This window comes from Mannheimia haemolytica, assembly GCF_004342115.1.
GTDB classification, from domain to species: domain Bacteria; phylum Pseudomonadota; class Gammaproteobacteria; order Enterobacterales; family Pasteurellaceae; genus Mannheimia; species Mannheimia haemolytica.
In genome coordinates this window covers 1-57671 of the sequence record NZ_SMAC01000003.1, presented here as the reverse complement: position 1 = coordinate 57671, position 57671 = coordinate 1, and the positions used below count along the sequence as shown (strand labels likewise).

Annotated in this window: 49 protein-coding genes (1 of these 49 running past the window's edge); 35 read left to right on the top strand and 14 right to left on the bottom strand. The window is 40.3% G+C overall.

Annotated features, from left to right (window positions below; translation table 11 throughout):
• The 4 genes from malE to EDC41_RS01630 form a co-directional block, all read left to right on the top strand.
• Nucleotides 1-912 carry the 3' portion of a maltose/maltodextrin ABC transporter substrate-binding protein MalE gene (malE, locus tag EDC41_RS01645; protein WP_006248003.1) on the top strand. 279 nt of this gene lie to the left of the window's left edge, so the window shows 912 of its 1191 coding nt (coding positions 280-1191); its start codon lies off the left edge, out of view; its stop codon occupies nucleotides 910-912.
• A gap of 118 nt (nucleotides 913-1030) precedes the next feature.
• On the top strand, nucleotides 1031-2569 hold the full coding sequence (malF, locus tag EDC41_RS01640; protein WP_006248004.1) for a maltose ABC transporter permease MalF: 1539 nt from the start codon (nucleotides 1031-1033) through the stop codon (nucleotides 2567-2569).
• A 52-nt stretch (nucleotides 2570-2621) separates the two neighbouring features.
• Complete coding sequence (gene malG / locus EDC41_RS01635) at nucleotides 2622-3512, top strand: maltose ABC transporter permease MalG (protein ID WP_006248005.1); 891 nt, start codon at nucleotides 2622-2624, stop codon at nucleotides 3510-3512.
• 74 nt (nucleotides 3513-3586) lie between these two features.
• On the top strand, nucleotides 3587-5644 hold the full coding sequence (locus EDC41_RS01630; RefSeq protein ID WP_006252163.1) for an alpha-amylase: 2058 nt from the start codon (nucleotides 3587-3589) through the stop codon (nucleotides 5642-5644).
• Between the two features lie 113 nt (nucleotides 5645-5757).
• Here the strand turns inward: EDC41_RS01630 and malT are convergent, their stop codons facing one another.
• Complete coding sequence (gene malT / locus EDC41_RS01625; protein ID WP_020824192.1) at nucleotides 5758-8484, bottom strand: HTH-type transcriptional regulator MalT; 2727 nt, start codon at nucleotides 8482-8484, stop codon at nucleotides 5758-5760.
• 163 nt (nucleotides 8485-8647) lie between these two features.
• Between malT and malP the strand changes: the two genes are divergently transcribed.
• Both malP and malQ read left to right on the top strand, forming a co-directional pair.
• Nucleotides 8648-11017, top strand: a complete 2370-nt coding sequence (gene malP / locus EDC41_RS01620) for a maltodextrin phosphorylase (protein WP_006248008.1) — start codon at nucleotides 8648-8650, stop codon at nucleotides 11015-11017.
• An 81-nt stretch (nucleotides 11018-11098) separates the two neighbouring features.
• Nucleotides 11099-13177 carry a 4-alpha-glucanotransferase gene (malQ, locus tag EDC41_RS01615; RefSeq protein WP_020824193.1) on the top strand — a complete coding sequence of 693 codons (2079 nt, stop codon included), beginning with the start codon at nucleotides 11099-11101 and terminating at the stop codon, nucleotides 13175-13177.
• A 64-nt stretch (nucleotides 13178-13241) separates the two neighbouring features.
• On the opposite strand, the gene EDC41_RS01610 is transcribed toward malQ, so the two are convergent.
• Nucleotides 13242-14903, bottom strand: coding sequence for a putative transporter (locus EDC41_RS01610; protein WP_006252158.1), 1662 nt, complete (start codon nucleotides 14901-14903; stop codon nucleotides 13242-13244).
• 217 nt (nucleotides 14904-15120) lie between these two features.
• On the opposite strand from EDC41_RS01610, the gene EDC41_RS01605 reads away from it, so the two are divergent.
• The 10 genes from EDC41_RS01605 to EDC41_RS13650 all read left to right on the top strand — a co-directional run bounded on the left by EDC41_RS01605 (nucleotide 15121) and on the right by EDC41_RS13650 (nucleotide 23536).
• A complete protein-coding gene (locus tag EDC41_RS01605) occupies nucleotides 15121-16497 on the top strand; it encodes a Na+/H+ antiporter family protein (protein ID WP_006252157.1) in 1377 nt (458 codons plus the stop codon).
• Nucleotides 16498-16597: 100 nt separating this feature from the next.
• Nucleotides 16598-17401: an exodeoxyribonuclease III gene (gene xthA, locus EDC41_RS01600; protein WP_006253743.1), complete on the top strand. Its 804-nt coding sequence runs from the start codon at nucleotides 16598-16600 to the stop codon at nucleotides 17399-17401.
• A 153-nt stretch (nucleotides 17402-17554) separates the two neighbouring features.
• Entirely contained in the window at nucleotides 17555-18139 is a 585-nt protein-coding gene (lptC, locus tag EDC41_RS01595; protein ID WP_006252152.1) for an LPS export ABC transporter periplasmic protein LptC, read from the top strand.
• Nucleotides 18140-18162: 23 nt separating this feature from the next.
• A complete protein-coding gene (gene lptA / locus EDC41_RS01590) occupies nucleotides 18163-18669 on the top strand; it encodes a lipopolysaccharide transport periplasmic protein LptA (protein WP_006252151.1) in 507 nt (168 codons plus the stop codon).
• 11 nt (nucleotides 18670-18680) lie between these two features.
• Nucleotides 18681-19406, top strand: coding sequence for an LPS export ABC transporter ATP-binding protein (gene lptB / locus EDC41_RS01585; RefSeq protein WP_006249940.1), 726 nt, complete (start codon nucleotides 18681-18683; stop codon nucleotides 19404-19406).
• A 41-nt stretch (nucleotides 19407-19447) separates the two neighbouring features.
• Complete coding sequence (locus tag EDC41_RS01580; RefSeq protein WP_006249939.1) at nucleotides 19448-19960, top strand: PTS sugar transporter subunit IIA; 513 nt, start codon at nucleotides 19448-19450, stop codon at nucleotides 19958-19960.
• Between the two features lie 12 nt (nucleotides 19961-19972).
• Nucleotides 19973-20836 carry an RNase adapter RapZ gene (rapZ, locus tag EDC41_RS01575; RefSeq protein WP_006252150.1) on the top strand — a complete coding sequence of 288 codons (864 nt, stop codon included), beginning with the start codon at nucleotides 19973-19975 and terminating at the stop codon, nucleotides 20834-20836.
• Between the two features lie 82 nt (nucleotides 20837-20918).
• The gene (locus tag EDC41_RS01570; protein ID WP_006249937.1) at nucleotides 20919-22103 is read left to right on the top strand and encodes an FAD-dependent monooxygenase; all 1185 of its coding nucleotides are present in this window, start codon (nucleotides 20919-20921) and stop codon (nucleotides 22101-22103) included.
• A 131-nt stretch (nucleotides 22104-22234) separates the two neighbouring features.
• A complete protein-coding gene (locus tag EDC41_RS01565) occupies nucleotides 22235-22819 on the top strand; it encodes a hypothetical protein (RefSeq protein ID WP_006249936.1) in 585 nt (194 codons plus the stop codon).
• Nucleotides 22820-22885: 66 nt separating this feature from the next.
• Nucleotides 22886-23536 carry a hypothetical protein gene (locus EDC41_RS13650; protein ID WP_020824194.1) on the top strand — a complete coding sequence of 217 codons (651 nt, stop codon included), beginning with the start codon at nucleotides 22886-22888 and terminating at the stop codon, nucleotides 23534-23536.
• 79 nt (nucleotides 23537-23615) lie between these two features.
• Here EDC41_RS13650 and ftsX read toward each other — a convergent pair whose 3' ends face one another.
• The 3 genes from ftsX to ftsY are packed head-to-tail and all read right to left on the bottom strand — an operon-like array spanning nucleotide 23616 to nucleotide 26703.
• Entirely contained in the window at nucleotides 23616-24551 is a 936-nt protein-coding gene (ftsX, locus tag EDC41_RS01555; RefSeq protein WP_006249934.1) for a permease-like cell division protein FtsX, read from the bottom strand.
• Between the two features lie 9 nt (nucleotides 24552-24560).
• A complete protein-coding gene (gene ftsE, locus EDC41_RS01550; RefSeq protein ID WP_006249933.1) occupies nucleotides 24561-25214 on the bottom strand; it encodes a cell division ATP-binding protein FtsE in 654 nt (217 codons plus the stop codon).
• The gene (gene ftsY / locus EDC41_RS01545; RefSeq protein WP_006249932.1) at nucleotides 25207-26703 is read right to left on the bottom strand and encodes a signal recognition particle-docking protein FtsY; all 1497 of its coding nucleotides are present in this window, start codon (nucleotides 26701-26703) and stop codon (nucleotides 25207-25209) included. Before ftsY ends, ftsE begins: the two co-directional genes overlap by 8 nt.
• 78 nt (nucleotides 26704-26781) lie before the next feature.
• Between ftsY and rsmD the strand changes: the two genes are divergently transcribed.
• The 7 genes from rsmD (at nucleotide 26782) to aspA (ending at nucleotide 32392) form a co-directional block, all read left to right on the top strand.
• Nucleotides 26782-27372, top strand: a complete 591-nt coding sequence (gene rsmD, locus EDC41_RS01540; protein WP_006249931.1) for a 16S rRNA (guanine(966)-N(2))-methyltransferase RsmD — start codon at nucleotides 26782-26784, stop codon at nucleotides 27370-27372.
• An 83-nt stretch (nucleotides 27373-27455) separates the two neighbouring features.
• The gene (locus EDC41_RS01535; protein WP_006252147.1) at nucleotides 27456-27767 is read left to right on the top strand and encodes an HI1450 family dsDNA-mimic protein; all 312 of its coding nucleotides are present in this window, start codon (nucleotides 27456-27458) and stop codon (nucleotides 27765-27767) included.
• A gap of 21 nt (nucleotides 27768-27788) precedes the next feature.
• Nucleotides 27789-28301 (top strand): 4-hydroxyphenylacetate 3-monooxygenase, reductase component, encoded by a 513-nt coding sequence (gene hpaC, locus EDC41_RS01530; RefSeq protein ID WP_006252146.1) that lies wholly within the window; start codon nucleotides 27789-27791, stop codon nucleotides 28299-28301.
• Nucleotides 28302-28418: 117 nt separating this feature from the next.
• Nucleotides 28419-29291, top strand: coding sequence for an SAM-dependent methyltransferase TehB (tehB, locus tag EDC41_RS01525; RefSeq protein ID WP_006249928.1), 873 nt, complete (start codon nucleotides 28419-28421; stop codon nucleotides 29289-29291).
• Nucleotides 29292-29428: 137 nt separating this feature from the next.
• On the top strand, nucleotides 29429-30466 hold the full coding sequence (gene purM / locus EDC41_RS01520) for a phosphoribosylformylglycinamidine cyclo-ligase (protein ID WP_006249927.1): 1038 nt from the start codon (nucleotides 29429-29431) through the stop codon (nucleotides 30464-30466).
• Between the two features lie 77 nt (nucleotides 30467-30543).
• The gene (locus tag EDC41_RS01515; protein WP_006249926.1) at nucleotides 30544-30822 is read left to right on the top strand and encodes a DUF1294 domain-containing protein; all 279 of its coding nucleotides are present in this window, start codon (nucleotides 30544-30546) and stop codon (nucleotides 30820-30822) included.
• 142 nt (nucleotides 30823-30964) lie between these two features.
• Nucleotides 30965-32392, top strand: coding sequence for an aspartate ammonia-lyase (gene aspA, locus EDC41_RS01510; protein ID WP_006249925.1), 1428 nt, complete (start codon nucleotides 30965-30967; stop codon nucleotides 32390-32392).
• Between the two features lie 74 nt (nucleotides 32393-32466).
• On the opposite strand, the gene rep is transcribed toward aspA, so the two are convergent.
• The gene (rep, locus tag EDC41_RS01505; RefSeq protein WP_006252143.1) at nucleotides 32467-34485 is read right to left on the bottom strand and encodes a DNA helicase Rep; all 2019 of its coding nucleotides are present in this window, start codon (nucleotides 34483-34485) and stop codon (nucleotides 32467-32469) included.
• Nucleotides 34486-34732: 247 nt separating this feature from the next.
• Here rep and potA point away from each other — a divergent pair, with 247 nt between their 5' ends.
• From potA to EDC41_RS01470, 7 genes are all read left to right on the top strand, one after another.
• Complete coding sequence (gene potA / locus EDC41_RS01500; RefSeq protein WP_006249922.1) at nucleotides 34733-35848, top strand: spermidine/putrescine ABC transporter ATP-binding protein PotA; 1116 nt, start codon at nucleotides 34733-34735, stop codon at nucleotides 35846-35848.
• The gene (gene potB, locus EDC41_RS01495; protein ID WP_006249921.1) at nucleotides 35835-36698 is read left to right on the top strand and encodes a spermidine/putrescine ABC transporter permease PotB; all 864 of its coding nucleotides are present in this window, start codon (nucleotides 35835-35837) and stop codon (nucleotides 36696-36698) included. The genes potA and potB overlap by 14 nt, the downstream gene beginning before the upstream one ends.
• A complete protein-coding gene (gene potC, locus EDC41_RS01490; protein ID WP_006249920.1) occupies nucleotides 36698-37465 on the top strand; it encodes a spermidine/putrescine ABC transporter permease PotC in 768 nt (255 codons plus the stop codon). The genes potB and potC overlap by 1 nt, the downstream gene beginning before the upstream one ends.
• A 190-nt stretch (nucleotides 37466-37655) precedes the next feature.
• Nucleotides 37656-38579, top strand: a complete 924-nt coding sequence (gene oppB / locus EDC41_RS01485) for an oligopeptide ABC transporter permease OppB (protein WP_006249919.1) — start codon at nucleotides 37656-37658, stop codon at nucleotides 38577-38579.
• A 14-nt stretch (nucleotides 38580-38593) separates the two neighbouring features.
• Nucleotides 38594-39493, top strand: coding sequence for an oligopeptide ABC transporter permease OppC (oppC, locus tag EDC41_RS01480; protein WP_006249918.1), 900 nt, complete (start codon nucleotides 38594-38596; stop codon nucleotides 39491-39493).
• 9 nt (nucleotides 39494-39502) lie between these two features.
• Nucleotides 39503-41098 carry an ABC transporter ATP-binding protein gene (locus EDC41_RS01475; RefSeq protein WP_006249917.1) on the top strand — a complete coding sequence of 532 codons (1596 nt, stop codon included), beginning with the start codon at nucleotides 39503-39505 and terminating at the stop codon, nucleotides 41096-41098.
• 179 nt (nucleotides 41099-41277) lie between these two features.
• Nucleotides 41278-41673 (top strand): ACP-like domain-containing protein, encoded by a 396-nt coding sequence (locus EDC41_RS01470; protein WP_006249916.1) that lies wholly within the window; start codon nucleotides 41278-41280, stop codon nucleotides 41671-41673.
• 209 nt (nucleotides 41674-41882) lie between these two features.
• Here the strand turns inward: EDC41_RS01470 and EDC41_RS01465 are convergent, their stop codons facing one another.
• Nucleotides 41883-44042 (bottom strand): TonB-dependent hemoglobin/transferrin/lactoferrin family receptor, encoded by a 2160-nt coding sequence (locus EDC41_RS01465; RefSeq protein ID WP_006249915.1) that lies wholly within the window; start codon nucleotides 44040-44042, stop codon nucleotides 41883-41885.
• A 129-nt stretch (nucleotides 44043-44171) separates the two neighbouring features.
• On the opposite strand from EDC41_RS01465, the gene EDC41_RS01460 reads away from it, so the two are divergent.
• From EDC41_RS01460 to EDC41_RS01450, 3 genes are read left to right on the top strand one after another with little or no spacing between them, the layout of a single operon-like run.
• The gene (locus tag EDC41_RS01460) at nucleotides 44172-45026 is read left to right on the top strand and encodes a heme/hemin ABC transporter substrate-binding protein (protein ID WP_006249914.1); all 855 of its coding nucleotides are present in this window, start codon (nucleotides 44172-44174) and stop codon (nucleotides 45024-45026) included.
• A 10-nt stretch (nucleotides 45027-45036) separates the two neighbouring features.
• The gene (locus tag EDC41_RS01455; RefSeq protein ID WP_006252138.1) at nucleotides 45037-46023 is read left to right on the top strand and encodes a FecCD family ABC transporter permease; all 987 of its coding nucleotides are present in this window, start codon (nucleotides 45037-45039) and stop codon (nucleotides 46021-46023) included.
• Complete coding sequence (locus EDC41_RS01450; RefSeq protein WP_006249912.1) at nucleotides 46023-46829, top strand: ABC transporter ATP-binding protein; 807 nt, start codon at nucleotides 46023-46025, stop codon at nucleotides 46827-46829. Before EDC41_RS01455 ends, EDC41_RS01450 begins: the two co-directional genes overlap by 1 nt.
• 20 nt (nucleotides 46830-46849) lie before the next feature.
• Here EDC41_RS01450 and purN read toward each other — a convergent pair whose 3' ends face one another.
• From purN to EDC41_RS01425, 5 genes are all read right to left on the bottom strand, one after another.
• Nucleotides 46850-47488, bottom strand: a complete 639-nt coding sequence (gene purN, locus EDC41_RS01445) for a phosphoribosylglycinamide formyltransferase (RefSeq protein WP_015587131.1) — start codon at nucleotides 47486-47488, stop codon at nucleotides 46850-46852.
• Between the two features lie 106 nt (nucleotides 47489-47594).
• Nucleotides 47595-49229, bottom strand: a complete 1635-nt coding sequence (locus EDC41_RS01440; RefSeq protein WP_235658928.1) for a TonB-dependent receptor domain-containing protein — start codon at nucleotides 49227-49229, stop codon at nucleotides 47595-47597.
• 9 nt (nucleotides 49230-49238) lie between these two features.
• Nucleotides 49239-49838: a TonB-dependent receptor plug domain-containing protein gene (locus EDC41_RS13775; RefSeq protein WP_041447974.1), complete on the bottom strand. Its 600-nt coding sequence runs from the start codon at nucleotides 49836-49838 to the stop codon at nucleotides 49239-49241.
• Nucleotides 49839-49846: 8 nt separating this feature from the next.
• Nucleotides 49847-50644 (bottom strand): ChaN family lipoprotein, encoded by a 798-nt coding sequence (locus EDC41_RS01430; protein WP_006253747.1) that lies wholly within the window; start codon nucleotides 50642-50644, stop codon nucleotides 49847-49849.
• Nucleotides 50645-51045: 401 nt separating this feature from the next.
• Complete coding sequence (locus EDC41_RS01425; protein WP_006247812.1) at nucleotides 51046-51339, bottom strand: hypothetical protein; 294 nt, start codon at nucleotides 51337-51339, stop codon at nucleotides 51046-51048.
• A 143-nt stretch (nucleotides 51340-51482) separates the two neighbouring features.
• Between EDC41_RS01425 and EDC41_RS01420 the strand changes: the two genes are divergently transcribed.
• On the top strand, nucleotides 51483-51872 hold the full coding sequence (locus EDC41_RS01420) for a type II toxin-antitoxin system RelE/ParE family toxin (RefSeq protein WP_006247811.1): 390 nt from the start codon (nucleotides 51483-51485) through the stop codon (nucleotides 51870-51872).
• Entirely contained in the window at nucleotides 51844-52143 is a 300-nt protein-coding gene (locus tag EDC41_RS01415; protein WP_006247810.1) for a helix-turn-helix domain-containing protein, read from the top strand. The genes EDC41_RS01420 and EDC41_RS01415 overlap by 29 nt, the downstream gene beginning before the upstream one ends.
• An 8-nt stretch (nucleotides 52144-52151) precedes the next feature.
• On the opposite strand, the gene EDC41_RS13485 is transcribed toward EDC41_RS01415, so the two are convergent.
• Nucleotides 52152-52310: a hypothetical protein gene (locus EDC41_RS13485; RefSeq protein ID WP_006247809.1), complete on the bottom strand. Its 159-nt coding sequence runs from the start codon at nucleotides 52308-52310 to the stop codon at nucleotides 52152-52154.
• A 9-nt stretch (nucleotides 52311-52319) separates the two neighbouring features.
• Nucleotides 52320-57671: phage tail tip fiber protein (locus EDC41_RS13770; RefSeq protein ID WP_243642642.1), on the bottom strand; the 5352-nt coding region annotated here is incomplete at its 5' end.

The following is a 57671-nucleotide window of genomic DNA, read 5'->3' as shown; positions in this document are numbered from 1 at the left end:
TATGCACAATCCGGTTTATTGGCTGAAGTGAATGTAAGCAAAGAATTTAAAGATAAATTTGTCGATTTTGCTTGGGATGCTGAAACTTACAACGGCAAAATTATCGGTTATCCGGTTGCGATTGAAGCGATTTCATTAATTTATAATAAAGATTTAGTGAAAGAAGCACCAAAATCTTGGGAAGAAATTATTGAGTTAGATAAAAAACTCAAAAAAGAGGGCAAAAATGCCATTATGTGGAACTTATCCGAGCCCTATTTCACGTGGCCGATTGCGGCTTCAAACGGAGCTTATGCATTCAAATTTGCTAACGGCAAATACGATCCAAAAGATATTGGTGTGAACAATGAAGGGGCAGTAAAAGCACTACAATTTGTAGTCGATATGGTGAAAAATAAACATATTAGTGCGGATATGGACTATGCCGTTGCCGAAGCCTCCTTTAATAAAGGACAAAGTGCCTTAACCATCAATGGTCCTTGGTCTTGGGGCAATATTGATAAAAGCGGTATTAAATATGGTGTAACTTTACTCCCAACATTAAACGGTCAAGCTTCTAAACCATTCGTAGGGGTGTTAAGCGCCGGTGTAAACAGCTCAAGCCCAAATAAAGATTTAGCCAAAGAATTCTTAGAGAATTATTTACTCACCGACGACGGTTTAGATGCAGTCAATAAAGATAAACCTTTAGGTGCGGTGGCGTTAAAATCTTACCAAGAGAAATTAGCGGCTGATCCTCGTATTGCTGCAACGATGGCAAATGCGAAAAACGGTGAAATTATGCCAAATATTCCGCAAATGTCTTCTTTCTGGTATGCCGAAAAATCTGCTATCAATAATGCAGTGACCGGTCGTCAATCGGTGAAAGAAGCATTAGATGATGCACATTCACGCATTCAAAAACAACAATAATTCTTCATCATTCTGAGTGGGTTATTATGACCCACTCTATTTTTAGATTCACCCTAAATACAATAAAAGTACAGTAAAAGTACCGTAACAAAATGCAGTAAAAATTCGAGGTGCTGTTATGCTAACTCAAACTCAATCCAAATCCACTCATTGGCTCAAATATCTCTTAGCCGGATTAGTCTTGCTCCTTGACTTCTATCTTGTTGTCTTAATGTACTCACAAGGTGAATATCTTTTTGCTATTTTAACGCTGATTATTCTAACTTCCGGTGTCTATATTTTTACCAATAAAAATACCTATGCTTGGCGGTATGTTTACCCTGGCATTACCGGAATGGCAATTTTTATTTTGTTTCCGCTGGTTGCGACTATTGCAATTGCGTTTACCAACTATAGTGGTTCTAATCAATTATCCTTTGAACGAGCGGTATCCGTCTTAACTGAACAACGCTATTTTGCCGGAGATAAATATCAATTCACCCTTTATCCGCAAGCAGATAATAAATATCAAATTGCATTAACCAATCCGACGACAGAGCAAACTTTTGTGTCAGAGCCGATTTCATTGGCTACCGGAACGAATGTGGTTGTAACCGAGCAAAACAGACCAACCGGCGAAGTCGCTCCCCTTAAAGTGATTACGCAAAATCGGGCCGCACTTCAATCAATGAAAGTGGTTTTACCGAATAATAATGAACTGACAATGAGCTCATTACGTCAATTCTCCGAGCAAAAACCACGCTATCAATTTGATGAAGAAAATAAAATATTACTCAATAATGAGACTGGCAAACGTTATCAAGCAAATGACGAAACCGGTTTCTTCCAATCGATTGATGAAAACGGTCATTGGCAAAGCGAAACACTTGAACCAGGTTATACTGTCACATCAGGCTTTAATAACTTCATTAAAATTTTTACCGATGAAGGTATTCAAAAACCTTTTGTCCAAATATTTATTTGGACGGTGATCTTCTCTTTATTAACCGTTGTCTTTACCGTTATTCTCGGTATGGTTCTTGCCTGTTTGGTACAATGGGAGGCATTAAAAGGTAAAGCAGTCTATCGTGTCTTATTGATTTTACCTTATGCCGTACCATCATTTATTTCGATTCTGATTTTTAAAGGACTATTTAACCAAAGTTTTGGTGAGATCAATATGATTTTAAACCAACTATTCGGCATCAGCCCTGAATGGTTTAACGATCCGCTCCTTGCCAAAGTGATGATCTTAATTGTCAATACGTGGTTAGGTTATCCTTATATGATGATTTTATGTATGGGGTTACTCAAAGCTATTCCGGCTGATTTATATGAAGCCTCCGCAATGGACGGTGCTTCCACTTGGCAAAACTTCAGTAAAATCACTTTCCCATTACTGTTAAAACCACTTACTCCGTTAATGATTGCTTCGTTTGCATTTAACTTTAATAACTTTGTATTAATTCAACTATTAACAAACGGTCGCCCGGATATGATTGGAACAACCACTCCAGCCGGTTATACCGATTTATTAGTCAGCTACACCTATCGTATTGCCTTTGAAGGAAGTGGTACGCAAGATTTCGGCTTAGCAGCCGCCATCGCAACCATTATTTTCTTATTAGTCGGTGGCTTGGCACTCTTAAATATCAAAGCAACCAAAATGGAATTATAAAAGCGGGAGGGATTTAACAATCCCGACCCCAAACTAACTTTAGGAGTTATATATGGCAATTGTTCAATCTAAATCTGTGCGTTATCGGGTATGGGCAACCCATTTCATCTTAATCTGTTTCCTTGCCTTAATTATTTTCCCTTTATTAATGGTGATTGGCATTTCGTTACGACCGGGAAATCTGGCTATCGGTGATATTATTCCAAGCCAAATTTCGTGGGAACATTGGCAAGCCGCTCTTGGTTTTGATGTTACACACGCCGATGGTACAGTCACACCGCCGCCATTCCCGGTGCTACGCTGGTTATGGAACTCCATCAAAGTGGCAACAATTACCTCTATCGGCATTGTAACCTTATCTACGACCTGTGCTTATGCATTTGCCCGAATGAAATTTAAAGGCAAAAAAACCATTCTACAAGGTATGCTGATTTTCCAAATGTTCCCGGCAGTGCTTTCCTTAGTTGCCTTATATGCGTTGTTTGATCGTCTTGGGCAGTATGTACCGTTTCTTGGTTTAAACACACACGGTGGTGTTATTTTTGCCTACTTAGGCGGAATTGCCTTACACGTTTGGACAATCAAAGGCTACTTTGAAACGATTGATGGTTCATTGGAAGAAGCCGCTTCCCTTGATGGTGCAACCCCGTGGCAAGCGTTCCGATTAATCTTATTACCGCTTTCAGTGCCGATTTTGGCGGTAGTTTTCATTCTTTCATTTATTGCCGCCATTACCGAAGTACCGGTTGCCTCACTCCTATTGCGTGATGTAAACAGCTACACCCTAGCCGTTGGTATGCAACAATACCTCTATCCGCAAAACTATTTATGGGGTGACTTCGCAGCAGCGGCGGTCTTATCCGCAATTCCGATTACGCTGGTCTTCTTATTGGCACAACGCTGGTTAATCGGTGGTTTAACTGCCGGCGGCGTGAAAGGCTAGTTTGCAAAAAATTCTCTAAAAACGACCGCTTGTCGAGCTGATACTGCGGTCGTCAATCTTTATTAGGGCTGTCTATGAAAAATGCGTTACCTTATCTCTGCTTATTCTATACCTCAAGCCTTTTTGCCCAATCTTGGCAACATTCTCATTTTTCTGATTTTAACGATAATCTCGAAAAACGGTTGTATCAATCTCAAGTTCAATTGGAAAAAGGGAGCTATCCGCTTAGGTTCAAATTTGGCGAACAATGTTATCAACCCCAACAAGCGATAAAATTAAATCAATCGGTTGCGTTAGTCCCTTGTATAAATGAAGCTCCACAACTGCGGTTGTTTCGTCAAGGCAACTATCTGGCACAAATTGATCTGCGAAGCGGCACTCCGACACTCACAATCAGCGTAGAACAGCAGCTACAGCACAATGAAGCGATGTTTCAAAGTTGCCCGAATTGGGATAAAAAACCGATTGAAATTGATGTTTCTTCCACTTTTGCCGAAGGCGAATCGGTTAGCGATTTTTATTCAGGCAACACCGCTATCGTTAAAAACGGCAAAGTCACCTTAATGCCCAATGAAAACGCAAGCGGTCTGATTTTGCTGGAAAAAAGCAATACCGAAAATACGGCAACGTTTGATTGGAAAAATGCCACCGTCTATTTTGTGCTGACCGACCGCTTTTATAACGGCGATCCGACCAATGACCACAGCTACCACCGCCAAAAAGACGGAATGCAAGAAATCGGCACCTTTCACGGTGGTGATTTAAAAGGATTAACCGAAAAGCTCGATTACCTACAACAACTTGGGGTAAACGTATTGTGGATTAGCTCTCCGTTAGAACAAATGCACGGCTGGGTTGGCGGCGGTGATAAGGGGGATTTTCCGCATTATGGCTATCACGGTTACTATCATTTAGATTGGACGAAATTAGATGCCAATATGGGTACTGAAGACGATTTAAGTCGCTTTGTTCAACAAGCCCACCAGCGTGGTATTCGGGTGCTATTTGATGTGGTGATGAACCATACCGGCTACGCGACGCTTGCCGATATGCAGGAGTTTAACTTTGGCGGATTTTACTTAACACCGGACGAAATTAGCCGCACATTAGGCGAAAAATGGACACACTGGAAGCCGAAATCAGGACAAAATTGGCACAGTTTCAATGATTTCATTCGCTTTAACGATAATCAGGCTTGGCAAAATTGGTGGGGAAAAGAATGGGTTAGAGCTGATATTGCCGATTACGACAGCCCTAAATTTGATGATTTAAAAATGTCGCTCGCTGCCCTTCCTGATCTAAAAACCGAGAGCGAACAAGCGGTCAAATTACCTGAATTTTTTGCAAATAAAAATACCAATGCCAAAACATTACCAAACGCCAAAGTGCGTGATTATTTAATTGGTTGGTTATCCGATTGGGTCAGAAAATATGGCATTGACGGTTTTCGGGTTGATACCGCCAAACACGTTGAAAAATCCACGTGGCTGGTATTAAAACAATCGGCACAACAAGCCTTAAACGAATGGCAAAAAGCCAATCCGAACGCCGGTTTTAACGATCGCTTTTGGATGACAGGAGAAGCGTGGGGACACGGCGTGTTCAAAAGTGACTATTATCAAAACGGTTTTGATGCAATGATCAATTTCGATTTTCAAGATCAGGCTAAACAAGGGTTAAATTGCTTTGCCCATATTGAGCCGATTTATGCCGAAATGAATCGCAAATTAAGCGACTTCAATGTGTTGAGCTATTTATCTTCACACGATACTCGATTATTTTTCCATTCGGATAGTGAACAAAATATCGAAAAACACAAAACCGCCGCAAATTTGCTGTTGCTTTCACCCGGTGCAGTGCAAATCTATTATGGTGATGAAAGTGGGCGGACATTTGGTGCGACCGGTTCAGACCTGATACAAGGCACCCGGTCGGATATGAATTGGCAAGAGTTGCAGCAAGATCCTCAGAAACAGGCATTGCATCAACATTGGCAAAAATTGACACAATTCCGCCAACGCCATCCGGCTATTGGCGCAGGTGTCCATCAACTCATCAAAAATGATAGCTACTTTGCATTTAAGCGTGTGTTGAATGAAGATAAAGTGATGGTGGTTTGGGCCGGAAATTAAATCTACTTTGGCTTCAAGTTTTCTCTCTTCTGGGGAAAACTTGAAGCCGGTTCGGGGAAACAAGTTGCAAAAAATTACTAAAAATAGACCGCTTGTTCCCCATGAGCTTGTGATCAATGATACCCCATCAACATCAGCAGTTCTTTCGTATAGCTGATTGCTTCGTTACGATTCGTCACACCGATTTTCTGATAAAGATTTCGGATATGGGTTTTAATCGTGGTTGCAGCCACTTGCAATTCATCTGAAATTTGTTCATTGCTATATCCGGAGTAAATCAAACCCAATACTTGCCATTCCCGCTGAGTGAGCGGACTAATTTTTAAGAGTTCCGGCACTTTCGGATTTTTCAATAATTGATTCACAAAGTTTTCATCAAAATGGGCAAATTTTTGGCGATAAAATTGATTGATGTTGCGTAAAATAAACTGTGCTTTGTGCAATACCAGTTCATCTAGCACATTAAGTTGCAATAAATGGCGGATCTGCTGTGCCATTACATCCCCTTCAATCACAAACGCACTGATAAAATTCGTTTGGCGGGTGAGTTTTAGTGCCTGAATTAAATCTTGCTGAGCCAATTCTTTCTCGCCTTGTAAAAAATAAAGCCGGTTACGAACAATTAATGCGCGATTTAAATCGCTAATCAGAGAAAATTTTTCAGCCGTTTCAATTAAATTATCTAAAATGGCTTTCGCCTCGTGATATTCCTCAAGCAAGATTCGAGACCGTGCAATATTTCGCCATTGCACTTGGGTAAAATGATTTTTATCTGAAACCGGTGAGGGGTTTTGAATTAACCAGTTCCTCACCGCAGAAACGTCATTGGTCATCTGCCAATAAAATATACGTACCTGATCGGCGTTGGCAATCCAATCGTGGTGATAAGAATGAGAATGTTCTAATTGTTCGACCTCGCCTAATAATCGGGCAGTGTTATCCAAATTGCCTCGAGCCAACGAGATCTTCGTGAGTAAAGTTAAGCATTGTAACTTATCTTCAAATTTAGATAAGGCATTCATTCCGGCAACTGCCATTGATTCAGCTTTATCTAAGTTATACCATTCCCATAAAATCTTGCCTTTAGAACGTAGCAAAAATTCATACATCGGCACTTTTTGTAGATGGTTTTCTTTCACAAACTCGCTTGCTTTATCTAACATTTCATAGGCTGCTTGTGAAAACCCTTGGGCAAGCAAAATTTCAGATTGTTGAAGCTGTGACCACAAAATATTGTGGTAAGTATGATGCTGACGTGCCATACGCTCTGCTTTTTGCAACATTGCTAATGCTTCTGCCAGATTGCCGTGGCAATGATGAGCTTCGCCAATAATAGACGTTGCAACAATATGAGCATAATAGGCATTTTCTGAAAGATCGTTTAACGCTTCAGACGCTAATTGAAGTGCGGTATTCTCATCACCGGAATTGATAGCAACTTGTGCCCGTAGCACATTAAATTCCGCATTGGCAGTTTTGCTCAATTCAATTTTATTTTCAGTTAATGCACGAGAAAAATCCGCTAAAATACCACCTACTTCAATATGGCGGTGCTGGCTTTGTACCAACCAGGCTTTGAGTAACACCAAATTAGTATGTTCGGTTAAATGGGCGTAATCTAAGCAATTTAAGCTCTCTTCCAATAATTTGAGTTCTCCTTGATGAAACACCGTCCAAGCGTGTTTGCTCAAAATATTGAGTAGTAATCCGGTATCCGATAACTGCATTGCGTGATGTAAGGCTTCTGTAACATAGCCTAATTGTAACCACGCATTCGCCGCCTTTTGATGCAGTTGCGGTAATTCAGCATATAACTCATTTTGGCAACATAAATTTAAAAAGGAAGCAAAAAGCGGATGGAATTTCCACCAGCTATCATCACTACTCTGCCACTTACTGTTTGCCATTTGTTGTAAAAACAAACCTTGCTTTTCGAGAGACTCTAATTTGGTGCGACTGTTTTGCTCCCCTGTAACAGCCTGCACTAAAGACTCATTTATTGAATGCAAAACCGAACAACGCAAAATAAACAAACGAGTCTCTTCATCGACTTTATTAAGCACTTCATCGGCTAAATATTCGTTAATATGAAAATGGTTTGATTTGGCTAAACGTTTGGCAATATCTTGCAGTGGTACTTGTAGCGTGTGTGATTTATTTTTTGCAAAAAGGCTAATTAGCTGAAGGGCTGTGGGCCACCCTTCAACTTCGTTACACAGTGCGATAACATCTTGCTGATTTAACTCCGAACCTAATCTTGCTTGAAAAAAAGCGGTACTTTCTTGGTGATCAAACATTAACTGGTTAATATCAATTTCCAATAATTGTTCTTGCACTCTTAAACTGGCAATACTTAACGGGGGAATTGATCGAGAAATCAAGATAAGCGTCATATTAGACGGTTGATGTTTAATCCAATATTTTAATGCTTCGTGAATTTCATCATTTTCAATAATATGATAATCATCAATAGCAAGATAAAAATGCTCTGAAAATGCCGCGGCTTTAATCAATAATTGATTAAATAAAGCTAATAAATTAGCTTTACGATTTTCCTCTAACAATACGTCTATTTCTTCATTGATTGCTGAATGCAATGCCGCACTAAAATAAGTGGCAAAACGATCTGAATTATTATCGCCTTCATCTAACGCATACCAGCCGATATTCTTTTTATTTTCAATCCATTGGGAAACCAGAGTGGTTTTGCCATAACCTGCCGGTGCATTTATCAATACGACCGGATAACTGCAAGATTTGTCTAATTCTTGAATTAAACGTTTTCGAGGAATGCTGTTTTGTAATCGAAAAGAACAAACAAGTTTTGATGGTATTAACATAATAAATTCAATTTTCTCTCATAACAAAATAGGGATGATATATCCACCATTTGTGTTCTCACTACTTCCTTATAATCATACCATACAAGATGATTATTGGGATGATTTGATTTTATTTGGATTTTACATAATAGCGACATTCATCTTTAACCGGGGGTTTCCTATGACATTTAATTCTATTGTAGAAAAATACTGTCGCTACTTTGATGTGACAGATCCAAAACACTTTACCTTACAGCAGTGGTATCAAGTTGTTGCTGAAGGTTCCCTTGAGCTAATTTATAGCCAGCCTGCAACCAAACCGACAGAATCACGCCACGTGAACTACCTCTCAATGGAGTTCTTAATCGGTCGGTTAACCGGCAATAATTTAATGAATTTAGGTTATTACGAACAAATTCGTGACTATCTTAAACAATATCAAGTTGAATTAGTAGATGTTTTAGAACAAGAGCGTGATCCGGCACTGGGTAATGGCGGATTAGGTCGTCTTGCTGCCTGCTTTTTAGATTCGATGGCAACTGTCGGACAAAATGCAACCGGCTATGGGCTTCATTATCAATATGGTCTGTTTAAACAAAGCTTCAAAGAGGGAATGCAGAAAGAAGCAGCGGATACTTGGGCTCGTGACAGCTACCCGTGGCATCGTTTTAATCCGTCTAAAACCCGCCATATCGGGTTTGGTGGAAAAATCAAACATATCCAAGCCGATCAATATGAATGGCAGCCTAAATTGACCATTCAAGGCAAAGCCTTTGACTTGCCGATTGTAGGTTATAAAAACAACATCATTCAACCATTACGTTTATGGCAAGCAGATAGTGACCAATCTTTTGATTTTGATGCCTTTAATGAGGGTAAATTTTTAAGTGCCGATAAAACGATTGTCAATGCAGCCGCACTAACTCAAGTGCTGTATCCAAACGACAACCATCAAGCCGGACAAAAATTACGCTTAATGCAGCAATACTTCCATTGTGCCTGCTCGGTTGCCGATATTTTAGATCGTCACATTAGCGAAGGTTATTCGTTAGAAGATTTAGCAAAACGCCAAGTTATTCAACTCAATGATACCCATCCAACGCTCGCTATACCTGAATTGATGCGTGTACTGTTAGATGAACATCAATTCACTTGGGAGCAGGCTTGGGATATTTGCAGCAATACCTTTGCTTACACTAACCATACCTTATTACCTGAAGCACTTGAACAATGGGATCAACGCCTATTTAAGCAGCTATTACCTCGCCATTATCAAATTGTGGAAAAAATCAATGATATTTTCCACGACAAAGTACAGGCAGAATTTGGTGATGATGCAAAAATTTGGGAAAAATTAGCCGTGCTATTTGATTACCGTGTGCGTATGGCAAACCTCTGCGTTGTCACCTGCTTCCGTGTAAACGGCGTTGCGGAAATTCACTCCGATCTCTTAGTGACCGATCTATTCCCGGAATACCACAAATTATTCCCAACAAAATTCTGCAATGTTACTAACGGCATCACACCTCGCCGCTGGATTCGACAAGCTAATCCACAATTAAGTGATTTATTGGATCGTACCTTAAAACAAGATTGGACACACAATCTGGAATTATTAAAAGGCGTTGAACAATATGCGGATGACACCGGTTTCCGTGAAGAATATCAACGCATTAAACGCAATAACAAAGTGGTTTTAGCCAATGAAATCCATAAAACATTAGGGTTAAATGTCAATCCTAATGCGATTTTTGATGTGCAAATTAAGCGTTTCCACGAATATAAACGCCAACATTTGAATTTGTTAAACATTATTGCGACCTATCAATCGCTAAAAGCTAACCCGAACCAAGACTACACACCACGTCTATTCCTATTCTCGGGCAAAGCTGCACCGGGTTATTATTTAGCAAAAAATATTATTCACGCTATTAATAATGTGGCAGATATTATTAATAACGACAAGCAGGTAAATGATCGACTACAAGTGGCATTCTTACCGGATTATCGAGTCAGTCTTGCGGAAAAAATTATTCCAGCAGCTGATGTATCAGAACAGATTTCAATGGCAGGTAAAGAAGCCTCCGGTACCGGTAATATGAAATTGGCACTCAACGGCGCATTAACCTTAGGTACGCTAGACGGTGCCAATGTTGAAATTGCTGATATGGTCGGTGAGGAGAATGTCTTTATCTTCGGTCACACCGTAGAAAGCGTGAGGGAATTATTAGCAAAAGGCTACCAACCGAAAGCCTACTATAACCAAGATCCGATTCTGAAAAATGCGGTTGATTTCTTAGCCACAGGAAAAGCCTCTAACGGAGATAAAGAGGCATTCAAGCTGATGTTAGATAGCCTGTTGGAACGAGATCCTTTCCTAGTCTTTGCCGACTTTGATAGCTATCGCCAAGCACAAGAGAAAATTGGTGTAGCCTATTTAGATCAAGAAACTTGGCTGCGTAGTGCAATTTTAAATACTGCTCGTTTGGGTGCATTTAGCTCAGACCGCTCAATTAAAGATTATCAACAACGTATTTGGTTGAATAGATAATAAATTCGGGCGACTTCTACAATAAAGAAAGTCGCCTATTTTCTGCTGTATTTCATATGTATTTATATATGGAGAGAAATGATGAAAATAACTGCCAAACAATATTATCGGGCTGGAATTATGCCCTATTTTTTCGATGAGCGTGGTGTAAAAAAAACAGCATCTGAAAAAATAAAACACTCGTTATTCAAAGCCTTTAACGGCAATACTCAAGCAAGAGAAACACCTATCCCTACGGTCAACATTTTTTACCAGCACCAACCCTGTTTTTTACCTTTTCATTTAGCGGATAAAAAACATCCGTTAACCGGTACTTGGCAGCTACAACTAGAAAATTCAAACCAAATTATTTCCGGCAAAATTAAAGCAAGGGGAATTACATTACCTCAAGATTTGCCCTTAGGTTATCACCAATTACAGCTAAAAACGGTAGATAAAACCTTTAATTGCACCATTATTATCGCTCCGGAACGCTGCTACCAACCACAAGCCGTCATTGAACAAAAAAGATTGTGGGGAACCTTCCTACAACTATACACCTTAAAATCAGCCCACAACTGGGGGATTGGCGATTTTGGCGATTTAAAAGACTTCATTCAACAGATTGCCCCTTACCAAGCAGATTTTATCGGCTTGAACCCGATTCACTCACTTTTTCCGGCAAACCCGAATTCTGCCAGCCCATACAGTCCATCCTCTCGCCGATGGCTGAATATTGCTTACATTGATATCAATCAGCTAGCGGAATTTCAACAAAGTGATGAAGCACAAACTTGGTTTCATTCTGCTGAAATCCAACAACAATTATCAGAATTACGCACTCAGGATTGGTTGAATTACGAGCAAATCATTCCGTTGAAATTGAAAGGGCTACGCTTTGCTTTCGCAAAATTTCAGCAAAATATGACCGCTTGCGCTGCCCCTGCTTTTATCGAATTTGTACAAAAAGGTGGTGAAAGCTTACAAGTTCAAGCCACATTTGATGCCCTTCATCAGCATCTATCGGCACAATTTGCCGACCAATGGGGCTGGGATTTCTGGGAGAAAGCCTACCAAGACTACCACTCCGCAGCCGTGCAGCAATTTAGAGAAACGCATAAAACCGACATAGAATTTTACCTTTGGTTACAATTCGTTGCCGATCAACAGCTAGCAGAATGTGATGCTATCTGCCGTCAGCAAAATATGCGTATTGGTATGTATCGCGATCTCGCCGTTGGCGTCAGCCCGAATGGTGCAGAAACGTGGAATGACAAACAACTTTATTGCTTAAATGCCTCTGTCGGCGCTCCGCCTGATGTATTAGGTCCGCAAGGACAAAACTGGGGCTTAACCCCAATGAATCCGCATGTATTAAAGCAACAAGCCTACCGTCCGTTTATTGAGTTAGTCAGAGCTAATATGAGTCATTGCGGTGCATTACGCCTTGACCATATTATGTCTTTACTCCGTTTATGGTGGATCCCCAAAGGCGATAGTGCGGTTAATGGTGCTTATATTCGTTATCCAGTTGATGATTTAATCGCAATTTTGGCACTTGAAAGCCAACGCCACCAATGCCTAATTATCGGTGAAGATTTAGGTACTGTGCCAAAAGAAATTGTGAGCAAGCTCAAAAATGCGGGAATTTTATCTTACAAAATTTTCTATTTTGAATTTGATGAACAAGGGAAGAGTCGAGACTTACAGCATTACCCTTACCAAGCAATGACCACATTAAGCACCCACGATTTACCGACTATCAATGGTTATTGGCGTGGCTATGATTTTGAATTAGGCGAAAAATTCGGCGTCTATCCTAATTCGGATATTTTGGCAATCCTTAAGCAAGATCGAGTCAATGCCAAAGCCAAAATCTTACAACGCTTACAAGAACATAACGTAGAGATCGCCCCTGAAATTAGCGAGCAACTTAATTCTCCGGTGAATACCGCATTTATTCACTGTTTACAAACCTATGTTGCAAATGTAAGCAGCGGATTATTCGGCTTCCAACCCGAAGACTGGTTGGGTATGACTGAGCCGGTTAACATTCCGGGAACCAGTACACAATATGCAAACTGGCGACGTCGGCTTAGTGTTAACCTCGAGGAGATCTTCACAGATAAAGATATTCAAGCCTTATTAAAAGAAGTTAATTTAATCCGTAAAAATCAATAAAAGTTAGATAAGAAAAAAGGCGACTTTCCGTCGCCTTTTGGGCTTATATGCTTGATGTCTATCTTTATCCACCTGAAACCCACAACATAATCGCTAGCACTTGAGGTAGCATAATACGCAAAAACATTACTAGTGGGTAAACAGTTGCATAGGATAACGCTGCAGCGCCATTTCCCTCTTTAATTTCATTGGCAAAAGCAAGCGCTGGAGGATCAGTCATTGAGCCGGCAAGTAATCCACAAATCGTTAAATAGTTTACTTTGTTATACATTCTGGCAATCAATCCTGCTATCATCAATGGAACAAAAGTAATAATCGCCCCATAGCATATCCACTCAACGCCCTCACTGCTTAATAGCGTTTCGAGAAATCTACCGCCAGATTTTAAACCAACTACCGCTAAAAACAGTACAATACCGATTTCACGCAATGCAAGATTGGCACTTGGTGGCATAAACCAGTAGAGTTTACTGAAACTACCAATTCTTGCAAGAATAAGAGCAACCACCAGTGGTCCACCAGCCAAGCCCAGCTTTAACGCAACAGGGAAACCCGGTAAATAAATCGGTACAGAACCAAGTAATACTCCCAAACCGATCCCGATAAATATTGGCAACATTTGGACTTGTTGCAACTTTGAGTGCGCATTGCCGATAATCGTCATTACCATTTCAATATCAGCTTGCCGCCCTACTAAATTGAGAACATCACCAAATTGTAACGTCATATCACCTGTTGGTACTAATTCTACACCGGCTCGATTTAAACGAGAAATGACAACATCGTATTTGCCTTTAAGCATTAGCTGACGAATTTGTTTCCCGAAGACTTTTTCATTCGTCACTACAGCACGTTCAGAACGGTAAATCGTGCCTTTGGTTGAGACAGATACATCTACTGCCTCACCTAAAATAATCTGCATTTTTCGTAATGAGGATTCTTCACCTACTAAGTGTAAAATATCTCCTATCTGTAGAATCGTATCTACACGTGGAATAGAAAGCTCATTCCCCCGTTTTAAGCGTGAATAAGCTACTTCGTGCAAATTAAAATCAGGAATTTGTTTCAACGCTAAACCGTGAATATTTGGATTAGTCAGACGGACATTTAAGGTACTAAGTTGATCTTTACCTCTATTTTGCTGTTTGTTAAAAGCCTCTGCTTCCGCCTCAATATTGATTCGAAATAAAATCCGAATCAGCCACATTGAAAGTAGAATTCCGATAATGCCGAACGGGTAAGCAATCGCATAACTCATTCCCATAATTTCAGTTACACTCTCAGCGCTTAACTCAGCCAATACCTGTTGACCTGCTCCTAAAGAAGGGGTATTGGTTACAGCCCCGGAGAAAATGCCTAAAATCACAGGCAAAGGAACATTGAAGAATTTATGAATAAGAATAACTAAAATACCGCTAATCAGTACAATCAGTACCGCAAAACCATTGAGTTTTAAGCCAGAATGTTTTAGTGAGGCAAAGAATCCAGGTCCTACTTGAATTCCAATTGAATAAACAAATAAAATCAGCCCGAACTCTTGAATAAAATGAAGCGTATGGGCATCGAGCTTCACATCGAATTGCGCCATAAAATGGGAGACAAACAGCCCACCAAATAACACTCCCCCTATACCTAGCCCCACGCCTCTGATTTTAATATGGCCAATCCATAAGCCTAGAACGGCCACTAAAGATAATAAACTGACAGTAAGTGCAATTTCGCTCATTACAGCCTCTCTTTAATATGAAATACCTCAAAAATGGTATCCAATTCTACCAAATCTCAAAAACGAAAAATGAGATCTATGTCAAAAAAATAAAATATTGATAGTATTACTCCAAGATGAACTTCAAAAAAGTTCCTGAATTTAAAAAAAATTCTCGACAATACTTTTTTTTACAGTAAATTAAACAATTATTTAAATAACCTAAGGATCAAACACAATGTTATCAAACGAAGTCTTTATTTCGATTATCGTGCTGTTAATCCTAAGCTTGCTTAGAATTAATGTAGTAATCGCACTTATTATTTCTGCCCTTACTTGCGGTCTAATCGGTAATCTTGGTGTAGAAGAGGCTGGATTTACCGAAGCATTGGAAAAAACAATAAAAAGTTTTACTGGTGGTTTAGGTGGGGGTGCGGAAACTGCTATGAACTATGCCGTTCTTGGTGCGTTTGCCGTAGCTCTATCAAAATCAGGCGTGACCGATTTATTAGCCTATAAAGTGATCAAATCCTTTGGTCACAGCCCGTCTGGTCGCTCTGTCACTTGGTTTAAATACATCGTATTATTTGTGTTAGTGGCGTTTGCGATGTCATCACAAAACTTAATCCCGATTCATATTGCCTTTATTCCTATTTTAATTCCGCCACTATTAAGCGTAATGAATAAATTGCAAATTGACCGCCGTGCAGTAGCCTGTGCTTTAACCTTTGGTTTAACTGCTACTTATATGTTAATTCCGGCGGGTTTCGGGCAGATCTTTATTGAAAGCATCTTAGTTAAAAATATCAACCAAGCAGGTGAACCGTTCCAATTAGTGACTACCACAGCGGAAATGACCAAAGCGATGTTAATCCCTGTATCAGGTATGATCTTAGGTCTATTATTTGCTTTCTTTGTGTCGTATCGCAAACCTCGTGTCTATATTGAAGATAAACCTGAGCCAACCTCAGATGATATTGAAGCTCGTGTCGCAAATGTCAAACCATTCCATATCGGCATTAGTATTTTAGCCATTATTGCAACCTGTTCAGTGCAATTGGCAACAAATTCGACCATTATTGGTGGTTTAGTCGGGCTAGCTATTTTTGCCTTAGGTGGTGTGTTTAGATTGAAAGAAAGTAACGATGTCTTCCAAGCTGGTTTACGTTTAATGGCGATGATTGGTTTTGTAATGATTGCTGCTTCTGGCTTTGCCGGTGTCGTCAATTCAACCGGTGGCGTGCCAGCGTTGGTTGAAAGCCTGCGTGATGTGATTTCATCAAAAGAAATGGCTGCATTGTTAATGTTAGTCGTTGGTTTATTTATTACGATGGGGATCGGCTCTTCATTCTCCACAGTGCCGATCATTACCTCAATTTATGTACCACTTTGTGTTTCATTTGGTTTTTCGCCACTAGCAACAATGGCGATTGTCGGTGTTGCTGCTGCACTTGGTGATGCAGGTTCTCCGGCATCAGATTCCACACTAGGTCCAACCTCCGGTTTGAATGCAGATGGTAAACACGATCACATTTGGGATTCTGTAGTACCAACCTTTATCCACTTTAATCTTCCATTATTAGTGTTCGGTTGGATTGCAGCAATGACACTTTAAGCTATAATATGCAAAAATTTTGCTAAAAATGACCGCTTGTAGCCATTACAAGCGGTCTATTTTCTTCTTTATTTTGCAAACCCTACGATTAGGATTATCAATGAAATTTATTTCTTTTAATATCAACGGATTACGAGCCAGACCACATCAACTGGAAGCTATTATCGAAAAACACCAGCCTGATGTACTCGGTTTACAAGAAATCAAAGTCGCTGATGAAGACTTCCCTTACGATTTAGTCAATCACTTGGGCTACCACGTTTTCCACCACGGGCAGAAAGGTCATTACGGCGTGGCATTACTGACTAAAAAAGAGCCTATAGCGGTGCGTAAAGGCTTCCCGACAGATGTGCTTGATGCTCAAAAACGAATGATTATGGCGGATATCGAGACCGATTTCGGCGTGCTAACCGTATTAAACGGCTATTTCCCACAGGGGGAAAATCGCAGCCACGAAACCAAATTCCCGGCAAAACAAAAATTCTATGCTGATTTGCAGAACTACTTGGAAAGCGAATTAAAGCCGGAAAATCCGATTATTATTATGGGCGATATGAACATCAGCCCGACTGATTTGGATATCGGCATCGGCGAGCCAAACCGCAAACGCTGGCTGCGTGACGGTAAATGTTCATTCTTACCCGAAGAGCGTGAATGGCTAGATCGCTTATACAGCTACGGCTTGGTTGATACTTTCCGTGCAGGCAACCCAGACGTGAACGATAAGTTCTCTTGGTTTGACTACCGTTCAAAAGGTTTTGATGATAATCGTGGCTTGCGTATTGATTTAATTCTTGCTTCAAAATCACTTGCTGAGCGTTGCGTGGAAACAGGCATTGATTTAGACATTCGAGCAATGGAAAAACCGTCTGACCACTCCCCTGTTTGGGCAACCTTTAAATAAAGTTGCAAAAAAATCTGAGTTTTCAACCGCTTGTCAGTTTTTAGCCCTACAAGCGGTTATTTTTTCTCACTTTTTTGCACTTTTTACGCTGTACTATATCCCTATTCAAATCTGTGCTACAATCAAACACTATTTTTAGATTATTTTTGGATTATGAACAAACGTTTAACCGTTATTTTACTGATTATTGTTGCCGTACTTGGTGGCTGGTATTACAGCTTACAAGAGAAAGAGAATACGGGGCTTGATCAGCTTATTAAAAAGGAAGGACAGCCTGAATATGTGGGGAATAAAATGTCCACCACGGTCTATGATCTAAAAGGAAACCCACAATATTTCGCTCAAGCTACTGAAATTAAACGCTATGAGTCTACTGAGCGTACTGAGTTTTTTAAACCTTTTATTGAGCTTTTTGCCAAAGAGTCGACGCAAAAACAGTGGAAAGTCAGTGCCGATTATGCAGAAATTACCAAAGAAAAAATGTTAAATTTAAAAGGTAATATCAAACTTGTTGCATTAGATCCTGCATCACGTTTGCAACAAATCACTACCGATACGTTAACTGTTGATTTAAATACACAGGATATTTTTACCGAAAGTACGGTCAAATCGATAGGTTCCGGTTTTACTACAACGGGGGTTGGATTAAAAGGTAACTTAAAACAACAAGTTGCGACTTTGCAAAAAGATGTAAAATCTTACATTGAACCGACCATTATTCAAGAAACCAAAGAATAATTTGCTTGGAACAAGGAATAACAATGAAATTAATGTTTAAATCTATTTTAGTGAGCGTGTTACTGGGTAGCAGCTTTTCCGCTTATGCTCTAAAAGGCGATACCGATCAGCCGATTAATATTGATTCAGGTAGCCAATCGTTAGATATGACTAACAATATCGTGACCTTTAGCGATAATGTCGTTATCACTCAAGGGTCGATTAAAGTGACCGCAGCAAACGTCAAAATTACCCGTCAAGAAGGTAAAAAAGAAACTATTGACGCTACAGGCTCACCTGTAACATTCCAACAAACCTTAGATAACGGTAAACCGGTAAACGGTAAAGGCAACAGCGTTCATTATGATTTAAACTCTGAATTTTTAACGCTGATTGGCAATGCGGAACTCAAACAACAAGGTAGCTTTATTAAAGCCAATAAAATTACCTATGATGTGAAAAAACAACAACTTAAAGCTACCAGTGGCGGTAAAACCCGAGTGAAAACCGTGCTAATTCCAAATGAACTTCAAGATAACAAGAAAAAATAAGGTTAAATGATATGTCTGTGCTTTATGCCGAACATTTAGCAAAAAGCTATAAACAACGCCAAGTGGTAAAAGACGTCAGCCTGAATGTCAAATCAGGTGAAATCGTGGGCTTGCTCGGTCCGAACGGCGCAGGTAAAACCACCACTTTCTATATGGTTGTGGGTTTGGTTCGCCACGACCACGGCACAATTCGTATTGACGACCAAGATATCAGCACACTACCAATGCACGACAGAGCAAAACAAGGGATTGGCTATCTACCGCAAGAAGCATCTATTTTCCGCCGTTTAAGTGTGTACGATAACTTAATGTCGGTATTACAAGTGCGTAAAAATATCAATGATAAACAGCGTAAAGAGCGTGCCGAAGAGCTGATTACAGAATTCCATATTGAGCATATTCGCAATAGTTTAGGTCAATCACTTTCAGGTGGTGAACGCCGCCGTGTGGAAATTGCCCGAGCATTAGCAGCGAACCCGAAATTTATTCTGTTAGATGAACCTTTTGCTGGGGTTGACCCAATCTCGGTAATTGATATTAAAAAAATTATCGTCAATTTAAAAGAGCGTGGTTTAGGGGTATTGATTACCGACCATAACGTACGTGAAACTCTAGATGTATGTGAAAGAGCCTACATTGTCGGTAGCGGCGAAATGATTGCCAGCGGCACACCACAGCAAGTGCTTGAAAACCCTGATGTAAAACGTGTTTATTTAGGCGATCAATTCAAACTCTAAAAAATCCCCTCTTTGGGGATTTCATCTTTAGATGAAAAATTATGACAAAACTAACCGAATTTCTAAGCCCTGAAAATGTTCGCCAAGGTGTACTGATTTCAAGTAAAAAACGAGCGTTAGAACTCGTGGGTAAAATCGTGGCTGAATCAATCAACCAAACCGAACAGCAATCTGAAGCACTCTGCCCTATTGAATGCTTTGGCAATTTATTTAAACGTGAAAAGTTAGGCACAACCGGCTTAAATCAAGGCATTGCACTTCCTCATGCAAAATTGCCCGCTTGCGGTGATATTGAGCTGACTAAACCGATTGCGGTCTTTTTACAGCTGGAAGAAGCGATTGACTACGAAGCCCAAGACAACAAAGAAGTGGATTTAATTTATGCAATGATGTTTCCGGAAAATAGCTGCGAACAGTATAAAAGTTGCCTACCTGCAATTGCACAGAAACTTACCGATAAATCGTTATTAAAACAGCTCCGAGCAGCTGAATCCGCAGAAGATATTTGGCAAATTTTGGTGTATGCTGATAATCACCTAAAAGATGAAGAATAATACTGAGGAAATATGGAATTAATCATTATAAGCGGACGCTCAGGCTCTGGTAAATCGGTAGCATTAAGAGCATTAGAAGATGCAGGTTATTACTGCGTGGATAATATCCCTTTACCTTTAATTCCAACCTTAACCTACTACCTTACTCAAGAAAATCGTTCGGCAGTCATCAGCTTAGATATTCGTAATTTACCGAATACGCCTAATGCGATTGAAGAATTGCTTACCCAGCTTGAGCCTTTAAATGCTAAGCTGATTTTTTTAGATTGCGAACGCAATACCTTAATCCGCCGTTATAGCGATTCCCGCCGAATCCACCCGCTTTCCACCCAAGACGATCTCTCGTTAGAAGGTGCATTGGATTTGGAACAAAAATTGCTTGAGCCTTTGGTGCAAAATGCAAATTATATTATTGACACCAGTCATCTTTCTTCGCACGAATTAGCGGAAAATCTTCGCCAAATACTGCAAGGCTCAACCGAAAAAGAGCTTAAAATTATTTTCCAATCATTCGGTTTTAAATACGGCTTACCTGCCGATTCCGATTACGTTTTTGATGTTCGCTTTTTACCGAACCCACATTGGAATCCGGAGCTTCGCCCAATGACAGGCTTAGAGCAACCGGTGATTGATTTCTTAGAACGCCAAACCGAAGTGCATAATTTTATTTACCAAACCCGCAATTATTTAGAAATGTGGCTGCCGATGTTGGAACAAAATAACCGTAGCTACCTGACTATTGCGATTGGTTGCACTGGTGGAAAACATCGTTCCGTATTTATTGCCGAGCAACTGGCAAAATATTTCCAAGCAAAAGGCAAAAATGTGCAAGTTCGGCATAAAAGTTTGGAAAAACACCATAAAAAAACATCTTAAATAAGTAGGGGCTGGTCCTGTGCCAGCCCTCATTTCAACTATTTTAGGGCGGGCACAGGGCACCGCCCCTACATTTGATTTTATGAAATCCGCAGATATTGTTATTGTTGGCGGCGGTATGGTTGGGCTGGCTCTTGCCGGACTGCTCAAAGATGTCGATTGCCAAATTAAAATTATTGAGAAAAACACGCCCAAATTTGATGCCGATACGATTTACCACCGTGTAAGTGCGATTAATGCTTCAAGCCAAAAAATACTGGAACAGATTGGTGCTTTTCAACACATTCCGGCTCAACGCCTTTCTCCTTACACCGAAATGAAAGTGTGGGAAAAAGACAGCTTTGCCAATATCCATTTTGATAATAATGATAATGAAATCAAGCAATTAGGACTTTCACAACTTGGCTTTATTTTGGAAAATGCGGTGATTCAACACGCATTGTGGCAACAGGTTTCTCAACAAGCTAATGTAGAATATATTATCGCCGCCCCCCAAACTCTGGGCGTGAGCGAAAACGGGGCATTTTTAACCTTAGATAACGGCGAAATGCTGTCTGCTAAATTGGTTGTCGGGGCAGACGGTGCAAATTCGTGGGTGCGTAACCAGATGAAAATGCCGCTTACCAGTAAAGATTATCAACATACCGCCTTAGTCTGTAATGTCAAAACAACCGAAAAGCACGGCAAAACCGCTCGTCAAATCTTTGCTGAAGATAGCATTTTTGCTTTTCTGCCAATGGCAGATGAGCATCTCTGCTCGATTGTTTGGTCGCTGCCACCAAACAAAGCCAATGAATTAAAAAATGCAAGCGAAGCCGAATTTAATAAAGCCTTAACGATTGCCTTCGATAATCAGCTTGGCTTATGTGAAGTGCAAAGTTTGCGTGAAATTTACCCGCTTGCAGCACGCTTCTGCCGTGACTTTGCCCAACCTCGTATTGCGTTGATTGGTGATGCCGCTCATACCATTCACCCATTGGCGGGACTTGGTGTCAATTTAGGCTTTGCCGATGCCAGAACGCTGGCAAACGAAATCCAAAAACAGTTGGTAAACAACCAAGATATTGGTGAATACCGCCATTTACGCCAATTTGAACGTGAGCGTAAAGCCCAAGCGATGAAATTATTAGCCACAATGGAAGGATTAAAACAGCTATTTGACGGCAATCACCCGCTTAAAAAATTATTCAGAGGAATTGGTTTAAGCCTAACCAACCAGCTGCCTTTTGTGAAAAAGCAGCTTATTCAGCAAGCTATTTACTTATAAAATGTAAATTTTTTCGAAATAACGTAAAGATGAACGATTTTATGAACTAATACGGAGATTACTTGTCTATTTATTGGTACAATAACCAGCCTTTATTGGCTTTTATTTTTATATTCTTGAGGAATTTTTTAATGAACAAATTAACAAAAATCAGTGCAACCGCTTTAGTCGCATTATTCTTAGCAGCTTGTGATAAACCAGCAGAAAAAGCACCGGCGACAGAACCTACAAAAACAACTGAAGCTGCACCAACTACAACAGCTCCTGCTGCAGAAGCAGCCAAACCTGCTGAAACAGCTGTAGCCGCTCCAAGCGAAGCTGCAAAAGCAGATTACCAAAAATTAGTTGATTGGAATACGGCACAAGAAAGCACAATGGCAACAGCACAAGCAGAACTACAAAAGAAATTAGCTACACAAGATCCTAAACAAATTCAAGAAGGATTAAGTGCATTTAATAAAAAAGTAGAAGAAACTGTAAAAAGCTTAGATGCGATTGAAGTATCTGATGCACAAATCAAAACATTTAAAGAAAAAACAAAATCAGTTTTAACACTTTCAAGTGAAGTGATTTCTGAACAAGTAAAAACGATCTCTACACCAAATGACCAAGCAGCATTACAAGCCGTACAACAAAAAGCTCAGTCTTTAATTGAAGCTGGTAATGAGTTACAAAAATTAAACGTAGAATTACAGCAAAGATTCTCAGCTAAATAATTTACCATTCAATGAAAAGCTAGAGTATTTTGCTCTAGCTTTTTTTTGCAATTACTAAGGATTACTATGAACACGCTCGCTAAAATTAGCCTATCTGTATTATTTACCCTTTTTTTAACCGCTTGCGAACAACCTAATTCTACCAAAACACAGAGCTCAGCAGAATCGCCAGTTCAAGTGAAAGAAGAGTCAAAAGAAGAAGTTAAACCTGCTGATACCGGCGCTCAAGATTATAAAATGTTACGGGAATGGCAAGACACTCAAGAAAAAGCCTTAAATGATGCAATTAAAGCGGCAACAGAAACACTTACTGACAAACAAAAAGCCGATTCTACCTTAATGCAAGAGACAGTTAATAACGCATTATTAGCTCAAATTGATCATATTAAGGTAAGTGCTGAAACCCTGAATATTCAAAATAATGAAGTCAAAGCACTAAAAGACAAAACCTTAGAAGTCCTGACTTTAGGGTCTCAGATGATCGTAGAAGGTGCTAAAATGGAGAAAAATCCTACACCGGAAGCACATAAAGCATTTGGCGAGTTACAAACAAAATTGAATCAATTAGCTGAAGAAGGGCAACAGTTAGAAAATATATTAAGAGCTAAATATGATCCAGCTCCAGCTCCAGCTCCAGCTCCAGCTCCAGCTCCAGCTCCAGCTCCAGCTCCAGCTCCAGCTCCAGCTCCAGCTCCAGCTCCAGCTCCACAGCAATAATATATTGCTTATAGTAAAAAACCAGTTCCTAGGAACTGGTTTTTATCTGCAATTATTTCTCTAAAAACAACCGCTTGTATTAGCCTCTACTACCAATACGGAAAATATTTCGCATTGTCGCAATTTTTGCCGACAGCCAGCCAATAAACACACAAAGCACCACTAAGAAGAAGGCTTCGCTGAAATCTAATCCGTTCAGTTCAAATTGTACGGTAAACATATCAGTCACATACTTCACTACACCGGTGAAATAGCTAATCGTTACCGCACTAAACAGCACCGCTAACAGGCTGCCAAACAAGCCGTAAATCATACCTGTGTATAAAAACGGACGGGCAATAAAGTGATCAGTTGCCCCTAAAATTTGTTGGACTTCAATCGCTGCTTTGCTATTGGCAACATCGGTTCGCACACTGTTTCCAATCACTAAAAAAACTGCCAACAGCATTAATAAGGTACACACCACCGCAATACGAGCAATCAGCCAAGTTAGAGCAGTTAATTTTTCCAGCCAGCCGTTATCTAAACGAACCTCCTGCACCCCTTTAATTTGTTGCAAACCGTTGCGTAGCTCCACCATCGTATCAGCATTATTAAAATTTGCTTTCGGTTTTAAGGTAACGACCGCAGGCAACGGGTTTTCATCTAAAATATCTAACGCTTCACCAAAGCCTGACCAAGAACGAAATTCGTCTAAACTTTGTTGGCGGGAAATATAGTTAAATGACTCAATTTTATCCGTCTCAAAAGCACGAATGCGATCAACAACGGTATTCACATCGTGTTCTGCCAAATTTTTGTGCAGATAAACGGTTAATTGTGGCTCAGGGTAAAATTGTGTTGCTGCCTCGTGGGTATTCTTCCAAAGTAAATAACTCACGGTTGGAATCGTAAGTGAGACCGCAATCACCAGCACCGTCAGAAAAGTGCCGAGCTTGCGTTGCATTAAATCTTGCCAAACCGCTCTTAAAGAGTAGTTGGTTTGAGCACCTAATTTACTAAATGAACGAATCATAATATTTCCTTAAAATTTAAGATGCCCTTGCTCCAGCACTAAACACGGCTTTGGACGCTTTGAAATAATATTGGTATCGTGGGTGGCAATCAGCACCGTTGTGCCGGCTTGATTAAATTCCTCAAACAAACGGAAAATTTCAAACGAGAGCTTTTCATCTAAGTTTCCGGTTGGCTCATCGGCTAATAACAGCGTTGGGCGATGAACAATGGCCCTGGCAATATCGACACGTTGTTGCTCACCGCCGGAAAGGTGCAACGGCAGATAGTTCGCTTTATCTGCCAAGCCAACACGCTCAAGGGCAATGCGGGCTTCACGCTCCACAATCGCTTGGTTCATTCCCAAAATAATCAATGGTAATGCGACATTATCCAAAATGGTTCGGTCGGTTAATAAGCGATAATCTTGATGCACCATCCCGATTTGGCGGCGTAAAAACGGCAATTCATGATGAGCAAGTCGGGTAATATCGTGTCCGTTAAACAAAATTTGCCCGCCATTGGCACGCTCAATCCCCATAATTAATTTTAATAGCGTGCTTTTCCCCGCACCGGAATGCCCGGTAATATATGCCATTCCACCGGCAGGTAGGTGGAAATCAATGCCCTGTAAGGCTGGCTTTCCGCCCTTATAAACCTTGTTCACATTAGTGAATTTAATCATTCTGTTCGTCCTCGTGGCTAAATAAGGCTTCAATAAATTCTTCTGCATTAAACGGGCGTAGATCTTCAATTTTCTCGCCCACCCCAATAAAGCGGATCGGAATATTGAATTGATCGGCAATCGCAAAAATCACGCCACCTTTTGCCGTACCGTCTAATTTAGTTAAGGTGATACCGGTTAAACCCACTGCCTCATTAAACAATTTCGCTTGGCTGATCGCATTTTGCCCAGTGCCGGCATCAAGCGTAAGCATAATTTCGTGCGGTGCGGTTTCATCATATTTTTTCATCACCCGCACAATTTTCTTCAACTCGTCCATCAGGTTATTTTTGTTTTGCAAACGCCCTGCAGTATCAGCGATTAGCACGTCAATCCCTTTTGCCGCAGCGGATTGCATCGCATCAAAAATCACCGAGGCAGAATCCGAACCGGTGCTTTGTGCCACCACCGGAATGTTATTTCGCTCTCCCCAAACCTGTAGCTGTTCAACTGCCGCCGCTCGGAACGTGTCTCCTGCTGCTAACATTACCGATTTGCCTTCTTGTTGGAATTTACGGGCAAGTTTGCCAATGGTAGTGGTTTTCCCCACGCCATTCACACCAACCATTAAAATGACATACGGTTTTTTCGCTTCCAACACTAACGGTTGAGCCACCGGTTTTAGCACTTCACCCAGTTCCACTTTCAACTGTTGATACAACAAATCTGCATCTTTTAATTGTTGCTTGGTAGCATGTTGTGTTAAATTGTTGATGATTTTTTGTGTGGTCGGCATACCTAAATCCGCCACAAGCAACTGCTCTTCCAGCTCTTCAAATAACTCATCATCAATTTTCTTGCCACGGAAGAAATTACGGAAGCCCGAACCAATATTCTGCTTGGTTTTAATCAAGCCTTGAATTAAACGGCTGAAGAAACCGCCTTGACTCGGTTTTTCTTGATATTCATCTTGGATAGTAGATTCTTCAACTGTGTCTTGAACATTATTTACTAATTCAGTTTCAGCAACTTCTTCGGCCACAGCCTCTTCGACTTGATAAGTAACTTGCTCTTGTTCGTTGAGATCTAACTGCTCAGTTGCAATATTTTGAAGATTTTCGACCGCTTGTTCGCCTTTTTGTTCTTCAAATGTTTGTTCGATTTTATCTTCAACATCATCAAAGAACGCTTTCGCCTCTTCAACTTTTTCTTCAACAAACTCTTTGAAATCTTCGACTTTTTGTTCAATGGTATCTTCTACTTGCTCAGCAAATTGCTCAATTTTTTCTTCTTTTTCCTCAAAATAGTCTTCTAACTGATCTACCTTTTCTTCAATTTTATCTTCCAGCTCATCTAATTTTTCAGAAAACGACTTCTCAGTTTCCGGTTCAACAATAACAGGCTGTTCCGGTTGAATACTTTCTTGTTCTTGTTGAATCTCTTTCTGTTCAGCTTCTTCTTTCTTACCAAATCCAAGCCAAGACCAAAACCCTTTTTTCTTCTCTGACATATTTTTCTCTCATTTCTCGTAAAAATAGACTAAACTTACATAGTCTATCAAAAAATCCCTTATTTTCCTTTAGTGAGTATGAAAAAAAATCGAAATTCCCCCCAATCTGTTCAGCAAATGGGCGAAGTACGGGTTATCGCCGGACTGTGGCGAGGCAGAAAATTACCTGTACTAAATGCCGAGGGGCTTCGCCCGACAACCGATAGAGTAAAAGAAACGCTGTTTAACTGGTTAATGCACGACATTGCTCACTCACGCTGTCTTGATTGCTTTGCAGGCAGTGGCTCTCTGGGCATTGAAGCCCTTTCCCGCCAAGCACAAGCGGTCGTTTTTTTGGAAAAATTTGCAAATGCTGCCAACCAGTTAAAGAAAAATCTCCAAGCATTAAAATCCGAACAAGGTAGCGTTATTCACACTGACACCCTCGCCTATTTAGCACAAAAAAATAACGGTGAGCCATTTAACATCGTATTTATCGATCCGCCTTTTCATCAAGGGTTTGTACCTCAAGTGCTAAACTTGCTGGCAGAAAATAACTGGCTCGCCCCGAATGCGATTTTGTATGTGGAAACCGAGAAAAATCACCCGCCATTAGAGCTACCGCAAGGCTGGCAAATTTTAAAGGAAAAAGCAGCCGGAATGGTGGTAAGCCGTCTGATTCAGCTATAATCTTTTTGTTTTTTATAACTAAAAAATATAAAATAAAACTTATCTATCTAACATTTTATTAACACTCAAATTAGAATAACGAAATGAAAAAATTAACCCCTGATGAAGCCATTGATATTGCCTACGATATTTTCTTAGAAATGGCAGGCGAAAATTTAGATCCTGCCGATATTTTACTGTTCAACCTCCAATTTGAAGAGCGTGGTGCAGTGGAAATGGTCGAAACTTCTGAAGACTGGGATCAAGAAATCGGGACTTTAATTGACCCTGATGCCTTTGCCGAAGTTTGGGTTGGCTTAGTCAATGAACAAGATGAAATGGACGATGTATTCGCCCGTTTCTTAATTTCCCACGATGAAGAAAACCGTGAATATCACGTTGTTTGGAAAGAATAAGAAAAATAAAAAGGAGAAAAAATGGCTAATATCGACACTAATCAACCAATAGAAGCCTCGCTTAAATTTCGTGAAGCAATGGCTCACTTATCTTCTGCGGTGAGCATTGTGACAACCAATGGCGTAGCCGGCAAAGCAGGGCTGACGGTTTCGTCTGTTTGTTCCGTTACCGATTCCCCACCAACGCTCTTATTTTGCATTAATAAAAACAGCCACGTTCACGATATTATCCAACAAAACGGCAAAGTATGCGTTAATGTGTTAAGCCACGAACAAGAAGACTTAGCAAAACATTTTGCCGCCATTTTAGAAAGTACAATGGAAGAACGCTTTGGTTGGGATATTTGGAACAACGGCTTTGACGATCAGCCTGTGTTACGCAGTGCTATTTCTGCTTTACAAGGCAATATTGTTAATACGCACGCAGTGGGTACGCATACTATTTTTGTGGTAGAAGTGAGCCATATTGACGTAGAGCCGAACCACAGTTTAGTTTATTTTGCCCGCCAATTTAGAAGCGTGAACATTGACTAAAATATATTTAACAGAAATTTGATCAAATCCGACTTTTTTAGTCGGATTTTTTATTTCCTGTTTTTAAAACAGTGCTAAAATTTTGCCGTTTATGTTTGACTGACAAAAGGAAACAAAATGGAAAATTTAATTTGCTACAAACAAATGCCGGTGTGGACAAAAGCAACCTTACCACAAATGTTCCAAGAAAAGCACAACACCAAAGTCGGAACTTGGGCAAAACTCACCATTCTCAAAGGTTCTCTCAAATATTATGAATTAACCGAAGAGGGAGAAATTATCAAGGAAGATATTTTTGATGCAAACCACCAACGCCCAATGGTTGAGCCTCAACTTTGGCATAAGGTTGAAGCTCTTTCTGACGATTTAGAATGCCAGTTGGCTTTCTATTGCAAGCCGGAAGATTATTTTGCTAAAAAATATAATCTGACCGCTACCCATTCAGAAGTGCTAAATGCCGTCAATTATACCAAAGGTGGCAAAGCGTTAGATTTAGGTTGCGGGCGAGGACGCAATGCACTTTATCTGAATTTACTGGGTTTTGATGTCACTGCTGTTGATCATAATCAAGAAAGCATTGATTTTCTCAACTATATGATCGAAAAAGAACAAGCTCAAAACATTACTACCGCTGTTTATGATATTAACGAGGCAACTATCGGCTCGCAAAACGGTGAATATGACCTGATTATTTCCACTGTTGTAATGATGTTCTTAAACCGTGAACGCATTCCTGCCATTATTGAGAATATGCAGAAAAACACTAAAGTCGGCGGTTATAACTTAATCGTATGTGCAATGAGTACCGATGACTACCCTTGCCCGATGCCGTTCTCCTTTACCTTCAAAGAAGGCGAGCTCGCCGATTATTATCAAGGTTGGGAATTAGTCAAATATAACGAAGATTTAGGACATTTACACAAAACTGATGAAAACGGCAACCGCATTCAACTACGTTTTGCGACAATGTTGGCGAAAAAAATCAGCTAAACTTAACCGCTTGCAGGGGGAATTAGCTTCCCCCTAATTCATCAAATCCATTCTATTTATTTTCACTTTTTCATTCCGCAAACGTTTGCTTGTGCTATAATGGCTTCGTTTTTTAGTCATTTACTGTTGAGGTTAAAGTGAGCAACACACAACTAAGTTACAAAGATGCCGGCGTTGATATTCACGCAGGAAACGAGTTAGTCGAACGAATCAAGCCTGATGTTAAACGCACCCGTCGCCCTGAAGTAATGGGCGGATTAGGTGGTTTTGGTGCTTTATGTGCTTTACCGACAAAATATAAAGAGCCGATTTTAGTTTCCGGTACCGATGGCGTCGGCACAAAATTACGCTTAGCCATTGACTTAAACAAACACGATACTATCGGGCAAGATTTGGTAGCGATGTGTGTGAATGACCTTGTCGTGCAAGGTGCTGAACCGCTTTTCTTCTTAGATTATTACGCCACCGGTAAATTAGAGGTTGATGTAGCCACCAATGTCGTCAAAGGCATTGCAGACGGTTGCGTGATTTCAGGTTGTGCTTTAGTGGGAGGTGAAACGGCTGAAATGCCGGGAATGTACCACGAAGGCGATTACGATTTAGCCGGATTCTGTGTCGGTGTGGTAGAAAAATCTAAAATCATTGACGGTTCAACGGTGAAAACCGGTGATGCCTTAATTGCATTAGCGTCCAGTGGCCCGCATTCCAACGGCTATTCGTTAATTCGTAAAGTATTGGAAGTCAGCCGATCCAATCCTGCAACCGATTTATTGGAAGACAAACCCTTAAGCGAACACTTATTAGCCCCAACTAAAATTTATGTAAAATCAATCCTAAAATTAGTTGAAGAAGTTGATGTTCACGCTATCGCTCACTTAACCGGTGGCGGTTTCTGGGAAAATATTCCACGCGTATTGCCGGAATCTGCCAAAGCGGTGATTGATGAATCGAGCTGGCAATGGCCGGCGATATTTAGCTGGTTACAGGAAAAAGGCAATATCAGCCGTTATGAAATGTACCGTACTTTCAACTGCGGTGTCGGAATGGTGATAGCCTTACCTGAGAGAGATGTCGAAAAAGCCCTTACTCTTCTTAAAGAGAGTGGTGAAAATGCGTGGCTTATCGGTAAAATTGAAGACTTAGGCACCGGTAGCGAGCAAGTTGAAATCCGCTAATTTGCAAAATAAATGCTAAAATTGACCGCTTGTAGTAACTGATCTGCAAGCGGTTAAATTTTTATTGAGGAATGCAAATGCAACTATTTTGGCCTATCTACTTTGTCTTAATGAACCTAGCTGCCTTATATTTAATGTATAGTGACAAACAAAAAGCGATCAAAAAAGAATGGCGAGTGCCAGAAATTACTCTCCTCTCTTTTTGCCTCTTAGGTGGGGCTATCGGTGTTTACCTAGGTATGAAATACTTTCGCCATAAAACCCAACATTGGTATTTCCACGTCGCTGTTGTGCTTTCTACTTTTGCTTGGCTGATTGGCTTGCCTTACTTTTATTTAGCTTTATCATCATATTAATTTATCATTACTTTTTTTAATCCGAAAGCCCAATTTATATCCTAGTCCGCTCACAAAAAATTTGATTTAGATCGCATTATTTGTCTATTAAAATCGTTATTATCTACCAAAATCGATTGTCATTTATTTTAAGGAGATGAATATGTCAGATGTGCGTATTGAACACGATTTACTTGGTGAAAGAGAAGTACCTAATAGTGCTTATTGGGGCATTCATACATTAAGAGCGATTGAGAATTTTAATATCTCAAATGTCACCATTTCTGATGTACCTGAATTTGTGCGTGGCATGGTAATGGTAAAAAAAGCTACTGCGTTGGCAAATGGTGAATTGGGTGCAATCCCGAAAAAAATTGCCAAAGCTATTGTGGCAGCCTGTGATGAAGTATTAGTGAAAGGACGCTGTCTCGATCAATTCCCTTCAGATGTTTATCAAGGTGGAGCCGGCACATCGGTGAATATGAATACCAATGAAGTGATTGCCAACCTTGCATTAGAAATTTTGGGCGAGGCAAAAGGTAAATATGATATTGTCAATCCAATGGATCACGTTAATGCAAGCCAATCCACCAATGATGCCTATCCAACCGGTTTCCGCATCGCGGTTTATAACAGTATCACTAAATTAATCAATAAAATCACTTACCTACAAACTGCATTTGAAAATAAAGCCACTGAGTTTTCCGATGTACTAAAAATGGGAAGAACGCAGTTACAAGATGCCGTGCCAATGACGCTCGGTCAGGAATTTAAAGCTTTTGCCGTATTATTAGATGAAGAGGTTCGTAACCTTAAACGGACGGCAGAATTGCTTCTTGAAGTGAATTTAGGCGCAACCGCTATCGGTACTGGTCTGAATACGCCAGAGGGTTACTCTACTCTTGCAGTCAAATATTTAGCCGAAGTCACGCAACTGCCTTGCTCACTGTCTGAAAATCTCATTGAGGCAACATCTGACTGTGGTGCTTATGTAATGGTTCACGGTGCATTAAAACGCACCGCCGTCAAACTTTCTAAAGTGTGTAATGACTTACGATTACTTTCATCAGGCCCACGTGCCGGCTTAAATGAAATTAATCTTCCGGAATTACAAGCCGGCTCATCTATTATGCCGGCAAAAGTAAACCCTGTTGTACCTGAAGTCGTAAACCAAGTGTGCTTTAAAGTGATTGGTAACGACACCACCGTTACTTTTGCAGCAGAGGCCGGTCAATTACAGCTTAACGTAATGGAGCCGGTTATCGGGCAAGCAATGTTTGAATCTATCGAGCTGCTTTCCAATGCATGTATTAATCTACGTGATAAATGTATTGACGGTATTACCGCTAACCGTGACATCTGCCAAAACTATGTGTTCAGCTCTATTGGTATTGTGACCTACCTCAATCCATTTATCGGCCACCATAATGGTGATATTGTCGGCAAAATTTGTGCAACCACCGGCAAAAGTGTACGAGAAGTTGTGCTTGAGCGAGGCTTACTCACCGAAGAACAACTCGATGATATTCTCTCGATTGAGAACTTAATGAATCCGACTTATAAAGCCAAACGCTTTACCGAAGAGGAATAATCATTGTTTACAAGCGGTCTGATTCTGGCAAAAAATTGCAAATTTTTACCAAAATCAGACCGCTTGTTATCCCATTATTTCTTATTTGCTTTCAGCATCGCCATTAAATTTGCAATATTTGCAGAAGATTTTGCCTCTTTTTCCTGTTCGGTCATTCTTGGCTTTTCACTTTCCCACTCCAAATCATCTTGTGGCAATTCCAGTAAAAACCGGCTCGGCTCAGGTTTGATGATTTCGCCATATTGGCGACGTTCTTTACACAGTGAAAACGTGAGCGTTTGTTGGGCTCGGGTAATGCCGACATAAGCCAAACGCCGCTCTTCTTCTACATTGTCCTCATCAAGGCTGGTTTGGTGTGGCAGAATCCCCTCTTCCATACCGATTAAGAAAACGTGCGGAAATTCCAACCCTTTCGAGGCGTGAAGAGTCATTAGTTGAACTTGATCGGCTTCATCGTCCTCTTCGCCACGTTCGAGCATATCTCGCAAGGTTAAACGGTTTACCACTTGCACCAAATTCATCGGAGGCTCTATTTCATCGCCCTCTAACATCGCTTGCACCCATTCAAACAAGGTCTGCACATTACGGCTTTGCATTTCCGCTACTTTTGGGTTCGCCGCCATTTCATACAAATAGGCTTCATACTGAATTTTCGCCAACAGATCTTTTACTGCTTCAATCGGATCGGATCTATCGGCTTGATCGGCAATTTCCACAATCCAGCGGGCAAAATCCTGTAAGGCTTGGTAAGGCTTTGGCGTGAGGCGTTGTATGAGTTCAAAATCAAAAATCGCCTCAAACAAACTGACCTGCTTTTCATTAGCAAGTATGCCTAATTTTTCTAGCGTTGCCGCCCCAATTTCCCGTTTCGGCGTATTCACAATACGCAAGAAAGCTGCATCATCGTCTTGATTCACTACCAACCGCAGATACGCCATCATATCTTTGATTTCCGCTCGAGCAAAAAATGACGTACCACCCGAAATTTTATACGGAATGCGGTTTTGCATTAGCAATTTTTCCAACAAGCGGGATTGATGGTTGCCTCGATACAAAATTGCATAATCTTTGTATTTGGTCTTTTTCGAGAAACGATGGGCAATCAGCTCGCCCACAATGCGTTCCGCTTCGTGTTCCTCATTTTTTGCCTCAATGACCTGTAATTTTTCCCCTTGCCCCAGTTCTGAAAACAGCCGCTTGCTAAACAAGTGATCGTTATTATCAATCAGAATATTGGCACAATGCAGAATCCGCTGGCTGGAACGGTAATTTTGCTCAAGTTTAATCACTTGCAAATCAAAATCTTCCCGTAACCGTTGCATATTTTCAGGCTTCGCCCCACGCCAAGAGTAAATTGATTGGTCATCATCGCCCACGACCGTAAAGTTTGGCTCGTTGCCGACAATCAGCTTAATTAACTCATATTGGCTGGTGTTGGTGTCTTGATATTCATCAACTAACAAATAGCGAATTTTCTGTTGCCAACGAGATTTTGCTTCGGGAAATTGGCGGAACAGCAACACCGGCAACATAATCAAATCATCAAAATCCAACGCATTATAAGCCTTAAGTTGATTCTGGTAGAGCTGATAAAAATGTGAAAACACTCGCTCACGTTCATCACGCACACGAGTAAGTACCCTTTCAGGCGAAAGCAAATCGTTTTTCCAGTTAGAAATAGTGGCAATTAAGGCTTTCAGCAGATCCTTATCTTCCGTCACATTTTCAGGCAATAAATGTTTCAGCAAAGCAATTTGATCCTGCTCATCAAACAAGGTCATACCCGATTTAAAACCGAGCAATTTATATTCGCGTTTTAAAATTTCAAACCCAAGTGTGTGAAAAGTCGAAATGGTTAAACCTTTGCTGTTTTCTTTGCCGATAGAATGAGCCACCCGTTCACGCATTTCCCGAGCAGCTTTGTTGGTAAAGGTTACTGCTGCAATCTGCTTAGGCGAATAGCCACAATGTGCAATTAAATGTGCGATTTTATTAATAATCACCCGAGTCTTACCCGAGCCGGCACCAGCCAGCACAAGGCAAGCCCCTTTGGTATATTCTACTGCTTGTTGTTGTTGAGAATTGAGTTTCATTGAATCTATTCAAAAGTAATTTTGACAACTATTTTAACGGAAAGAAAACAAGCGGTCGAATTTTCAGGAAAATTTGCAAAAAACTTTGAAAATCCGACCGCTTGTTCATCAGAGAAAAATCCCCAAAACGCAAATTTTTCCTTTCAATCTTGCCCCTTTAGCTATATCATTATAAGTTGATTTTTTGGGGGCAAACGCCTGATTTTATAACTCCTTTTCTTTTTAATTTAAGGGAAAAAAACAGTAGATGGAAAAAGTAGAACAGAAAGCTATCATTGAGCTTAAAAATGTAACAAAAAGCTACGGTAGTAAAACGATTCTTAAAAATTTAAATTTAACCATTAACGATGGTGAATTTTTAACAATTTTAGGCCCTTCCGGTTGTGGTAAAACAACTGCGTTACGTTTAATTGCCGGTTTTGAAGATTTAACTGAAGGTTCAATTATTCTTGATGGGCAAGATGTTTCTAACGTTCCGGCGGAGCAACGCCCGGTAAACACCGTATTCCAAAGCTATGCCCTTTTCCCACATATGACGATTTTTGAAAACGTGGCTTTCGGGCTGCGTATGCAAAAAGTGCCAAATGCTGAAATTGAGCCACGTGTGATGGAAGCATTACGAATGGTGCGTTTAGAAGACCGCGCTCAACAAAAACCGGCTCAGCTTTCCGGTGGTCAGCAACAACGTATTGCAATTGCCCGTGCGGTGGTAAATAAACCGAAAGTATTGTTGTTAGACGAATCGCTTTCTGCGTTAGATTATAAATTGCGTAAAGAGATGCAAAATGAATTAAAAGCATTGCAACGTCAATTAGGCATTACCTTTATTTTTGTGACCCACGATCAGGAAGAAGCCTTAACCATGTCTGATCGTATTATCGTAATGAACGCTGGTAAAATCGCTCAAGACGGTACACCACGTGAGATTTACGAAGAGCCAAGTAACTTATTTGTAGCTCGTTTCATCGGCGAAATTAACGTTTTTGATGCAACTGTAATTGAGCGTGTTGATGCAACTAATGTAAAAGCAAACGTAGAAGGTCGCATTTGCAATATCAAAGTGGAAGATTTAGAGGTTCAGCCGAACCAAAAATTAAAAGTATTGTTACGCCCTGAAGATATTGTGATTGAGGAGTTAGACGAAAACGAAAGCTCGAAAGCAATTATCGGTCATATTATCGACCGTAACTACAAAGGTATGACATTAGAGTCTAGCGTGAGATTAGATCATAACGGTATGAATGTATTGGTTAGCGAGTTCTTCAATGAAGACGATCCGAACATTGACCACGAAGTGGGACAAAAAGTTGCTCTTACTTGGTATGAAGGCTGGGAGGTTGTGTTAAACGATGAAGGCGAATAACAAATTCCAAAATGGTGCGGTCGCAACTATTTTCGGTTGGTTATTACTTTTCGTATTAGTGCCGAACGTACTCGTTTTAATCATCAGCTTCTTAACAGAAAACCGTCAAAGTCAGTATTTTGTGGACTTTGCATTTAGTTTTGATGCTTATAAATCACTGTTTAATGACACCTATGCAGCAGTATTGTGGAACTCGCTATATATGGCGGGCATTGCCACCTTTTTCTGTTTGATCATCGGCTATCCCTTTGCATTTTTTATTGCCAAAATGCCGGAAAGAATTCGTCCGTTTTTACTGTTTTTAGTAGTTCTACCGTTTTGGACTAACTCACTGATTCGTATTTATGGCATTAAGATTTTCTTAGGCGTAAAAGGCTTTTTAAATGAAAGCTTGATGGCTTTAGGTATCATCAGCGAGCCAATGCGTTTATTAAACTCAGAAATTGCGATTATTATTGGTTTAGTTTACATTCTATTACCTTTTATGATTCTACCGCTTTATTCATCAATCGAGAAAATTGATAACCGCTTACTAGAAGCTGCAAAAGACTTAGGTGCAAACGCCTTCCAGCGTTTTATTAAAGTGACTATTCCATTAACAATGCCGGGCATTGTCGCAGGTTGTTTATTAGTATTACTTCCGGCAATGGGTATGTTCTATGTGGCAGATTTATTAGGCGGCGGTAAAACACCGTTAGTAGGTAACATTATTAAGAGCTTGTTCTTAAATACCAACCAATTTGCATTAGGTTCAGCAGTAAGTATTGCATTAACTATCTTAATGGCATTAATGCTTTATGTTTACTATCGTGCAAACAAATTATTAAATAAAAAGGTGGAGCTTGAATAATGAAAAAGATGTTTAGAAACCTTTTTATGTTGGTTGTTTTTGCATATCTCTATATTCCAATTATCATTTTAGTGATCAACTCCTTTAATGAAGACCGCTTTGGATTAAATTGGAAAGGCTTTACTTGGAATTGGTATGAGCGTTTATTCAGTAATGATACGCTTGTACAAGCAACATTGAACTCATTAACTATTGCGTTCTTTGCGGCAACATTCTCAACCATTTTAGGGGCATTAACCTCTATTGCGCTTTACCGTTACCGTTTCCGTGGTAAAAAGCTAGTGGGCGGAATGTTATTCGTGGTAATGATGTCGCCTGATATCGTAATGGCGGTATCTATGCTCGTATTATTTATGATCTTAGGTATCAAGCTAGGCTTTATTTCGCTATTAATTGCACACATTACTTTCTGTTTGCCTTATGTGGTAATTGCAATTTCCTCACGCCTCAGCGATTTTGACGGCAAAATGCTAGAAGCTGCAAAAGACCTAGGTGCAAGTGAAGTGACTATTTTGCGTAAAATTATTTTACCACTGGCATTACCTTCGATTATTTCAGGCTGGTTGTTAAGCTTTACGATTTCGTTAGATGACGTTATTGTTTCATCTTTCGTGACAAGCCCAAGCTACGAAGTTTTACCACTGAAAATTTTCTCATTGGTTAAAACAGGTGTAACACCTGAAGTGAATGCACTAGCAACTATTATGATTATTTTCTCATTAACATTAGTGGTATTAAGCCAGTTAGTTGTGAAGAAAAAAGTCTAAAAATCGTATACATAAATCGGCACTTTAAAGAGTATTAAAGTGCCGATTTTTTTACAAAAATAAGCTAAAAAAACAACCGCTTAAGAATAATTAATTCTTATAAAAATAGCCATAACTAATCAATATCTTTACAAAGCCGTTAATTTACGCTATTAATTGCCTACCAATATAACTAAAAAGAGTGGTGCTTATGCTGAAGTTTATTTTTAAACGTCTTCTTGAGGCGATTCCAACCCTACTAATTCTGATTACCTTTTCCTTTTTCCTGATGCGGCTTGCCCCGGGTAGCCCATTTACCAGTGAGAAAGCCTATCCGCCGAAAGTAATGGCAAATATCGAGGCAAAATATCACCTGAATGAACCGCTGTATAAGCAGTATTTTCTTTATATGGAAAATCTGTCAAAAGGCGATTTCGGTCCATCTTTTAAATATAAAGATCAATCGGTAAATAATCTGATTGCTTCTGCGTTTCCTGTTTCGATAAAACTGGGCATTACTGCCTTTATTTTTGCGGTGCTTATCGGTTTAACCGCAGGAACTATCGCTGCACTTAAGCAAAATAGTAAATGGGATTATTTAGTGATGGGCTTTTCAATGACGGGTATTATTATGCCGAGCTTTGTCTTTGCTCCGCTGTTGGTACTCATGTTTGCGATTTATCTCAAATGGTTGCCTGCCGGTGGTTGGAACGGTGGTCAGCTCTACTATATGGTTTTACCTGTTCTCTCTTTAACCATTAGCTATGTTGCCGGCATTGCCCGTATTACTCGTGGTTCAATGATTGAGGTGTTGCACTCTAATTTTATTCGCACCGCTAAGGCAAAAGGCTTGCCAATGCGTAAAATTATTTTCAAACACGCTTTGCGTCCGGCATTGTTGCCTGTGATCACTTATTTAGGCCCGGCTTTTGTTGGCATTATTACCGGCTCGATGGTAATTGAAAGCGTGTTTGGCTTACCGGGAATCGGGCAGTTGTTCGTAAACGGAGCATTAAATCGTGACTATTCATTAGTATTAAGCCTAACCATTTTGGTAGGTACGCTCACCATTTTATTTAATGCGATTGTTGATATTTTATATGCGGTCATCGACCCGAAAATTCGTTATTCATAGGAGTAAAGCGGAAAATGCAAAATTCTTCAAAAAATCAACCGCTTGTTGAGGTTACCTCAACCATTCAAGGACGAAGTTTATGGCAAGATGCACGCCGCCGTTTTTTCCGAAATAAGGCGGCTGTGGCAAGTTTGATTATTCTTTGTTGTATTATTCTTTTTATTACCTTTGCCCCAATGCTAATGCCGTTTAGCTATGAAGATACCGATTGGAATATGATGGGGATTGCTCCGGATTTTGAATCTCAACACTATTTCGGTACTGATTCTTCAGGGCGTGATTTGCTGGTTCGAGTTGCAATCGGTGGACGCATTTCGTTAATGGTAGGGATTGCCGGTGCATTAATTGCGGTGCTTATCGGTACAATCTATGGAGCAATTTCCGGTTATTTCGGCGGTAAAGTCGATATGGTGATGATGCGTTTTCTGGAAATTTTAAGCTCATTCCCATTTATGTTCTTCGTAATTTTGCTGGTTACGTTCTTCGGGCAGAATATTTTCCTGATTTTCATTGCAATCGGTATGGTAGCGTGGCTGAACCTTGCCCGTATTGTACGTGGTCAAACTCTTTCGCTTAAAAATAAAGAGTTTGTGGAAGCAGCGATTGTGTGTGGCGTTTCCCGCCGTCAAATTATTTGGCGACACATTGTGCCTAACGTTTTAGGCTTAGTGGTGGTTTATGCCTCCCTTGAAGTACCATCTCTGATTTTGTTTGAATCGTTCTTAAGTTTCTTAGGGCTTGGTACACAAGAGCCGATGAGCAGTTGGGGGGCATTATTAAGCGACGGAGCGGCACAAATGGAAACCTCGCCTTGGCTACTGGCTTTCCCTGCCTTTTTCTTATGTTTAACACTGTTTTGTTTTAATTTTATTGGTGATGGCTTGCGTGATGCCCTCGATCCAAAAGATAAATAGAGGTTTAGAATGGAATTATTAGCAGTAAATAATCTCGATGTTTATTTAAAAACGGACGAAGAATTAGTTCACGCAGTGCGTAATGTCTCGTTCTCGATTGAAAAAGGGCAAACCCTTGCGATTGTGGGGGAATCGGGTTCGGGTAAATCCGTTACTTCAATGGCAATTATGCAGTTATTGCCTAAAAATATCGTCTCATTCGGTGAACGCTCAAGCATCATTTTTGAAGAACAAAACTTGCTTACTCTATCTGAAAAAGCAATGCAAACAGTTCGAGGTGATCGCATCGGTATGATTTTCCAAGAGCCAATGACCTCACTCAATCCTTATATGCCGATTGGCAAGCAGGTTGCTGAGACGGTTCAAACCCATAATCCGCAAATCAGCAATGCCGAAGCGGAAAAAATGGTGTTGGAAACTTTGCAAAAAGTAAAAATTCCCGATGCGGAAAAGAAAATGATTTGCTATCCGCACGAGTTTTCCGGCGGTCAGCTACAACGAATTATGATTGCAATGGCAATTATCAACAAACCCGATTTATTGATTGCCGATGAGCCGACCACCGCCCTGGATGTCACAACCCAAGCGGAAATTTTGGATTTAATGCACGACTTACAGCGTGATATGGGAATGGCGATTATCTTAATTTCCCACGATTTACGCTTGGTGCATAAATACAGTGACTTAGTCTGCGTAATGCAAAACGGCGAAATTATTGAGCGAGGCGAAACGGAAACTGTGTTCACCAATCCGCAACATCCTTATACGGTGGAGCTACTTACCCCGATTCCAACTAATTTAAAAGGGGAATTACCGCCAAATGCACCAACCTTGCTTCAGGGTGAGCATATTAAGGTAGATTATATTTTAAAACGCTCGCTATTCGGTAAGCCGAAAAAGGTGTTTAATGCGTTAAAAGATATTTCATTGCACTTGAAAACCGGCGAAACGCTCGGCATTGTAGGCGAATCCGGCTCCGGGAAATCTACCCTTGGGCGTGCCATTATGCAGATTTTAGATTATCGCGGCAATATTACATTTGCAGGTAAGACACTGGCTAATCTGAATAAAGCCGAACGTCAAGCCCTGAAAAAAGATATGCAAATGGTGTTCCAAGACCCGTTCAACTCACTTTCTCCTCGCTTAACAGTTGGGGAAATTATTGCTGAGGGCTTAACCGTACATTGCCCTCAAATGAGCAAAACCGAACGGCGGGAAAAAGTAATGAAAATGTTGGAAGAGGTTAATCTCAACCCTGCAATGATTAACCGCTATCCGCACGAATTTTCGGGCGGACAACGCCAGCGGATTGCGATTGCAAGGGCAATCATTTTAGAGCCGAAATTTGTATTGCTTGATGAGCCAACCTCAGCACTTGACCGCTCTACTCAGATCACTGTAATTGAATTGCTTAACCGCTTACAGAAAAAATACGGCTTAAGTTATATTTTCATCAGCCACGATTTGGCGGTCATCAAGGCACTTAGCGACCGAGTGATTGTAATGAGCCAAGGTGAGATTGTAGAAAGCGGTGATGTCACTCAAATTTTTGAAAATCCACAACAAGAATACACCAAGCGGTTGATTTTAGCCTCTAATTTGTAACCCCTTCCACAAGGTCTTATTCTACCAAAAAACAAGACCTTGTCATTTTATGCTAGCAAAACATTGTAATTTTGATATTTTATTTCAATTTTTTGAAAAAATATGGAACTTTATATAAAACTCACTTTCTAAACAATACGTTATCTGAACTAAGATAACGCTTATTTAAAGGAGAATATATGAAAAAATTGATGATATTCGCAACAACTGCCATGATTGTAAGCAATTTAGCCCATGCAGCAGGTGAACAAAGTGATGCAAGAGAAGCCCACGAAAGCACCGTAAAAACCTCAACTGTTAAGTATAGCTGCCAAAACGGCAAAAAATTAAGCGTGAAATACGGCTTCAATAAACAAGGCATTCCAACCTATGCTGAGGCAAAATTAAGCGGTAAAAAACGTTTTATGCCGATCAACCTATACACGACAGATGCAACCGGCACTAACTTTGGTGACGAAAACAATTTCAGCCTTTACGGTGATCCAATGGAATTTACCAACCACCGTAAAGCATCAGTAAATATCCAAAGCCCCGCAAGTGAAATTTTATATAAAGGTTGCACACCTCAAAAATAGATAAAAAGTAAAATGAGTCCGCTCTGATAAGTGGCTTTTTAATAGCTGTTTATTGCAGATAGGAAAGCATTTTGTTTTTATCTACTATCCAGAAACAAGCGGTTAAATTTGTTTAATTTTTTACAAAAAATGGGCCAAAATTAACCGCTTGTTTATTACTATAAAGAAATAAGTACGTAAAAATTAACTCTTACATTTAATGCTTATCTCTAAAATTTAAACTCCACTGATGCCATTACATAGCGCTCTGGAGCAAGGTAACGATTTAAGCCTTCGCCAGTTATACTGTTGGCAACTCCAGGACTAGTTATACCAATAGTTCTTAAACTATCCCAAGTCCAATATTTTTTATTAAAGAGATTATAAACCCCAACTTTAACAATCGCTCTTTCTCCAAACTTTTTGTGTGCAACTAAGTCAAATACGGTGGCTGAATTACTTAAGTATGGGTAAGTGGTTAATGATTTATCGTAACTTAAATACCCAGTATTGGCTAAAATAGCATACTGTTGTGCATATTTTGCTTTTTTGCCTTGTGTGTATGTGCCGTTTAGGTGTATCGCCCAGTCATTGTTCACAGCTCGATAACCTATGCCGAACAATGCTTTTAACGGTTGAACCGTGAGTAAGTCGGTACCATCATTACGTTTGCCACGAGCATAACCAAATCCACCATTAAGCTCAAAGCCTTGTGGAATTGCATTCCACGCTGTGTTTAAGTCTAAAGTTCCGTTAATATCAACACCTTTGATTTTAGCTCGGTTAACATTTTGCGATTGGTAAATATTGTTACCAATAGTGGCAAGATCAATCAGATTTCTATAGTGGGTATGGTAAGCGGCTACGCTCAAGCTACCTAATGAACCATTACCTACCAGTGAAATTTCATTACCTAAGCTTGTTTCCGGTTTTAAGTTAGTATTTGCTAAGAAAGTTTGGCTTGCTCCACGCCCTTGAACTTCACGGTTAAAGAACATTTCACTTGCGGTAGGTGTTCTAAAACCACGGCTGAGTTTATAGCCAATTTGCCATACAGGAGAGAGCTGATAATTTAAACCAATATCTCCCGCCCAATTGTTAAAGGTTTTATCTGACAAACTATTATCATCAGAATGTAATTTCGACTGCTCATATCGAGCATTTAAATGAGCAGATAGATTTTGTGTCAGTAAAATAGAGTCTCCCATCAAAATATGGAAAGACTTGGTTTTTGCCGGAGACTGCATATTTTGATCGGTTGGCGTAATACCTGCTGTATAGGTTTGCATATCAAAACTGAAATCAGATACACCATAGCCTAATTCCGTTGACAATTTATGTTCGGTATTACCTAGATCAACAGGCTTGAATGTAACACCTAAGCTACCTTCAACATTTTTAGTATTAAAAGCCCGTTTGGTATTATCTGTTTTTGTACCACGGGCAATAGTGATTTGATCGTTAATACCTGAAATTTCAGTATCCTGTTTGGTTACCGCAACTTTAATATTTTCAAGAATACTGTTTTTTGGAGTGTATAAATAAGTAACGCCATAAGTTTCAATTTCCTGCACATCCAAAAAATCACGTAATGTGACGGTAGAATAAGAAAGCTCTTGACCGGCGTTTTTACTGCGTTGCTTAGAAGTTTTTAATTCAAGGCGATTTTCATCATTCCATTTTAGCCCTAATTTTGCCAAGTAGCTGTATTGATTATTTTTGTAAGGATTTGGTAAACCACGACCACTTCCCATAATATCCGGACCTTTAGACGTTGTTTGTGTTTCGTGTCCTTGACGGTGGCTATACATAACCAAAGCATCCGCATATTGACCATCCGCAGCAATACCTGCCGTCTCAATATTCTCTTTATTTTGACCGTTATAGGTATATTTCAACATCCCACCAAATTGGCGACCTTTCATTAAAATATCACTTACGGTTTTAGTTTTATAGTTCACAGAGCCGCCTAATGCCCCATTGCCTACTTTTGTGCTTGAGCCTTTTTCAATGGTTACATCGCTCATTAATTCAGTATCGATTTCAGGGCGAGATTTATTGTAGTAACTATAGCGACTAAAGGTGGCATAGTTATTTGATGCTGCTTGCGATATGCCATCAACTGTTACTGCCACTTGATTACCTTCAACACCACGGATATTAAACCCTTGTGGGCCAAAGCGGCCTGTTTGCGGAACGCCCATATCAGTACTATAACGTACTAAATCTTCATTGCTCATCACCGCTTGCTGTTTAAGTAGGTTCTCCTGCTGCTCATTTACTTCAATAGTATCTAGTTCAATGCTACTAATCTTTGTTTCTTGAGCTAAGGAGAGTTGAGAAATAAAGGGAGTAATCGCTATTGCTAATACAGTTTGCTTTATTTGCATATTTTAGATCCTCTAGTTAGTTTAATCCGTTTAATGTTAAAAAAATGTTAACACTATATCATTTTAATTGAAAATTGAAATAATAATTATTATTATTTAAGTTTAGATAAAAATCAAATGGAGTATAAAATGAGAACCTTACTTTTTTCTTTCATTGCCCTATCAATGTGTTTAAATACCACAAAGGCGGCAGAAAAAATTGTTTCAACTGCGGGCTATGCTTCCGAAATTGTCGCAGCACTAGGAAAAGCTGATAAGTTAGTCGGTGTGGATACCACTTCAGTTAAACCTCAAACGATAATGGAGAAAAAACCTAAAATCGGTTATCGTCGCCAGCTTTCTGCTGAAGGTATTCTCTCTTTAACCCCAGATTTGATTATTTTAGCCCCTGATGCCGGCCCTAACGCAGTTATTGAGCAAATTAAAGCCAGCGGTATTCCATTACTTCACTTAGGAGAGAAACCGAGCTTAGCAGGGATTCGTGAGGATATTCAGCAAATTGCCAAGGCGATTGGTGCAGAATCAGAGGCAAAACAATTAACAGAAACCATTCTGGCAGATGAAAAAAAATTAGCCGACATTCGTAGCCAACATTCTACTGACAAAGAAGTCTTAGTGCTGATTGACACTGCATCGCAAGGTATCTTTGGGCTAGGGAAAAAGAGTGTGGGTGATCATTTCTTAACCTTGTTAAATCTAAACAATAGTTTCAATGCTGAGGGCAATAAGCCACTCGCCAATGAGGCTTTAGCTGCAAGCAATGCCGATGTTATTTTATTAGCCTCCCGTAATCAGGCAAAAGAATCTGCAACGATCAGTAAATTAGCAGAATCCAGCCCACAATACGCCCAACTCACAAATACACAAGCGGGCAAAAAAGGCTGTGTTTTTGCAATCAATATTTTAGATGCCTTGGGATTTGGGCCTTACACTGCTCAATATGCACACCAAATTCTCACCACTATTCAACCTTGTTTAAAATAACGGATACGCTTTGAAACTGCATTTAACCTTAATTTTCACTTTAATTATCAGCTTAGTGGTTTGTACCCATTTAGGGGCGATGTCATTACCCCTATCCGCTTGGCACTGCAACAACGCTGAATGCGAAAGTGCAGCCTATATTTTATGGCAAATCCGCCTGCCTCGATTACTAGGGACATTATTCATCGGGGCAGCTCTCGCTATTAGCGGAGCAACAATGCAAGGGCTGTTTCGCAATCCGTTAGTAGATCCGGGGATTATTGGTGTCTCTTCAGGTGCTGCATTGGCTGCGGCATTATATATCGTGGTGATTCAGCCACTACTGCCGGAATCAATCAGCTATTATGCTCTACCTATTGCCGCCTTTTTAGGGGGCTGGCTGGTGACTTTTATGCTCTATTTACTTTCTCAACGTAACGGGCAACTACATATCGCCATTATGCTATTAATTGGTATTGCTCTAGCTGCATTTAGTGGCGCTTTAACCGGCATACTGATTTATATTGCCGATGATAACCAACTTCGTAGTTTAACCTTTTGGAGTATGGGATCTTTAGCAGGTATGAATTGGCAAATGGTGGCAATGATGGCTGCGGTTGTCTTCATTTGTAGCCCACTTATTTGGCGGGAACACCGTGCGTTAAACGCCTTAACATTAGGTGAAGAAGATGCACAATACATTGGTTTTGACATTGCAAAAGTCAAACGCCGTCTTGTGTTTTACGTTGCCTTATTAACCGGCACAAGCGTTGCCTGTGTTGGGGCTATCGGCTTTGTCGGGCTGGTTATTCCACATTTAATGCGTTTACTGGGAGGCAGTAACCACCGCCATTTATTACTCAATAGTTTAGTTTGCGGTGCAATCTTATTAATGATTGCAGATACTCTTGCCAGAACCCTAGCCGCCCCGGCAGAAATCCCGATTGGTATTTTTACCGCCTTATTTGGTGCGCCATTCCTTGCAGTAATGGTATGGAAAAGTGGGAAACATATCTAATGAGCAATTTATTAACTTGCCAAAATTTAAGCATCGTTCATCAACAAAAAAAGTTGCTGGAGATTCAAGAAATTGCCTTTGAACAAGGAAAATTTACCGCCATCATCGGTCCAAACGGAGCCGGCAAAACAACCTTGCTCAAAGCCTTAAGCGGTAATAATGCACAAACTAACAGTGCCGTATTTTATCAACATCAACGCTTAACAGACTTAAACGGATATGCTCTGGCTCAAAAACGGGCAATGCTCAGCCAACAGAGCCAAATTGCCTTTCCCTTAAAAGTAGAAGAATTGGTACAACTCGGAAGAGAGCCATATCGCCAAAGTGAATTTGCAAAATTTAATGAAAAAATAACCGCTTGGGCTATGGAAACAATGTCTTTAACCGCATTAAAAGAAAGAAGTAGCATACAACTTTCCGGTGGAGAACAACATCGAGCGCATATTGCTCGAGTGCTGGCTCAGCTCGTTCCTGAACCGAATGCCGATTTAAGCGGAAGCTGGCTTTTGCTTGATGAACCCACCAACCATTTGGATATTCATCACCAATATCAGCTTTTTTCCTTACTACAAAAGCTGAAACAACAAGGCTTAACTATCATTGCGATTTTGCACGATCCTGCATTGGCAATAAATCAAGCCGATCATATCTTAATGCTAAAAAATGGAGAAAAATTTGCTGAAATGTCCGCTAAAGCCATTGCAGAAAGTTGTTTATTAGATGAGCTGTATGAAATGAAAATGGGCTGTCGCTATTGCCCTCACAGCGGGCAATATTATCTTTGCCCTGCATTAGCTGAAAGTTAGGGTGCGATGCACCCTATCGTTTAATCTTCTGCATATCCACAAGCAGGCAGTAGTTTACCGTCTAAATACGCTTTGCCGTGCTGAGAAACTAATCTACCCGAACAGAACCACTCAATCACCAACGGATAATATCGATGTTCTTGCTCAACCACTCGAGCCATTACATCTTCAATCTCATCTTCAGGATAAATCGGCACTTTAGCTTGTAATACCACCGCACCAGCATCCACTTCTTCATTCACGAAATGAATAGTCGTGCCGTGTTCACTTTCCCCAGCCTCTATCGCTCTTTGATAAGTGTTTAGCCCTGGGTATTTAGGTAATAAGGAAGGGTGAATATTGAGTATTTTGCCAGCAAAATGTTGCGTAAATTCAGGCGTTAAAATTTTCATATAGCCGGCTAATACAATTAACTCAGCTCCTAACTGCTCAATTTGTTCGGCAATCGCAAGATCCATTTCCACATTGCTTTGGTAATCTTTACGAGAAAATACAAATGTCGGGATTCCCGCCTGTTTAGCTCGAATCAGCCCATAGGCATCTGCCTTATTGCAAATTACACCGCAAATTTGACCGCTTGTATCCGCAGATTTTTGCGCATCAATCATTGCTTGTAGGTTAGAACCATTCCCTGAAATTAAAACCACAAATTTTTTCATATTACACACCGGCTGAATATTCATCGTTCTGGATATTATGCCTTGAATCTCAACATCAGTACAGGAAAGAAAAAGGGCTTATTGGTTAAAATAAGCCACTTTCAAGCTAGAAACGCACCTCTGCCCCTAGTGTGTAAGTTCGACCTCTGGCACTATTTGTGAAACGATAGGTGTCTGTATCATAGTCATACTCTTCTGCGGTGGAAGAGTTATACGCATTTAAGGCATCAAGATAATTTCGGTTCATCACATTTTGTACCCCGGCTTTTAAGGTTAAATGTTTATTCACTTTGTAATTTGCATATAAATCGATAATCACCGGAATATTCGGTAACTGCTCGTGAATAATGTTGCCATCTTCGTCTAAATCAATACCGACACGTTTCGCTTTGCCTGTATATTTAAAAATGCTAGACAGTGTTAATTTTTTATCCAGCAATTTAGCCCCTAGCTCCAAAGTCGCATAATCTTTTGGTAGCTGGGTATAAGCTTCAGTGCCAAATCCATAAAGAATAGTCGCACCTTTTGAAGTGGGTGCTGTGCTTTCAGTTCGGGTATAACTACCATTGACAAAAAAGCTATCGGAATCGTAAGCCAGCTCAACTTCCCAACCTCGATTTTTAACCTTTTCAGGGTGATTCACATAAATTTGGAACTGTATGGCATTGGTAGCATCACTTGAATTTCGACATACTGTTGGCCCACAACCATACAACGAGAGGTTATACAAATAGTCTTTAATGCGTGAGTTAAAATATACCGCTTTTAGCCCCAAGATATCATTATTGAGTAATACATTATCTTGATGAATATTAAACCCAATCTCATAGGTTTTCGCACTTTCTGGTTTCAAAAACGGGTTCACACTCAAGCCATTTCGACTGGTATTAAACATTTCTTGCACATTAGGCGAACGGGAGGTTTGTTTGTAACTGACAAAAGGTTGAAACCAATCAGCAACCTGAAATGCTAAAGTGGCAGAAGGATTCAACTTATAATGTTTTTTATTAACATCAAACCCAAAAGAAGGGAAACAATAATCCATATCATCGCTATCGCATTCTGGCTTATATCCTTTTAACTGATAGCGTGAATAGTGAAGACTTGAATTTAAAGTGACAATGCCGTATTTCCATTCGGTGTCTAGGTAAAGGGAATCAATATTTTGCTTACCTGCCGGCCCAAAAGCGGCATTGCTAATCGCTCCATCATTATTCTTACTTTCCGGTAAATCACGGGAATATTTATTTCGCATTAAATTTATACCATAAGTCAATAATGCTGATAATTTCCCTGACTCAAAACGGCTGGTGTTATTCAAATCAAACATCCACATTTTGTTTTTGGTTGAGGCATCTTCTAATGTCCATAGTTTTGCATCATCGTGGAAATCTTGCTTAGTTTCTGTTACTGCTGTTAGGAATTTCAGATCAATCCAATCAGATTGAGGCTGGTAACTGGATTCTAAGGAATAGGTCACACTATCAATATTACGCCCCACTAAGCTATTTTTATATTGACGTCCGGACAATTTAAACTCTGAATCTTGATTTGGCTTAAAGGCCATTTTTCCCATATAAGATTCAGGGTGATTTTTTAACCCTTGCATATAAGCAGAATCCGTTGCCATTGTGCCATTACCTCGGCGATAATTTTGACTGATACTACTTTTGCTAAAAGCCAATAAACTGCCAAGAGAACCACTTTCCAGCACATCAACTTTTCCGGCTAGTGCAAGCATTCCGTTTTTTCACAGATCATTATTGCCATAATTAAAACGGCTTAATACGCCGACTTTATGTTGTTCTAGTAGAATATCTTCGACATCAATCGTTTTAAAATTAGCACTACCGGCTAAAGCATTCAATCCGGCTGCACCATTGTTGTAGCCTTTCGCAATATCAACTCGGGTTAAAAAATTTTGATCAATTAAAGTGCTGAATTGGCTCATTGGCCCGTTACCATCAGTGTGGAACTTACCACCGCCGTTTGCTGATGTACCAAGCTGTGTTTGTGGCACGCCATCAACTAAGGTATTTACCCGACCAAGACCACTCATATTACGAATATTCACACTCACGCCCCCTTGCCCCGGGTCAATTTGGGTATAGCCACCTGCGACAGAACGGACAATACTATCTAAACTTTGCATTGCATTCACATTCATTGCTCGAGAACTCACCGAGCCGGCTTTACTGAAATTCTCAAAATTAGGGTTTTCCACAGTGCCATAAACCGTCACAGTATCAAGCTCCGCAATATTTTTCGCCTTTTCCTCTGCCAATGCAGTTTGCGATCCTCCCATACACAAAACCGGAAACAAAATGCGTGTGATTATATTAAATTTCATAATTCTCCTTATTGAGTGACCCAAAGATAATCTGCCTGTGAAGAAGTAATTTCTTCTCTCTCTGTTTTAAGCATTAGCACCGCTACTTTTTTTGTTCGGTCATATTCCGCAATATGCAACGGAACGCCAAGATCTTTGCGAACGTGGTGGTTACCTGCAATCAGCAAGCTAGTCGATAACGCATTTTTTACTAATTTTTCTGCCATTCTGCGATCACGGAATTGTTGTACTGCCACCATATTTTCCATCGGGTAAGGCATTCCGTGATTCATTGACAGCAACAGTTGTGCGATCTTTTGCTTAACTTCAGAGGAAGTGGATACAGAACCTTTTAATGGCTCCGCCCCATTTAATAAAATTTCAACCTCTTTATCTGTTAAGTTAGTGGCTATAACACGACTATTTGAACCTAAGCTCTCTACCACTAAATCTTGATACATCTTCCAATCCCATTTTTGCCATTGAATTGCCTCTCTTAAATCCGTGGCTGATAAATTAACCGGTCGGTTAAACTGAATGCGATCAATCGCAGGCTGCTGATCCACATTTAACATCTCCAACGCAATTAAATGTAACTTGGCTTTCTTCGTAAGTTGATTAAATAAATACAATTCAATTTGGTGGTGAATTAACTGAGTATGCTCCTCACCAACTAAAACGTAATCTTGAGAAGATAGACGGGAAAGTAGTTCAGTAAATGAAATCGTTTGATTGGTATTCAGATCAATAATTTGGCCGATAGAGTCCACGTTTTGTTCATTAAGGGATTGCGTTGAAACCGAGCAGCCTAAAAGAAAAAAAGCCATAAAAAGGCTAGCTAAAAAAGAGGAAATACGAGGTAACATAACAAAAAATAAATTAATGAGAATTATTATCATTATGTTATGTAAAAAAAGAAAAATCAATCCATTTTCAGAAAACAGATAAAGAAAATGATTGATAAAACAAAAAGCGGTAATATTTCTAAAAAATATTTCAAACTTAAGTGAGCATAAGGCTTATTATAAATAAAACGTTCCGAAAAAACATTGAATTTCATTAAAAAATTCCTTTATTTATCAAATAAATGCGATTTGTTTCGGAACGTTTTTTAATGCTTATTTTGCAACATACGGATTATCAATGGAAAGCGTTGCTGTAGACATTGTGCCTCCTAGTACAAAAAAACCGCTTGGTTTCCCTAAGCGGTTCTAATCTATAAGAACTATTACACCACAATCTGCCCCGTCTCTTTTAAGTACTTATAGATACGCCCTAACATAATCTGCGTTGGCGTTTTGCCAATATCCTCTTTTGTTAGCGGTGCATCAGTAATCGCTTTGGCTGATTGAGCATCAATATATTTGTACTCACTTGTGATGATTACAAAGTTTGTTACCTCGCCATCGGTATCATCACCTGTGCCAACAACATACTTAGCATTGAGTGAGCCGTCATCTTGAGTTGAGTAACTTGCGATAGTTGAGTACATTGGGTTTAAGATTTTGTTAAAAGTTGTCATAATTTTTCCTTTTGTGGATTGTTGATAAAAAAAGACCGCTTGTAGTCATACAAACGGCTTAGTAGGAAGAGTAAATTGCTTTACATAATATAACCTTTTATTTATACTTCATTTATAAATAGTAAGTTATAAAAGGTTCAAAAATGGCAGACCCTATAGAATGGTCTATTATCACGACTGACTGCTTTGATGAATGGTTCGGTCAACAAGATGAAAGTACTCAAGAACGTGTCTTGGCTTGTTTAATCTATCTGCGGAAATTCGGTTATAGTCTAGGCAGACCTTATGCTGATACAGTTTATCAGTCTAAATTCCCTAATATGAAAGAGTTACGCATTCAAAACAAAGGTAAGCCAATTCGAGCATTTTATGCTTTTGACCCTTTACGCCAAGCGATAGTACTTTGTGCTGGCGAGAAAGGTAAAGACAAAAGATTCTATGAAAAAATGATCGCTCTTGCTGATGCGGAATTTACCTCCTATTTAAATAATTTAGAGAAAGAAAATGAAAACGTTAGATCAAATGCTCAATGAACTCTCTCCTGAACGCCGCCAAAAAGTGGAAGATATGGCTCAAGAAATGATTAGAGAGATACAACTTTCAAAACTAAGAGAAGAGCTAAATCTCTCTCAACAACAATTAGCTACAGCTCTCGGTATTTCACAGCCTGCTATTGCTAAACTTGAACAGAAAGATAACGATCCAAGATTATCCACGCTCAAACGCTATATTGAAGCAATGGGCGGTAAGTTAAAACTTGCCGTTGAATTGCCTACAGGCGATGAGCGTGTAATTAGGATTTAATTACTTTGTTAACCTGAATGCCCTCCTGAGCCAATACAGTTTTTCCCCGGTAATTGCTCTTGAGGGGCTAGTTGATAACAAAAGGTTGGTTTTGTTGTATAGTCTTGCTTATATTGAGTTGTACAAGCTGAAACCATAATTGTTGTAAGTAGTATAATTTTTTTCATATTTGCCTCCTATAATTGATAAGATGAACCATTTGTAGATGATATAATTGCTCGAAAATTCACTTTAGCACTTCTCCCACGCCCTGCACACCACGCACGACACGTTACTACATATTGAGTATTAGCAATGAGTATTGCCCCAGAATCATTAAATGGGTTAGATACATTAGGTGAAATAGTATTGCTAATATCAATTACAGACGGTAATGTAATTGTTGTCGGTGTCCGATTACTACCACTACCATAAAAAGTTTTGCTTTTACTCTCTCCTGTCGGAGTGTGGACAACATACAATGTTCTCGTCGCTTTTGTAGCAGGTAGTACAAATTGACATACATACTCATAATATGTATCACTTAATGCAAAACTGTTTTTCGTTTCTGAATATGTTTTACTTTTCCCTGTTGCTTTTGATGTCCAAGTTTTAGCCTCATAGATATTACCTCCGATCAATTGGTTGATTTCAAGTTCTCCAGTAAATTTACCTGTTAATCCCTCAATTCTTGCTCCTTTAATTATTCCCCCTGTAATTGTTGTACCTGAAATTGTCCCACCACTAATTGTCGTACCTGTAATTGTACCAGCAGTTACCTTACCAAGATTTGCCGATATTGCCGCTAAATTGTTTACATTTAGCTTATCCGCAGTGATCGAACTCCCCACAATATGACTTGCATTAATCGAGTTTGCTGCCATATTTCGAGCTGCAATCGTGCCGGCTGCGATTTCGTTGGCGGTAATGGTATTTGCTGCAATTTGTTGAGCAGTAACGGTATTAGTAACTATTGAGCCACCGTGGATAGCGGTTACACCGGCATTTTGCCAAGGGCTAGGCTGAGTGATATCTGTAACATTATCACTAGCCTCCTCAAGCATTGGTCTACGAGCAAATAAAAATGGATTAGCTTTACCTTGAATATTATCTAATCGTAATGCGAAACGAATACAGCCTGAAGTAGGTGCAGTAAATACAACCTTAACCCGTTTCATATTTTTAAATTCGCCTTGATGAGCACTATAGCCAGTAATTACCTCGCTGTTGCCTATCCGACCTAAGTAAGCACCACCAGGTTTTTCGATATTCTCAATGACTAATTTAGCTTGCCCACGATGACAAGCTAACCATACGGAGGCAATATATTTTTTATTAGGCACAACATTAATATCCTGAGATAACCACCCAATTCGCCCAGTATCAGAGGTTTCCTTTGTAGTGCTATACCGCATCGAAAATACTAACTCATTTGGTAGTCCTCCATTTTTTAGTCCGTAATTATCTTGTTTATTCCTATTGAAAATATTACGGGTGTCAATATTTAGCCGATCACCAACTTCTCCTCGCCAGTAGTTCCAGCCAAACGGAGCTATTGACAAATCGGGTGTTGCAAAAATAGGATTAACCAGCAAATTCCCGCCTAGCCCAATCGCTAACTTATCCGCCGATATTTGCCCTGCTGCCAAGTGTTCCGTACGGATAGCTCCCGCCGTCAATATTCCGGCTCTTACTGAGTCTGCATCAATGTGGCTACCTTTAATTGTACCTGTTGCAATTAAATCCCCATTAATCGCAACTTTATTTTGAGCCACACCAAACAATCGTACCGGTTGGCCGTCTTGAGCATTTTTTACTACCTCAAATTTGTCTGCCATTACAATGACAGAGGATTCTGCATTGCGATTGTCTGCCGCGGCACCAAGTGCGATACCGGCAATCGCTTTACGTCCACCGGCAATGGTTTCGGTTTTGATGGTATGAGTAGACGATAATTTACCATCTACACCGGCTACAGCATTACTCACTTGAGTAATTTTTGCCAAGTTTGAGCCAACAGAAGCAGTAACGGTATCAATACGAGAGCTTAATGCAGAGTCGGCATTCGCTAAAGTCTCCTGAATAGTATCAATTTTAGCCGAAACTGCACTAACCGCACTGTCCACATCTTCAGGTGCTGGCGTCCAGTCTGTGGCTACGTTGCCTTTTTCAAGTTTGACGCTGTGAAACGCTAACCAATCTGTGGTCTCATAAGTACCATTTACACCAACAAGCAGATAGGCTCGCTCACTTGTCCATTCGGCAGTAAAGGTTATTTTAGGTCTGTTTAATAGGCTGGCTATAACAGGTATTGTTGCTAACCGTTGATTAGCCCCATCAGCACGCATCAAGAATACATAGTTGAGCCCCGTTTTTTGTATGCCGGCTGTACCCTGTACATTCAGGCTAAGTGTGTACTCTTGACCCTGTCTGATATTACTTACTTGAGCGGCTGGTGCTTGTACAATACCGGCCACACCTGCGCCACCAAGCATTCCGAGTCGTATCAACATATTGCCGCGATAGACTGTGCGTGTGATTGATGACATTTTTGTATTGTAGTTGATGTGTTGGTTGTAAGTACTGTCTATCAGTAAGTTCCTTGCACCGATAGAAAGTGAATCAACGGCAGATTTTGCATCAGCTTTCCAAATTGACTGTAAGGAGCTTTGAGCAATACTTGCCACCTCAGTTTTATTTGCTTTGGCGGTTTCCAAACGAGAGAGCGAACCTTCCGTTGTTTTGGTGCGCGCGGTTAGATCACGCAGTGTCGTCACCGTTGTCTGATTAAGTTCCGTCACTGCCCGTTCGGTGCGAGTGAGGTTACTTTCCGCTGCCCCCATTCGGGTTGTGAGCCCCGAAATCTGCGTAGCTTTGGCTTGATCTGCTTTAGCTTGTGCCGCCTGATAAGCGGTGAGGTTGGACTGAACCGCTGATACTTTGTCGTCAATATCCTTGGCGGTTGGTGTCCAGCCTGTGGCAACATTACCCATTTCGAGCTTAACGCTGTGAAATGCGAACCAGTCTGTCGCCTCAAATATGCCATTTGCGCCAATCAGTAACCGAACTTGATTGCTCGTCCACGGCGCAGTAAATGTCACTTTAGGGCGTTGGGACAATGATGCAGTAAGCGGCAAAGTTGGCAATCTAAAATTGCCACCATCTTCGCGGATAAGGTACACATAGTTTAACCCTGTGCGGGTAAAACCTGCCGTCCCCTGCGCATTTAGTGACAAGGTATAGGTTTCACCCTGACGAATACGCGTAGTGGCTTTTTGTGTGCCTTGAGTCACACCAAAATGCCCTGTGCCTGCTTGGGTCACAAACACTTGAGTCAAGCGACGATCACCATATTGCGAGCTTGCCACTCGTGAGCTACCGCCCCAACGGGCTGTCGTCAAATACTCACTATCAACCAGTAGATTTGCACCACCGATTTTCAAGGCATCCACCGCACTTTGCGCATCGGTGCGCCAAATGCTCTGTAAGTTCTGCTGGGCAATACTTGCCACCTCACTTTTATTCGCTTTGGTTGATTGGAAATTGGTAATATTTGATTCCGCATTTGCAACACGGCTTGTTATGTCTGTGAGCCTCTCTGCATTCGCTTTATCTGCATCAACACGAGCTTTTTTTTCTTCCGTGATTTTGGCGTTGAAATTAGTCTCTGCTTTGGTCAAGTTCACAGATAACTGATTAAGTTGCTGTGCTTGTGCTGAATCGGTAGCCGCTTGAGTTTGTTTATAACTCGTTAAATCAGCCGAAACAGCACTAACCGCACTGTCCACATCTTCCGGTGCTGGTGTCCAATCTGTCGCTACGTTTCCTTTTTCTAGCTTTAAACTATGAAACTCAACAAATTGATTTGGAGTAGATTGGAAAAAACCAACTAAGAAATAGCCTTGTTGTGTGGTAAACGGTGCTTTGAACGTCAGTTTGTAATAATTGAACTCTGTTTCAGAGGCAACGTTAATCACTGGTAATCTAACGTTATTCCCATCTTGACGCATTAGATAGAGATAGTCTAGTGCCTTACTTCCTCGAGCAAATAATGAGAGTGTATAAGTTTCTCCTTGTTGGAAATAAGATGTGGAATGGCGATTAGATGAACAAATACCAACAGGACCGTTAGTACCTGTTGAGGTTACTTTGATAGTTCGGCGATTTGCATTTTCAGCAAATTCAATTTGTGGGCTACCCCATTTATTGTACGCATTGAACTCGCTGTCTCTTAATAAATTCCGACCTCCGATATTGATATTATCAATCTTAGCATTTAAATTCTGACTGACTTCACTAATGCTTTGGGCATTATTTGCTACCGTACGTTGAATAGTTACGATATTGCTTTCAGCTGCTCCCATTCTTGCTGTTAATGCTTCACGTGCTTGAGCTTCAGCTTTATCGCCGTTTGCTCGTGCTGTTTTTTCCTCTTCCAAGCCTGATAGAGCATTATTAGCTTTTGCTGTGACAGCAGAAATCAGTTGTGCTTGTTGAGCATCAACATTTTGTAACTGTGTAACAGCAGCCCCACGAGCGGTTGCTTCAGCTTGAATTTTTTTCGTTAAATTCGCACTTTCGGCTTGAATGGCTTTAGTACGGTTATTTGCTTCGGCAGTAACGGCATCTTGTCGGTTAGTAATCTCTTGGTTAATGTTGCTTTGAGCTGTTTCCGCTAATCTTCTTGCCAAATTTGCGGTGTTATCTGCACCTGTTAATTGCGAAATAAGGGACGTATCAATTTTAGATTTTGATAATTTGCCGGTAACATCTTCCGCAGCCACTGTAGCTGAGTATGCTGTACCGTTCCAAGTATAGAGCTTGCCGTCAGCCTGATTGTAAACTTGAGATGACGCCAGTTTAGTACCTTTGTCGGTCAAATTAGCGACTGTTTTCACTAATTCTAAACCTCTTGCCGGTGCAGCAACATCAAAAACCTCATTAACAATATTGCGTGATAACTGAGTGTTTAATTCGGTTAATCGAGCATCCAAATCAACCGCTGTTTGTCCTCTTACCCCCTGTTGTTGATAAAACGGTCCGACATTAATGCCTCTGGTATGGCGTAGCCAATAATAGCGTACAACCTTGTTACCTTTTAGTGTGTGAGCGTAGGTTCTAGCGGTCACTTTTGCGATTTTTTTTGCAAGGGCGAAATTATCGGTTTCGGCCGCAAAAATTTCGGTTTGTGTGACTTCATTTACCCAATCCCATTCGAGGGTAATTTGCCCTAATCCACCTGTTACTACTACACCGGTCGGAGCTGGAGGTCGATCAATAGTAAAGGTTTGTGTTTTTTCGGTGACGATTTGCCCTTTGGCGTTTTTGCCGTAAATAATCACGCTGTAATCGCCATTCGGTAAATCGCTCAACTCAATATTTGGGTCGGCTAATCCTTTCTTGAACTGATACAAATTACCATCTTTGTTGATTTTAATATCATAGGTTAGCTTACCGTCGCCAGAACTAATATCACTGGAGATATAGAGCTTGCCGTCATAACCAGTCGAGACTTCTACTGCGTTAATTTGCGGGGCTTTGTAAAGCGT

Coding starts and splice junctions, on each gene's coding strand:
- hpaC (WP_006252146.1), top strand. CDS start 27,789: ATGGCTAATATCGACACTAATCAACCAATAGAAGCCTCGCTTAAATTT.
- ftsY (WP_006249932.1), bottom strand. CDS start 26,703: ATGTCAGAGAAGAAAAAAGGGTTTTGGTCTTGGCTTGGATTTGGTAAG.
- tehB (WP_006249928.1), top strand. CDS start 28,419: ATGGAAAATTTAATTTGCTACAAACAAATGCCGGTGTGGACAAAAGCA.
- EDC41_RS01535 (WP_006252147.1), top strand. CDS start 27,456: ATGAAAAAATTAACCCCTGATGAAGCCATTGATATTGCCTACGATATT.
- EDC41_RS01630 (WP_006252163.1), top strand. CDS start 3,587: ATGAAAAATGCGTTACCTTATCTCTGCTTATTCTATACCTCAAGCCTT.
- oppC (WP_006249918.1), top strand. CDS start 38,594: ATGCAAAATTCTTCAAAAAATCAACCGCTTGTTGAGGTTACCTCAACC.
- malT (WP_020824192.1), bottom strand. CDS start 8,484: ATGTTAATACCATCAAAACTTGTTTGTTCTTTTCGATTACAAAACAGC.
- EDC41_RS01610 (WP_006252158.1), bottom strand. CDS start 14,903: ATGAGCGAAATTGCACTTACTGTCAGTTTATTATCTTTAGTGGCCGTT.
- EDC41_RS01470 (WP_006249916.1), top strand. CDS start 41,278: ATGAAAAAATTGATGATATTCGCAACAACTGCCATGATTGTAAGCAAT.
- EDC41_RS01570 (WP_006249937.1), top strand. CDS start 20,919: ATGAAATCCGCAGATATTGTTATTGTTGGCGGCGGTATGGTTGGGCTG.
- EDC41_RS13650 (WP_020824194.1), top strand. CDS start 22,886: ATGAACACGCTCGCTAAAATTAGCCTATCTGTATTATTTACCCTTTTT.
- EDC41_RS01565 (WP_006249936.1), top strand. CDS start 22,235: ATGAACAAATTAACAAAAATCAGTGCAACCGCTTTAGTCGCATTATTC.
- lptB (WP_006249940.1), top strand. CDS start 18,681: ATGTCTGTGCTTTATGCCGAACATTTAGCAAAAAGCTATAAACAACGC.
- EDC41_RS01475 (WP_006249917.1), top strand. CDS start 39,503: ATGGAATTATTAGCAGTAAATAATCTCGATGTTTATTTAAAAACGGAC.
- aspA (WP_006249925.1), top strand. CDS start 30,965: ATGTCAGATGTGCGTATTGAACACGATTTACTTGGTGAAAGAGAAGTA.
- potB (WP_006249921.1), top strand. CDS start 35,835: ATGAAGGCGAATAACAAATTCCAAAATGGTGCGGTCGCAACTATTTTC.
- rsmD (WP_006249931.1), top strand. CDS start 26,782: ATGAAAAAAAATCGAAATTCCCCCCAATCTGTTCAGCAAATGGGCGAA.
- EDC41_RS13485 (WP_006247809.1), bottom strand. CDS start 52,310: ATGAAAAAAATTATACTACTTACAACAATTATGGTTTCAGCTTGTACA.
- malG (WP_006248005.1), top strand. CDS start 2,622: ATGGCAATTGTTCAATCTAAATCTGTGCGTTATCGGGTATGGGCAACC.
- rapZ (WP_006252150.1), top strand. CDS start 19,973: ATGGAATTAATCATTATAAGCGGACGCTCAGGCTCTGGTAAATCGGTA.
- EDC41_RS01440 (WP_235658928.1), bottom strand. CDS start 49,229: ATGCTTGCACTAGCCGGAAAAGTTGATGTGCTGGAAAGTGGTTCTCTT.
- lptC (WP_006252152.1), top strand. CDS start 17,555: ATGAACAAACGTTTAACCGTTATTTTACTGATTATTGTTGCCGTACTT.
- potC (WP_006249920.1), top strand. CDS start 36,698: ATGAAAAAGATGTTTAGAAACCTTTTTATGTTGGTTGTTTTTGCATAT.
- xthA (WP_006253743.1), top strand. CDS start 16,598: ATGAAATTTATTTCTTTTAATATCAACGGATTACGAGCCAGACCACAT.
- rep (WP_006252143.1), bottom strand. CDS start 34,485: ATGAAACTCAATTCTCAACAACAACAAGCAGTAGAATATACCAAAGGG.
- EDC41_RS13775 (WP_041447974.1), bottom strand. CDS start 49,838: ATGAAATTTAATATAATCACACGCATTTTGTTTCCGGTTTTGTGTATG.
- EDC41_RS01580 (WP_006249939.1), top strand. CDS start 19,448: ATGACAAAACTAACCGAATTTCTAAGCCCTGAAAATGTTCGCCAAGGT.
- ftsX (WP_006249934.1), bottom strand. CDS start 24,551: ATGATTCGTTCATTTAGTAAATTAGGTGCTCAAACCAACTACTCTTTA.
- lptA (WP_006252151.1), top strand. CDS start 18,163: ATGAAATTAATGTTTAAATCTATTTTAGTGAGCGTGTTACTGGGTAGC.
- oppB (WP_006249919.1), top strand. CDS start 37,656: ATGCTGAAGTTTATTTTTAAACGTCTTCTTGAGGCGATTCCAACCCTA.
- EDC41_RS01460 (WP_006249914.1), top strand. CDS start 44,172: ATGAGAACCTTACTTTTTTCTTTCATTGCCCTATCAATGTGTTTAAAT.
- malQ (WP_020824193.1), top strand. CDS start 11,099: ATGAAAATAACTGCCAAACAATATTATCGGGCTGGAATTATGCCCTAT.
- EDC41_RS01605 (WP_006252157.1), top strand. CDS start 15,121: ATGTTATCAAACGAAGTCTTTATTTCGATTATCGTGCTGTTAATCCTA.
- EDC41_RS01415 (WP_006247810.1), top strand. CDS start 51,844: ATGAAAACGTTAGATCAAATGCTCAATGAACTCTCTCCTGAACGCCGC.
- ftsE (WP_006249933.1), bottom strand. CDS start 25,214: ATGATTAAATTCACTAATGTGAACAAGGTTTATAAGGGCGGAAAGCCA.
- malP (WP_006248008.1), top strand. CDS start 8,648: ATGACATTTAATTCTATTGTAGAAAAATACTGTCGCTACTTTGATGTG.
- malF (WP_006248004.1), top strand. CDS start 1,031: ATGCTAACTCAAACTCAATCCAAATCCACTCATTGGCTCAAATATCTC.
- EDC41_RS01420 (WP_006247811.1), top strand. CDS start 51,483: ATGGCAGACCCTATAGAATGGTCTATTATCACGACTGACTGCTTTGAT.
- EDC41_RS01430 (WP_006253747.1), bottom strand. CDS start 50,644: ATGGCTTTTTTTCTTTTAGGCTGCTCGGTTTCAACGCAATCCCTTAAT.
- EDC41_RS01450 (WP_006249912.1), top strand. CDS start 46,023: ATGAGCAATTTATTAACTTGCCAAAATTTAAGCATCGTTCATCAACAA.
- EDC41_RS01465 (WP_006249915.1), bottom strand. CDS start 44,042: ATGCAAATAAAGCAAACTGTATTAGCAATAGCGATTACTCCCTTTATT.
- purN (WP_015587131.1), bottom strand. CDS start 47,488: ATGAAAAAATTTGTGGTTTTAATTTCAGGGAATGGTTCTAACCTACAA.
- potA (WP_006249922.1), top strand. CDS start 34,733: ATGGAAAAAGTAGAACAGAAAGCTATCATTGAGCTTAAAAATGTAACA.
- EDC41_RS01425 (WP_006247812.1), bottom strand. CDS start 51,339: ATGACAACTTTTAACAAAATCTTAAACCCAATGTACTCAACTATCGCA.
- EDC41_RS01515 (WP_006249926.1), top strand. CDS start 30,544: ATGCAACTATTTTGGCCTATCTACTTTGTCTTAATGAACCTAGCTGCC.